This is a genomic window from Oribacterium sinus, assembly GCF_963553175.1.
Classification (GTDB): domain Bacteria; phylum Bacillota; class Clostridia; order Lachnospirales; family Lachnospiraceae; genus Oribacterium; species Oribacterium sinus_B.
Map to the genome: position 1 here is coordinate 1 of NZ_CAUVME010000003.1, position 57,671 is coordinate 57,671.

At 45.0% G+C, this 57,671-nt stretch carries 52 protein-coding genes (1 of these 52 running past the window's edge); 1 reads left to right on the top strand and 51 read right to left on the bottom strand.

The features are described from left to right. Positions 1-218 precede the first annotated feature (218 nt). The 7 genes from RYO92_RS01045 to rplM form a co-directional block, all read right to left on the bottom strand. The gene (locus RYO92_RS01045; protein WP_315369192.1) at positions 219-1,163 is read right to left on the bottom strand and encodes an AEC family transporter; all 945 of its coding nucleotides are present in this window, start codon (positions 1,161-1,163) and stop codon (positions 219-221) included. 15 nt (positions 1,164-1,178) lie between these two features. Further along, positions 1,179-2,801: a malolactic enzyme gene (locus RYO92_RS01050; RefSeq protein WP_315369193.1), complete on the bottom strand. Its 1,623-nt coding sequence runs from the start codon at positions 2,799-2,801 to the stop codon at positions 1,179-1,181. A 215-nt stretch (positions 2,802-3,016) separates the two neighbouring features. Further along, positions 3,017-4,627: an oleate hydratase gene (locus tag RYO92_RS01055; protein WP_315369194.1), complete on the bottom strand. Its 1,611-nt coding sequence runs from the start codon at positions 4,625-4,627 to the stop codon at positions 3,017-3,019. Between the two features lie 25 nt (positions 4,628-4,652). Beyond that, on the bottom strand, positions 4,653-4,946 hold the full coding sequence (locus RYO92_RS01060; protein ID WP_315365850.1) for a hypothetical protein: 294 nt from the start codon (positions 4,944-4,946) through the stop codon (positions 4,653-4,655). 125 nt (positions 4,947-5,071) lie between these two features. Continuing rightward, positions 5,072-5,686: a TetR/AcrR family transcriptional regulator gene (locus RYO92_RS01065; RefSeq protein ID WP_315365851.1), complete on the bottom strand. Its 615-nt coding sequence runs from the start codon at positions 5,684-5,686 to the stop codon at positions 5,072-5,074. A gap of 555 nt (positions 5,687-6,241) precedes the next feature. Next, complete coding sequence (rpsI, locus tag RYO92_RS01070) at positions 6,242-6,634, bottom strand: 30S ribosomal protein S9 (RefSeq protein ID WP_314965796.1); 393 nt, start codon at positions 6,632-6,634, stop codon at positions 6,242-6,244. Positions 6,635-6,647: 13 nt separating this feature from the next. After that, positions 6,648-7,076, bottom strand: a complete 429-nt coding sequence (gene rplM, locus RYO92_RS01075; protein ID WP_007156835.1) for a 50S ribosomal protein L13 — start codon at positions 7,074-7,076, stop codon at positions 6,648-6,650. 507 nt (positions 7,077-7,583) lie between these two features. Here rplM and glmS point away from each other — a divergent pair. Further along, entirely contained in the window at positions 7,584-9,452 is a 1,869-nt protein-coding gene (glmS, locus tag RYO92_RS01080; RefSeq protein WP_315369195.1) for a glutamine--fructose-6-phosphate transaminase (isomerizing), read from the top strand. Positions 9,453-9,861: 409 nt separating this feature from the next. On the opposite strand, the gene RYO92_RS01085 is transcribed toward glmS, so the two are convergent. From RYO92_RS01085 to RYO92_RS01300, 44 genes are all read right to left on the bottom strand, one after another. Beyond that, positions 9,862-10,956 carry a sugar kinase gene (locus RYO92_RS01085; protein ID WP_315369196.1) on the bottom strand — a complete coding sequence of 365 codons (1,095 nt, stop codon included), beginning with the start codon at positions 10,954-10,956 and terminating at the stop codon, positions 9,862-9,864. 282 nt (positions 10,957-11,238) lie between these two features. Then, a complete protein-coding gene (locus tag RYO92_RS01090; RefSeq protein WP_315369197.1) occupies positions 11,239-12,048 on the bottom strand; it encodes a flagellin N-terminal helical domain-containing protein in 810 nt (269 codons plus the stop codon). Positions 12,049-12,473: 425 nt separating this feature from the next. After that, on the bottom strand, positions 12,474-13,283 hold the full coding sequence (locus RYO92_RS01095) for a flagellin N-terminal helical domain-containing protein (RefSeq protein WP_315369068.1): 810 nt from the start codon (positions 13,281-13,283) through the stop codon (positions 12,474-12,476). Positions 13,284-13,651: 368 nt separating this feature from the next. Beyond that, positions 13,652-14,461 (bottom strand): flagellin N-terminal helical domain-containing protein, encoded by an 810-nt coding sequence (locus tag RYO92_RS01100; protein ID WP_315369197.1) that lies wholly within the window; start codon positions 14,459-14,461, stop codon positions 13,652-13,654. A gap of 342 nt (positions 14,462-14,803) precedes the next feature. After that, positions 14,804-16,843, bottom strand: coding sequence for a nucleotidyltransferase family protein (locus RYO92_RS01105; protein ID WP_315369198.1), 2,040 nt, complete (start codon positions 16,841-16,843; stop codon positions 14,804-14,806). A gap of 90 nt (positions 16,844-16,933) precedes the next feature. Continuing rightward, complete coding sequence (locus tag RYO92_RS01110; protein ID WP_314669266.1) at positions 16,934-17,374, bottom strand: hypothetical protein; 441 nt, start codon at positions 17,372-17,374, stop codon at positions 16,934-16,936. A 53-nt stretch (positions 17,375-17,427) separates the two neighbouring features. Further along, a complete protein-coding gene (locus RYO92_RS01115; RefSeq protein ID WP_304070959.1) occupies positions 17,428-17,835 on the bottom strand; it encodes a flagellar export chaperone FliS in 408 nt (135 codons plus the stop codon). Positions 17,836-17,980: 145 nt separating this feature from the next. Continuing rightward, complete coding sequence (locus RYO92_RS01120; RefSeq protein ID WP_315369200.1) at positions 17,981-19,210, bottom strand: dicarboxylate/amino acid:cation symporter; 1,230 nt, start codon at positions 19,208-19,210, stop codon at positions 17,981-17,983. Between the two features lie 315 nt (positions 19,211-19,525). Further along, positions 19,526-22,075, bottom strand: coding sequence for a flagellar filament capping protein FliD (gene fliD / locus RYO92_RS01125; protein WP_183682926.1), 2,550 nt, complete (start codon positions 22,073-22,075; stop codon positions 19,526-19,528). A gap of 570 nt (positions 22,076-22,645) precedes the next feature. Then, positions 22,646-24,130 carry an aldehyde dehydrogenase family protein gene (locus tag RYO92_RS01130; RefSeq protein WP_315369201.1) on the bottom strand — a complete coding sequence of 495 codons (1,485 nt, stop codon included), beginning with the start codon at positions 24,128-24,130 and terminating at the stop codon, positions 22,646-22,648. 274 nt (positions 24,131-24,404) lie between these two features. Then, positions 24,405-25,289, bottom strand: a complete 885-nt coding sequence (locus tag RYO92_RS01135; protein WP_308579534.1) for a late competence development ComFB family protein — start codon at positions 25,287-25,289, stop codon at positions 24,405-24,407. Further along, positions 25,289-26,071, bottom strand: a complete 783-nt coding sequence (locus RYO92_RS01140; protein WP_007156848.1) for a ParA family protein — start codon at positions 26,069-26,071, stop codon at positions 25,289-25,291. Before RYO92_RS01140 ends, RYO92_RS01135 begins: the two co-directional genes overlap by 1 nt. Before the next feature lie 70 nt (positions 26,072-26,141). After that, positions 26,142-27,248: a hypothetical protein gene (locus RYO92_RS01145; protein ID WP_315369202.1), complete on the bottom strand. Its 1,107-nt coding sequence runs from the start codon at positions 27,246-27,248 to the stop codon at positions 26,142-26,144. Between the two features lie 191 nt (positions 27,249-27,439). Continuing rightward, entirely contained in the window at positions 27,440-28,396 is a 957-nt protein-coding gene (locus tag RYO92_RS01150) for a chemotaxis protein (RefSeq protein ID WP_183682913.1), read from the bottom strand. A 79-nt stretch (positions 28,397-28,475) separates the two neighbouring features. After that, the gene (locus RYO92_RS01155) at positions 28,476-28,964 is read right to left on the bottom strand and encodes a chemotaxis protein CheD (RefSeq protein ID WP_007156851.1); all 489 of its coding nucleotides are present in this window, start codon (positions 28,962-28,964) and stop codon (positions 28,476-28,478) included. A gap of 3 nt (positions 28,965-28,967) precedes the next feature. After that, positions 28,968-29,585 (bottom strand): chemotaxis protein CheC, encoded by a 618-nt coding sequence (locus tag RYO92_RS01160; protein ID WP_007156852.1) that lies wholly within the window; start codon positions 29,583-29,585, stop codon positions 28,968-28,970. An 81-nt stretch (positions 29,586-29,666) separates the two neighbouring features. Further along, positions 29,667-30,458 (bottom strand): flagellar hook-basal body protein, encoded by a 792-nt coding sequence (locus RYO92_RS01165; RefSeq protein WP_315369203.1) that lies wholly within the window; start codon positions 30,456-30,458, stop codon positions 29,667-29,669. A gap of 18 nt (positions 30,459-30,476) precedes the next feature. Further along, positions 30,477-31,247: a flagellar hook-basal body protein gene (locus RYO92_RS01170; protein ID WP_315369204.1), complete on the bottom strand. Its 771-nt coding sequence runs from the start codon at positions 31,245-31,247 to the stop codon at positions 30,477-30,479. 101 nt (positions 31,248-31,348) lie between these two features. Further along, a complete protein-coding gene (locus RYO92_RS01175) occupies positions 31,349-32,128 on the bottom strand; it encodes a sigma-70 family RNA polymerase sigma factor (protein ID WP_007156860.1) in 780 nt (259 codons plus the stop codon). A gap of 104 nt (positions 32,129-32,232) precedes the next feature. Further along, a complete protein-coding gene (flhA, locus tag RYO92_RS01180) occupies positions 32,233-34,386 on the bottom strand; it encodes a flagellar biosynthesis protein FlhA (RefSeq protein ID WP_315369205.1) in 2,154 nt (717 codons plus the stop codon). After that, positions 34,379-35,464, bottom strand: coding sequence for a flagellar biosynthesis protein FlhB (gene flhB / locus RYO92_RS01185; protein ID WP_308579540.1), 1,086 nt, complete (start codon positions 35,462-35,464; stop codon positions 34,379-34,381). Before flhB ends, flhA begins: the two co-directional genes overlap by 8 nt. Positions 35,465-35,735: 271 nt before the next feature. Further along, entirely contained in the window at positions 35,736-36,488 is a 753-nt protein-coding gene (locus tag RYO92_RS01190) for a flagellar biosynthetic protein FliR (protein ID WP_183682899.1), read from the bottom strand. A gap of 1 nt (position 36,489) precedes the next feature. Further along, a complete protein-coding gene (locus RYO92_RS01195) occupies positions 36,490-36,756 on the bottom strand; it encodes a flagellar biosynthetic protein FliQ (protein WP_183682896.1) in 267 nt (88 codons plus the stop codon). 15 nt (positions 36,757-36,771) lie between these two features. After that, positions 36,772-37,428: a flagellar type III secretion system pore protein FliP gene (gene fliP, locus RYO92_RS01200; RefSeq protein WP_308579542.1), complete on the bottom strand. Its 657-nt coding sequence runs from the start codon at positions 37,426-37,428 to the stop codon at positions 36,772-36,774. Between the two features lie 2 nt (positions 37,429-37,430). Further along, the gene (locus tag RYO92_RS01205) at positions 37,431-37,865 is read right to left on the bottom strand and encodes a flagellar biosynthetic protein FliO (protein ID WP_315369206.1); all 435 of its coding nucleotides are present in this window, start codon (positions 37,863-37,865) and stop codon (positions 37,431-37,433) included. Further along, positions 37,865-39,286: a flagellar motor switch protein FliN gene (gene fliN, locus RYO92_RS01210; RefSeq protein WP_315369207.1), complete on the bottom strand. Its 1,422-nt coding sequence runs from the start codon at positions 39,284-39,286 to the stop codon at positions 37,865-37,867. Before fliN ends, RYO92_RS01205 begins: the two co-directional genes overlap by 1 nt. Before the next feature lie 47 nt (positions 39,287-39,333). After that, complete coding sequence (gene flgC / locus RYO92_RS01215; RefSeq protein ID WP_183682884.1) at positions 39,334-39,783, bottom strand: flagellar basal body rod protein FlgC; 450 nt, start codon at positions 39,781-39,783, stop codon at positions 39,334-39,336. Positions 39,784-39,809: 26 nt separating this feature from the next. Continuing rightward, positions 39,810-40,175: a response regulator gene (locus RYO92_RS01220; protein WP_007156869.1), complete on the bottom strand. Its 366-nt coding sequence runs from the start codon at positions 40,173-40,175 to the stop codon at positions 39,810-39,812. A 70-nt stretch (positions 40,176-40,245) separates the two neighbouring features. Beyond that, complete coding sequence (locus RYO92_RS01225) at positions 40,246-41,433, bottom strand: flagellar motor switch protein FliM (RefSeq protein WP_007156870.1); 1,188 nt, start codon at positions 41,431-41,433, stop codon at positions 40,246-40,248. Positions 41,434-41,521: 88 nt separating this feature from the next. Then, positions 41,522-42,670 carry an OmpA/MotB family protein gene (locus RYO92_RS01230; protein ID WP_308579546.1) on the bottom strand — a complete coding sequence of 383 codons (1,149 nt, stop codon included), beginning with the start codon at positions 42,668-42,670 and terminating at the stop codon, positions 41,522-41,524. Further along, the gene (locus tag RYO92_RS01235) at positions 42,670-43,494 is read right to left on the bottom strand and encodes a motility protein A (RefSeq protein ID WP_304069794.1); all 825 of its coding nucleotides are present in this window, start codon (positions 43,492-43,494) and stop codon (positions 42,670-42,672) included. The genes RYO92_RS01230 and RYO92_RS01235 overlap by 1 nt, the downstream gene beginning before the upstream one ends. Positions 43,495-43,532: 38 nt before the next feature. Continuing rightward, the gene (locus tag RYO92_RS01240; protein ID WP_007156873.1) at positions 43,533-43,778 is read right to left on the bottom strand and encodes a flagellar FlbD family protein; all 246 of its coding nucleotides are present in this window, start codon (positions 43,776-43,778) and stop codon (positions 43,533-43,535) included. 118 nt (positions 43,779-43,896) lie between these two features. Next, on the bottom strand, positions 43,897-44,916 hold the full coding sequence (locus tag RYO92_RS01245; RefSeq protein WP_183682869.1) for a flagellar hook-basal body complex protein: 1,020 nt from the start codon (positions 44,914-44,916) through the stop codon (positions 43,897-43,899). A gap of 123 nt (positions 44,917-45,039) precedes the next feature. Beyond that, on the bottom strand, positions 45,040-45,912 hold the full coding sequence (locus RYO92_RS01250; protein WP_315369208.1) for a flagellar hook capping FlgD N-terminal domain-containing protein: 873 nt from the start codon (positions 45,910-45,912) through the stop codon (positions 45,040-45,042). A gap of 9 nt (positions 45,913-45,921) precedes the next feature. Beyond that, on the bottom strand, positions 45,922-47,172 hold the full coding sequence (locus RYO92_RS01255; protein WP_315369209.1) for a flagellar hook-length control protein FliK: 1,251 nt from the start codon (positions 47,170-47,172) through the stop codon (positions 45,922-45,924). A gap of 14 nt (positions 47,173-47,186) precedes the next feature. Then, positions 47,187-47,624 carry a flagellar export protein FliJ gene (gene fliJ / locus RYO92_RS01260; protein ID WP_304069783.1) on the bottom strand — a complete coding sequence of 146 codons (438 nt, stop codon included), beginning with the start codon at positions 47,622-47,624 and terminating at the stop codon, positions 47,187-47,189. Between the two features lie 39 nt (positions 47,625-47,663). Continuing rightward, a complete protein-coding gene (locus RYO92_RS01265; RefSeq protein WP_007156878.1) occupies positions 47,664-48,974 on the bottom strand; it encodes a FliI/YscN family ATPase in 1,311 nt (436 codons plus the stop codon). Between the two features lie 3 nt (positions 48,975-48,977). Further along, positions 48,978-49,802 carry a FliH/SctL family protein gene (locus tag RYO92_RS01270; protein WP_007156879.1) on the bottom strand — a complete coding sequence of 275 codons (825 nt, stop codon included), beginning with the start codon at positions 49,800-49,802 and terminating at the stop codon, positions 48,978-48,980. Continuing rightward, positions 49,780-50,853: a flagellar motor switch protein FliG gene (gene fliG, locus RYO92_RS01275; protein WP_183682854.1), complete on the bottom strand. Its 1,074-nt coding sequence runs from the start codon at positions 50,851-50,853 to the stop codon at positions 49,780-49,782. Before fliG ends, RYO92_RS01270 begins: the two co-directional genes overlap by 23 nt. After that, entirely contained in the window at positions 50,813-52,486 is a 1,674-nt protein-coding gene (fliF, locus tag RYO92_RS01280) for a flagellar basal-body MS-ring/collar protein FliF (RefSeq protein WP_183682851.1), read from the bottom strand. The genes fliG and fliF overlap by 41 nt, the downstream gene beginning before the upstream one ends. 25 nt (positions 52,487-52,511) lie before the next feature. Further along, positions 52,512-52,829 (bottom strand): flagellar hook-basal body complex protein FliE, encoded by a 318-nt coding sequence (fliE, locus tag RYO92_RS01285; RefSeq protein ID WP_007156882.1) that lies wholly within the window; start codon positions 52,827-52,829, stop codon positions 52,512-52,514. Positions 52,830-53,421: 592 nt separating this feature from the next. Beyond that, a complete protein-coding gene (locus RYO92_RS01290; RefSeq protein WP_315369210.1) occupies positions 53,422-55,107 on the bottom strand; it encodes a methyl-accepting chemotaxis protein in 1,686 nt (561 codons plus the stop codon). A gap of 12 nt (positions 55,108-55,119) precedes the next feature. Continuing rightward, complete coding sequence (locus RYO92_RS01295) at positions 55,120-57,273, bottom strand: GGDEF domain-containing phosphodiesterase (protein WP_315369211.1); 2,154 nt, start codon at positions 57,271-57,273, stop codon at positions 55,120-55,122. Positions 57,274-57,500: 227 nt separating this feature from the next. Further along, on the bottom strand, positions 57,501-57,671 hold the 3' portion of the coding sequence (locus RYO92_RS01300) for a cysteine ABC transporter substrate-binding protein (RefSeq protein WP_315369212.1). It continues 768 nt past the right edge of the window; the window shows 171 of its 939 coding nt (coding positions 769-939); its start codon lies beyond the right edge, outside the window; its stop codon occupies positions 57,501-57,503.

Sequence of the window (57,671 nt, forward strand, 5' to 3'; positions counted from 1 at the left end):
CTATAACACAAGATATGCGCTTTAGACTATCACTCATTCATTATTAATAGAGTAAAGATTTTGTCAGTTGATAAAGAAATAAAATCTTTACTCTATTTTTTTATAAAAAAGGTACAGATGCGAAATCCATCGAATCTGCACCTTTTTACTATAATCTGCTTTCACAATCTTTTTACACTAAACTTATTGATATGATCAATTTTTTTATCTATGAAATACTAACCCAATAAAGTAACAACAATCGGAACGACAATTATAAAGAGTATAGTGCTCAATGTCACAACATTTGTGGAAAATTCCACATCTCCATCTCCCTGGTTCGCTAAAATTGGGAGTACGGCTAAGGCCGGAGCTGCCGATTGTACTACAAATGTATTAAATTCTTTTGTCGCCATGCCGGAGGCTGCAAATTTTAAGATAAAGTACATTGTAGCAGGTGCCAAAATAAAGCGTCCTACCAATGTGACAATGGTATCGGTGTCAAAACGAATGGTCTTCAATCCCGCCTTGGCTAAGACAATTCCAATATATAGCAGAGACAAAGGCGTCACTATATTTCCGATGTAAGTCAAGGTGTTTGTTGCAAAACTTGGTACCGGAATTCGCAAAATTAAGAAGATCAAGGCAACAAGGAAACCAACAAGGGGAGCAGGGAAGAGTTTCTTCCAATTAAATTTAGCTACTTGCTTACTTTTCCCTGACTTACTATCTGTTGTCATCAGATAAACACCTAAAGTCCATGTAGAAACCGTATTGGTGATATAGTAGATGAGGAAATAAGGCAGTGCCTCATCACCGAAAAGAGCAATATTTAAAGGCAGACCAATAAAAATGGTATTCGCATTGACAAAGGTATTAATCATCGTACCACGGCGCCCGGGGCGAATATTAAATATTTTTACAGCCGCAAATGCAAAGATATAGCCTAAAATACAAGCACCAAAGGTATAAATCATACCACCGGACAGACTAATCAACTTATCCAAAGTCAGGTATTTCAGAACAGATACAAAGATGGAAACAGGCATTGCGACATTCATAATCAGCTTAGATAAATTACCGCCAAAACTATCGTCAAACCATCCTCGTACCTGCAAGAAATAGCCCAAAATGATAAGGACTATAATGGGAATAATACTTTCAATTGAAGTTAAAAAAACCATATCCCATACCACTTTCTAGTACTTTGGATACCACTTAAGTTCACTAATAGCTTTCTTCATATCGCTTTCTTGACTTTGTGCCAATCCCTGCTCTTGCGCTTTTTTAGCAACCGCTTCCGCTACTTTACTTGAAACTTCTGCCACATAAGCAAATGGCGGCAAGACAGGTGCACCCGGTTTACCTGAATCAACTATACCGCTCAATGAATGTGCTGCTGCACCAATCATTTCATCTGTCAAGATCTTAGCTTCTGAAGCAAGCATTCCAAGTCCCAGACCGGGATAGATAAGAGCATTATTAGCCTGACCAATCTGATAAGATACCCCTTTATAATCCACATTGTCGGAAGGTATTCCTGTCGCTACAAAAGCCTTTCCATCAGACCACTCAATCAAGTCTTTAGCACTTGCTTCAGCCAGCTCAGTTGGATTACTCAGCGGGAAAATAATTGGACGCTCGGTGTTTTGACACATAGCCTCAACAACCTCTTTTGTAAAGGTATTAGCTTGTGTTGATGTTCCTACCAAGATTGTCGGTTTAACCGTCTTTACAACTTCAAGCAAGTCTGTTAGCTTGTCAGCATTAGCAAAGTCAGAACGCTTCTTTGCAAATGGACGTTGCTCAGGTGTCAAATCATCCATGTCATCAAAAAGAAGACCTTGTTTATCTACCATAAAGAAACGTTTGTAAGCCTCTTCTTCTGAGAGTCCTTCTGTAATCATTTCACGGAGAACACGTGATGCAATTCCTGCTCCTGCCGTTCCACCGCCAAAGCAAAGATATATTTGGTCTGTTAATTTTTCACCACTAATATCTAATGATCCGTAAATACCACCAAGTGTGACAATACCTGTTCCTTGGATATCATCATTGAAAGTAGGAATTTTATCCTTGTACTTGTTGAGAATATTGGCAGCATTTAGACGACCGAAATCCTCCCAGTGTAAGTAGAGCTTAGGGAAAAGTCGTTCAGCTGTTTGTACAAACTGATCAATAAAATCATAATAACGGTCTCCACGTACACGCTCATGGCGGTTCCCAAGATAGTTAGGATTTTCCAGCAATTCTTTACGGTTAGTTCCGGCATCAATGACCAAAGGTAAAACAGTTGCAGGGTCAATACCGGCTGCTCCTGTGTAAACCATAAGCTTTCCAACTGAAATATCCACACCATTGGTTCCCCAGTCACCAATACCTAAAATTGCTTCTGCATCTGTCACAACAATAAGTCTAATATTACGGTCTCCGGCCGCATTCTTAAGGGTAGCTTCTATATTTTCAGGGTGGTTAATGTCTAAATAACCTGCATATTGCGTATCAACAAACAAATCACTGTAATTTTCAATCGTAGTTGCAACCGTTGGATCATAAACAATCGGATTGAATTCGGCAATGTGTTGGCTAAAAAGATAGTAAAACAAGGTGCGATTAGTATTGAAGATTTCCATCAAGAACAAACGTTTTTCCAGGTTTGTTGCTTTTTTAGAAAAATGAGCGTAGGTTTGTGCCGCTTGCTCCTCCAAAGTTTGCACATAAGGTGGCAAAACTCCAACTAGGCCAAGTTCTTTACGCTCTTCAAGAGTAAAGGCAGTTCCCTTATTTAAAAAGGGATTATTCAAAATATCATATGCATTCATAATATAAGCTCCTTTGATTTTGTGTACTCATTATAATAAAATTATATATCGTACATAATATTTTGTATCAGATATGATGGAGTAAGATGGAATAAACTTACTGTCAATTAGCGAGCTCGAGAGGAGGGTACGGACAGACAGGTTATTTACCATTTAACAACGAAAAGTGCCTGCCATAGCCGATTAATACTTACTGGCAAACACTTTTTCCTGCCTCATACTATTTCAAATATGACACCAATGCCGCAAGGATAATTCTTACGTCGTATTGGATTGGCTTGACAGGGCAGACATCTCGTTTCATGCCTAAAAGCTTGTAAACCGCCATTCGTGCAGCTCTTACGGAGTATTCCTCGGTAAACACGCAGTCTTCCGGAATCTCGCAATATTGTCCGGTAAATCCAAGATTCGTGCTCCCTTCCGGCACGACATCGGGCCGGTCGCCTGCGGAACGCGCAAGAAAATGTGCATTCGTATACGGCAGCATAACCGGGTATTGCGGCAACAACCTCGTCCCGGCACTTCTGGCGGGTATCGTCATCCATTGGCAGGCTCATCAATATCTCATCCAGTATTTCCAGTCCCGTGCATTCGTATTCAGGCTTTCCTGTGAAACGTCCCGGCTCATCGGTATAGAAGGCGCACATCCACAGGAACGAATAATCCTCCGGCTGATTTTCAAAATAAGGCGGGAGCGGAATGCGTAGCTCCATATGCCAGGGAGAGCCCGTAAAGGAAGTCAGGAGCCCCTCCCCCGTCTTGTTGTGGGTGTATTTTTCCATCCAGTCCATGAAAGTGTTCCCGTGGAAGGTGCAGTTGAATGTCATCCACTTTGACTTGTCAGGGTGTGCGAAGAACTTGTCAGGGTTGCCAAGCACCGGTTTCTTTGCAGCAATGTTTTTCCACAAGTTAGCGCTCATTGGGTAAGAGTCATCAATGCCCGCAGCCTTTTCAGCATTCCCGAAGGTGGCATTGTCGGTCATACATCCTAATGTAACGATTACCTTGTCATTTTCATTCAGTTTTATATAATCCTTTTTATCGCCATGTACAACATGTAGCCCGGTAACCGTAATCCCGTCACCATCGGCAAAATCCATGTCGGTCACCACTGTGTTATAAACAAAGTCAACCCCCGCATCCATAAGCACCTTAAGCAGCGGCGTGATTATGCTTTCAAACTGGCTGTTCCTCGTCAGGGTTACTCCGCTAGCAGTATTTATCCTCGTGATGAGATGGAAAAAGCGTGTCAGGTAGCGCTTAAATTCTATAACGCTTGACCATGGCTGGAATGCGAAAGTGCCTTCGTATATGTACCAGAACGGGGTTTTAAAAAAGTGCGGGCTTACGCCGAACCAATCCTCAATTGTAAGGTCGTCAAGCTCGTTTTCGTCTGCCTTGAAAAGACTAAGCACAAGCTTCAGCTCCTGTTTGTTCAGCCCGTAACTGGAAGAATCCATTATTTCCCCGTCAGCATCAAGCAAACGAGCCTTTGCCTTGCAAGGCTTTGTGGACGAGAATTCAAACATATCGTCTGTCACACTGTTGCCCGGATTCGTAAGGGAAGGGATGCTAGACATGATATCCCAGAAGTTTTCATACGTCTGCTTATTGAACATCCTCTCTCCGCGGCATATCCAGCCATGCTCCGGATCTCCACAGGCATCATTTGACCCGCCTGCCACGGGCAGCGCCTCTATAATATGGATGTCCTTTCCTTCAAAGCCGCAGTCCCTTAAAAGGTAAGCGGCACCCGTCAGGCATCCAAGCCCTCCGCCAACAAAATAAAACTGGCAGTCATCCTGTCTTTTATAATTTCCTAACATAACAAATCTCCTTCTTTCTTTTTTCTTATTTCCTTATTCCGTTAAGTGCTAAGTCGCCCTTCTTGGTTTTCGCAATGCCTGACAGCTCATCCCCGTTTACGCTGCCGCTGCATACATAATCCGTCTTTCCGACGGAAGTTTGTATTTTTCCTTTAAAATTAAAATTTTTGCCATCCGTTGTTCCCGGCTCAAATATATTTTTCTTCCCCATTACAACCAACGAACCGTTAAGCGTGCCATCATTACTATGAAGAATTAATTCCCCGTTTTTAACGCCCAATGGAGTACGCATCCTGACCTGGTAAGTCCCGTCAACCATATGACTACCTCCTTTCCCTTTGCTGGTTCTAAAATAAAACATCGGGAGTTTAATAACAACGAACAAAACAGCCCATATGTCAGATATCTGACATATGGGCTGTTTTGTAAGGTTTTTGCATATTTTTATGAAGTGGAGCGTCTGGCGGAAATACTATTTGTTCCCAGGTTCTTTTCCGCACTTCTTTGCAGCGCCGCCATGATATTGCCATGCATAGCTATCTCCAGCAGCTTAATCATTTCCTCCGGGGCATACGGCTCCCCTTCAAGCATCCATGTCACGAGGCAATTGACCAGCGCCTCGGTATAGAACTTGCCAATAAAATCCGCATGTTCCTTATCGGCGGGAACATCCTGCAAAATATTGTTTATAAACGCCATCATTATTGCGCTCGTGCCATCATAAAGCATTTTCTTAAGAAGGTCCTTTCCAATGCTGTTATATGCGCACAAGCAGATTTTCCTATTGTCATGTACATACCTGAAAATCGACAATATGCCATCGTCCCAATCTATGCTGTTTTCACTGGCTTTAAGGAGTTCCAGTGCTTCTGACTCGAACGTCCATTTCATAAGGTCGTACATGTCCTCGAAATGATAATAAAAGGCGGACCTGCTGATATCACAGTCATCGCTTATGTCCTTGACGGTAATCTTGTCAAACGCCTTTTTCTTCATGAGCCCCTTCAATGAGCTTGCAATCCTTTCCTTTGTCAGATAGGATATTTTTTCGTTTTTCATCCGTATCTCCTTATATTAATTATTCCGTGGCAAAAATTTTTTATATCCCCCTGAATAAACTTTTATTACAAAACCGGCATAAGATATATTACATTGGAAAATTTATATTTTAATATAATATATTTCCCTCCCAATGAACATCCGAAATTGCATTGATAAATTCAAGCATTCTATGGATGTCATGTTTCATAGTCAGCGAATTGACAGGCGGACGCAATCAGCAACCGGAGGATGGCGGCGACAAAACATGCCGTGAACTTGCTATGCAAATTCACCCAACTATCCATGCTTAACTATACCCTAAGAGGCAAGATCTTGCCACAGGAAAACCCTTGCAGATTCCCGCGCAAAAGACTCCCCAAAAACTTTGAGAGTCCCATATACAACATATGTCCTTTCTTATCTCTTGCTGAACTGTACGAGCGATGAGTAAGATGCCCTTTGGCATCTTACCGCGAGTAGTTGCGAGCCTTGGGCGAGCAACTCGCAAGTTTACGGGATAAGAAAAGACTCCCCAAAAACTTGGGGAGTCCCACATACTGAATATGTCTTTTCTTATCTCTTGGAGAACTGTGGAGCACGACGAGCTGCCTTCAATCCGTACTTCTTTCTCTCCTTCATACGAGAGTCTCTGGTTAAGAAACCGGACTTCTTTAAGACAGGACGGAAATCGCTATCCATCTCGCAAAGTGCTCTTGCGATACCGTGACGAATTGCACCGGCCTGACCTGTGGTTCCGCCACCCTTAACGTTTACAAGAACATCCAACTTTCCTTCGTTCTGTGTTGCCACAAGTGGCTGACGAACGATGGTCTTCAATGTCTCTAATCCGAAATACTCGTCGATAGAACGCTTATTTACGGTTACCTTTCCTGTTCCTGGCATGATATATACTCTTGCTACAGAGCTTTTTCTTCTGCCTGTGCCGTAATTTCTGTTTGTAGCCATTTTTTATCCTCCCTTAGATTGATAGTGCAACTGGCTGCTGAGCCTGGTGCTTGTGATCCGGACCAGCATACACGAAAAGCTTCTTGTACATCTGTCTACCTAAAGGACCCTTGGGAAGCATTCCCTTAACGGCAAGTTCAATAACCTGCTCCGGCTTGTTTGCTCTCATATCTCTCAAAGAAGTTTCCTTCATGGAACCAACATAACGAGAGTGAGTACGATACAGCTTCTGCTCCAGCTTCTTACCGGTAACGGTAATCTTCTCTGCGTTTACTACGATAACATAGTCACCACAGTCTAAGAACGGAGTAAATGTGGGCTTTCTCTTTCCACGAAGTACTGCTGCGATCTCTGATGCAAGACGTCCGAGTGTCTTCCCCTCTGCATCTACTACGAACCACTTTCTCTCAATAGTAGAAGCCTTTGCTACGTATGAATTCATAACAACCTCCTATGTGTAGGCTACTTACTCTGGTCCAGTCAAGGGACTGATTTCAGTATTTAATGTAGCCCGGGCATTTGCCCTGCTTCTGTTCCGCTGTAATAACAGCCTTATCACTTTATAGAATTTCCCTTGTATTGTCAAGGCTTTTCTGCATTTTTCCGAGGATTTTCCAAGGATTTCCTAACGGTGCACATCCCTGCTTTTCTTTACGACAATTTTAGAAATATCCTCCGGAAAAAGAATTTTTCTTTAAATTTTGCAAAAAAGCATTCCCAAGTTCTTTTTCACCGTGCTATCATAGCACAAATTTTTCTTTCTGAGGAAAAAAGAAAAATTAGCGCCAGGGCTCGGAGAAATTCCAAGCTGACGAGGTAAACAGTAATCGAAAGATTCGGCGGATGCTGTTTCGGAGTAGTGCATCGTAAGGGAAAGAAAAAAAGCGAAATCAAAATCGTAACAAAAGCTTTCTCCGCACCGAAAACAATCAAATAGGAGGAATTTACAATGTGCGGTATTGTTGGTTTTGTTGGGCAGGGGAATACAAAGGATATTCTTCTGGCCGGTCTTTCCCGTCTGGAATACAGAGGCTATGATTCTGCGGGAATCGCTTTGTACTCTCAGCCTTTCACTATGGTCAAGGCTGTAGGAAAATTAGAAGAATTAAAAAAGAAGGTTTCAGCCTCTAAGGACTGCCAACTTCCCTATTCTATGGGAATAGGACATACCCGTTGGGCCACACACGGTAAAGCCAGTGAAAAAAATGCCCACCCCCACCTGTCCATGCATAAGGACGTGGTGCTGGTGCATAACGGTATTATCGAAAACTTCGCAGAGCTTAAGACTTTTTTGCAGGAACAGGGCTATAGCTTCTACTCCGACACGGATACGGAGGTGGCGGTAAACCTGATTGAATACTATTACCGGAAGGATAAGGATATTTTAAAGGCTCTCTTCTCCGTACAGAAGGAATTAAAGGGCTCTTATGCCTTTGCCATCATGTTTCAGGAGGATGATAAGACCCTTTATACTATGCGTAAGGACAGCCCTTTGATTGTGGGAAAGGGGGAAAATGCCTTCTATCTTGCTTCCGATGTTTCCGCCTTTTTGGATTATACCAATGAAATCTATCCTGTGGAAAATCGAGAGATTCTAAGCCTTTCCGAAAAGGAAATCCATATTTACAATAAAAATGCAGAAGAAGTACAGCGTTCCTCCACTATTGCAGAGCTTAGTCAGAGCCAGATTCATAAGGGAGAGTATCTGCATTTTATGGAAAAGGAAATCTTTGAACAGCCTAAGGTTGTAAAGGATACCCTGCTCTATGCCTGCAATCAGAAAAATGAAGAGCCTGCGGAAAATGAGGAAAATCCGAAATTCTCCTATGAAGCCTTCTCTATGACGGAAAAGGATTTTCAGGAGATTTCCAGAGTCCGGGTAATTGCCTGCGGTTCCGCCTACCACGCAGGCTGGGTTTTAAAATCCGTCTGCGAAAGTCTTGCCAGAGTTCCGGTGCAGGTGGAGCTGGCCAGTGAATTCCGCTATAACCACCCTATTTTGGAAAAGGGCGAACTGGTTATCAGTATCAGCCAGTCCGGAGAAACTGCGGATACCTTGGCTGCCCTAAAGGAAGCCAAGAAATTAGGGGCGAAAACCCTTTCCATCGTAAATGTGAAAGGCTCTGCCATTGCCAGAGAATCCGACTTCGTCTTTTACACCCAGGCAGGCCCGGAAATTGCGGTAGCCACCACCAAGGCTTACAGCTGTCAGCTTGCGGCAGGCTACATTTTCTCCCTGCTTTTGGCTAAGGCAAAGGGAAAAATCAGCAAGGAAGAGACTCGAAGCTTAACAGAAGAGCTTTTCCTTCTTCCCGGAAAAATTCAGCAATGTCTTTCCTTTGATCAGGAAATCCTGCCTATGGCAAAGGAGCTAAAGGATGCGGACAATATTTTCTTCCTGGGAAGAGGGCTGGACTGGGCCATCTCCATGGAGGGCGCTTTGAAGCTGAAGGAAATCAGCTATATTCACTGCGAAAGCTATAGTAGTGGAGAATTAAAGCACGGTACCATCAGCTTAATCGAAAAGGGCAGCCCGGTTATCGGTCTTCTTTCTCAGGAAGAGCTTGCGGGAAAGAGCATTTCCAATATCCATGAGGTACGAAGTCGCGGAGCCAAATGCTTTGCTATTAGGATGGAAGATATTGCTATCGAAGAAGAGGACTTTGTGCATAATCTTATCTTGCCAAAGACTCATCCGCTCTTTGCCGGAAGCCTTTTGGTGCTTCCGTTACAATTCCTCTCCTATCAGGTCAGCCTGTTGAAGGGCTTCGATCCGGATAAGCCCAGAAACTTGGCAAAGTCCGTGACAGTGGAATAAAAATGGAGCTGTAACAGAAAAGAATATATTAATTTTTGCAGTATAGGTCTAAAATCGGGGCACGCTCTCGCTAACCTCGCCCAGCAGGGGATACTAAGCGAAAAACTTCATGCTATTCGTTTTTCGCAAGTACCCGCGGGCTCAGATTGCCCCTATTTTAGACCTATACTGCAAAAATTTACACCAAACTCTGATTGTATTGCAGTTCCTTTTTATTTCCCTGATATTCTCACTTAGCCCACCTAATGGGCAGAGTTCTAAGCGAGGAACTTCATGCTATTTGTTTTTCGCAAGTACCCGCGGGCGAACTTAGCGAGAGCGTGCCCCGATTCAAAATTTCTATGGCGGCTAAACTTTATTTTTTTATCTTTTATTTCTCTGAAAGGACTACACCAAGCCCCGGCTTATCCTATCGAAGCACTCTGGCGCCGGAGCCCTTCATCAGTGCCTCCACTTCTTCTTTTCTGGCCATGGTGGTATCTCCCGGTGTGGTCATGGCTAGGGCACCGTGACAAACCGCATATTGGATGGCAAGGGCAGGATCTCCCTTTTCCATTAAACCGTACAAAAGACCTGAGGCAAAGGAATCTCCTCCTCCCACACGGTCAAAGATTTCCAGCCTGGGGAAGGACATTCCCTCATACACCTGACCCTCTGCATAGCAAATGCCGGACCAGTCATTTACCGTAGCACTGTGCACGGTTCGAAGACTGGTAGCCACCACCTTGAAATTGGGATAAAGCTTAGCCAGCTCTTCCTGCATTTTCCCATAGGCCTTAGGATCCAAATGCTTTAAGTCCTTCTGCCCCTCCACGCTAAGTCCAAGGCAGGCGGTAAAGTCCTCTTCATTTCCCATCATAATATCCACGAACTTAGCCGCTTCCCGGTTCACTTCCCGGGCCTTCTCTACGCCGCCGATAGCATCCCACATGGAAGGACGGTAATTTAAGTCGTAGGAAATTACCGTGCCGTGCTTTTTCGCCGCTTCCATCACCGCCAGCATGGTTTCTCCTGATTGCTCGGAAAGAGCCGCATAAATTCCACCGGTGTGGAGCAGACGAACCCCCAGCTCCCCGAAAATCTTATCCAAATCAATATCTTCCTTCTTCAGCTTGGAAATAGCAGTATTTGCCCGGTCGGAACAGCCCTTGGCACCTCTTACTCCGAAGCCACGCTCCGTAAAGTTAAGACCGTTTCGGCAGCTCCGTCCGATTCCATCCGTCTTTGCCCAATGAATAAAGGACGTGTCCACACCGCCCTGCAGAATAAAGTCTTCCACAAGGTATCCGATTTCATTTGCCGCAAATGCCGTAATTACCGCAGTTTTCAAAGAGAAACAGCGTCGAAGTCCCCGCACCACATTGTACTCTCCGCCGCCTTCCCAAACCTTGAATTGTCTTGCGGTACGAATCCGTCCTTCTCCCGGATCTAAACGAAGCATAATTTCTCCTAAGGAAATGGCGTCGTAAGCGCAGTCTTTTTTCTCTCGAAATGATAAAGCCATAAGGGTTCCTCCTCTATCTTCTGTCCAAATGCTCCTTCCTACTCTAACATAAAAACGCAATGGCTCACAGAAGGCTTTTTCACCATACTTTTCCTTACGGTTTTAGACATTTTTCCTATGGTCTTAGACACTTTTCCTATTATCTTATACATTCTTTCTGTTGTGGCAGACTCTATTTTATCTTATCCGAGCGCTTCATTTACAGCACAAAAAAACCGGAGCCCCTACCGGCCCCGGTTTTCCTTGTTTTTTGAAAGTATTTCCTTGCTTTCTTAGAAAGTCTTATCTCAGAAGAGAAAGAACTCCCTGTGGCTGCTGGTTAGCCTGAGAAAGCATAGACTGTGCAGCCTGGTTAAGAATGTTATTCTTAGTGAAAGCTGCCATTTCCTTAGCCATATCCGTATCACGGATTCTGGACTCAGCTGCAGTCATGTTCTCGTTAGTGGTCTTAAGGTTGTTGATGGTGTGCTCAAGACGGTTCTGAGATGCTCCAAGCTTTGCTCTGTGAGTAGATACCTTGTTGATAGCCTCGTTGATCTTTGTAATAGCAGCATTAGAGTCAGATACTGTAGATACTGAGATTGCGCTGATTCCTAAAGATGCGGAATCCATCTTTGCAGCAGTAATTTCCAAAGTCTCTCCGGAAGTTGGTCCAATCTGAACAGTGATGTTAGAGGTAGAAGCGATTGGCTTCACACCGTTGTAGTCAGTGGTGGAAGAAATTCTGTCGATTTCTGCCTTTAAAGCAGTAACCTCTTCTCCGATAGCTGCACGAGCGGTACTGTTGTAGGTTCCGTTAGCAGACTGGGTAGCCAGAGTTACCATACGCTGTAACATAGAGTGAGTCTCTGTTAAAGCACCTTCAGCAGTCTGGATTAAGCCGATTGCATCACTTGCGTTTGCAGAAGCCTGATCAAGACCGTTGATCTTGGAACGCATCTGCTCGGAAATAGCAAGACCTGCTGCATCATCTGCAGAACGGTTGATTCTATAACCGGAAGACAGCTTCTCCAAGTTCTTCTGTCCGTTAGAAGCGTTAGAAGAAAGGTTTCTGTAAGCGTTGTTTGCTGCAATGTTGTGTTGAATAACCATAGTAATATCCTCCTGATTTCGGCATGCCAGAACCTCCCTGTCCTATGCTGGGACTTCTTCTCCGGCGCCAGAGAAAAAATCTTTTTTTCGCCTTTTTCTTGTCTTTCGACTGATTTTTTGCCTTTTGGCTCTTACGATCCGAAGACCAATGTTCCCTTCCTAAGGAAGAGACTTATGTAGCAAGTTTTTTTGTTTTATTTTTGCTACAGTATATATATCGGAGGTAAATATTAAAATATAAGTATGTATTTGAAAAACTTGTGTTTTAATTACATTTTTTCTTTTCTCTTCCCATACTAATGTTCCGGCAAGATTCATGCCTTCCGAACAGTAAAAATCCGTTTTATTCTATAAGTAAAAAAAGACCGAAGCCTTCGCTCCGGTCTTTTTCTTTTTGACTTTTTCAGTAGCTTTCTTAGAAAGTCTTATCTCAGAAGAGAAAGAACTCCCTGTGGCTGCTGGTTAGCCTGAGAAAGCATAGACTGTGCAGCCTGGTTAAGAATGTTATTCTTAGTGAAAGCTGCCATTTCCTTAGCCATATCCGTATCACGGATTCTGGACTCAGCTGCAGTCATGTTCTCGTTAGTGGTCTTAAGGTTGTTGATGGTGTGCTCAAGACGGTTCTGAGATGCTCCAAGCTTTGCTCTGTGTGTAGATACAGTGTTGATAGCCTCGTTGATCTTGGTGATAGCAGAGTTAGCATCAGATACTGTAGACACTGAGATTGCACTAACACCTAAGCTGGTTGCATCCATCTTTGCAGCGGCAATCTCCAAAGTCTCTCCGGAAGTTGGTCCAATCTGAACAGTGATAGCGGAAGAAGCACCGATTGGCTTAACACCGTTGTAGTCAGTGGTGGAAGCAATTCTGTCGATTTCTGCCTTCAAAGCAGTAACCTCTTCTCCGATAGCTGCACGAGCGGTACTGTTGTAGGTTCCGTTAGCAGACTGGGTAGCCAGAGTTACCATACGCTGTAACATAGAGTGAGTCTCTGTTAAAGCACCTTCAGCAGTCTGGATTAAGCCGATTGCATCACTTGCGTTTGCAGAAGCCTGATCAAGACCGTTGATCTTGGAACGCATCTGCTCGGAAATAGCAAGACCTGCTGCATCATCTGCAGAACGGTTGATTCTATAACCGGAAGACAGCTTCTCCAAGTTCTTCTGTCCGTTAGAAGCGTTAGAAGAAAGGTTTCTGTAAGCGTTGTTTGCTGCAATGTTGTGTTGAATAACCATAGTAATATCCTCCTGATTTCGGCATGCCAGAACCTCCCTGTCCTATGCAAATCTCCTTTTCCGGCGCCAGAGAAGAAGAATTTTCTTTGCCTTTTCTTGTCTTTCGACTGATTTTTTGCCTTTTGGCTGTTACGGTCCGAAGACCAATGTCCTCTTCCTAAGGAAGAGATGTTTTGTAACAAGTTTTTTTGTTTTATTCTTGCTACAGTATATATATCGGAGGTAAAAATTAAATAATAAGTATTTTCCCGAAAATTTTTTTCAAAAAATTTTTATACAATGCGCTTATTTTTTTTATACCAAAAAAGACCGGAGCTTTCGCTCCGATCTTTTTCTTTTTGCATTTTCAGTAGCTTTCTTAGAAAGTCTTATCTCAGAAGAGAAAGAACTCCCTGTGGCTGCTGGTTAGCCTGAGAAAGCATAGACTGTGCAGCCTGGTTAAGAATGTTATTCTTAGTGAAAGCTGCCATTTCCTTAGCCATATCCGTATCACGGATTCTGGACTCAGCTGCAGTCATGTTCTCGTTAGTGGTCTTAAGGTTGTTGATGGTGTGCTCAAGACGGTTCTGAGATGCTCCAAGCTTTGCTCTGTGAGTAGATACCTTGTTGATAGCCTCGTTGATCTTTGTAATAGCAGCATTAGAGTCAGATACTGTAGATACTGAGATTGCGCTGATTCCTAAAGATGCGGAATCCATCTTTGCAGCAGTAATTTCCAAAGTCTCTCCGGAAGTTGGTCCAATCTGAACAGTGATGTTAGAGGTAGAAGCGATTGGCTTCACACCGTTGTAGTCAGTGGTGGAAGAAATTCTGTCGATTTCTGCCTTTAAAGCAGTAACCTCTTCTCCGATAGCTGCACGAGCGGTACTGTTGTAGGTTCCGTTAGCAGACTGGGTAGCCAGAGTTACCATACGCTGTAACATAGAGTGAGTCTCTGTTAAAGCACCTTCAGCAGTCTGGATTAAGCCGATTGCATCACTTGCGTTTGCAGAAGCCTGATCAAGACCGTTGATCTTGGAACGCATCTGCTCGGAAATAGCAAGACCTGCTGCATCATCTGCAGAACGGTTGATTCTATAACCGGAAGACAGCTTCTCCAAGTTCTTCTGTCCGTTAGAAGCGTTAGAAGAAAGGTTTCTGTAAGCGTTGTTTGCTGCAATGTTGTGTTGAATAACCATAGTAATATCCTCCTGATTTCGGCATGCCAGAACCTCCCTGTCCTATGCAAATCTCCTTTTCCGGCGCCAGAGAAGAAGAATTTTCTTTGCCTTTTCTTGTCTTTCGACTGATTTTTTGCCTTTTGGCTGTTACGGTCCGAAGACCAATGTCCTCTTCCTAAGGAAGAGATGTTTTGTAACAAGTTTTTTTGTTTTATTCTTGCTACAGTATATATATCGGAGGAAAAAATTAAATAATAAGTATTTTCCAAAAATTTTTTCACGTTTTTTTCAAAGCCATTTCAAGGCTCTTTAAACAATGAAAGATTGTATGCTTTGCGAAGATAGCCTGTACTGTCTCGTTTATTTCTCATCCTTAGGGAAGGACCAGGATTTCACACTGACTTCCTTACCATTCACTTCGGCTGTTTCTATTTTTTCTCCGCTTTGGGGCTTCTCTGCTTCCACCGGCTCGGTATCCAAGCTTTGCTCTCCCCTGCCCGGACTGTCCGTCTTATGAACTGCATTTAAAACCATGCCAAAATCCGGAAGAGTCTCTCCCTTTTTAGAAGGTGTTTCCGCATTTTGCCTTTTTTCTTCCCCATAGGACTTCTCTTCCGTCTCAGAGAGATTCTCCTCTAAAGGAGAGGCTTCTTCCTCGGGAAGCATGGCGGAAAGCATAGCCAGTGCCAGTCTTTCCTGTTCTTCCGATAAACCGGCAGCAGTTTTATTACTCTCTGCATCCTCTGAATTAGCCTTTTCTTCTTTTTGGATAGCCTCCATTTTTGCAAAGGCCTCCTGCAGTAAAGCCTCCGTTGCAGGACTTAATATAGGCTCTGCCTTATTCCCTGTTCCGACTTCGGGGCGCTTTTCTTCCTTTGCAAGGCGAGGAGGAACTTTAAAGTCCCATAGACTTCCTTCTGTTTCCTGATTCTCATCCTGCTCTAAAGGAAGATCTTCTTCCTCCACCTCTTCCTGTAAAAAGGCAGTATCTTTATATAATGGAAGTTCTTCCTCTTCAGCCTCGCTCTCCCCAACACTGTTAGTTGTAGATAAGGCATCGGATTCGTTATTTCTTCTTCCTTTATAGAAGACTTTCTTTCTGCCGTTCTTACGGAAAGGATCATCCTGATAGCTCATGGCCTCAATGGAGCCTACTCCGCCGGTGCTTTGTCCCTTGGTCTCCGAAGACTTCTCGCCACCGTTCTCTCCCTTTTGTTCCTCAAGCTTATCCGGCAACATCATAATACGGATCAGCTTGAAATCTCTCCTGATCCAGTAAAGAGGCAGTAAGAATGGCGCATTCTCCAATCCGGGATAGAGGCTCTTCATATAGGAGCTTTCCGGGAAAATCCAACGAAGCTGCTTCTTTATGCCGTCAAAGCGGTTCTTCCATTTTTCCTTCCACTTTCTCCACTTGGCTGCCCGTTCTTCTTTATTTTCCGCATCCTTAATGGCTTTACGAAGCTTGGCCGCCTCCGGAATACTGTCCGCTCCCACCATACCGTTGGAAAGAATACGGCTTTCCATGTCATCAAAGAGGCTGATGCTGTCCTTCGGATAAGGGAACAAAGAGTCCTTACGACTGCTGAACCACATATCCGCCATATGCAACAAGGACTGAGACAATAAAGAAATATCCAGCTCCTTGATTCTGGCATCCAGAAACTTCTTATTCATGTCCTTATGGAAAAGCTTATAGAACAGATAAAGATCCAAAAGCTCACGAATCTTTAAGTTATCCGTGCAAAAATGGTAGCAAGCCTCCGCCATGCGGAACATATAGCTGCTTTCCAATGACAGAACCTTCAGTACCGGGTACTTCTTGTCCGGATAAGCTCTGTCCAGGAGAGACTTCATGTGTTTTTTGTAATTCTTGGTCAGGAAGGGCAAATGATGGTAGATTTCCACCTGAAATCCTCCCGCCCTCTTCATGTGCTCTCCAAAGCCGGTATAGAACTGATCCGTCTCATAGCCCAAGTCAAAAAGATAGCCTCTGGCCATATAATACCGTTCTTCCGGAATATAAAGGCGAAGGGGGGAATTGGCCGCTGTCTCCGGCAAATGATAGAGCCGCCGCACAGCTGCACTTTCCAAAACCACCGCCGGAACCTTTACCGCCTGAAAAGCCCCTAGAATTTCCAACTCGGAAGACTCGTAAATCTCACCGTAGCGAACCGCCTCCTGATAACGATGGAAAAATTTTTCACCGAATAAAGAGGGCACTCTGGCACCTGCGGAAAGCATCCCCAAGTAAATTCCCGAAGCAAGCTCATGGTAATCAGCGATACGGTAAAGTCTGCCCCAGTTCATTCTTCGCATCACAGGGAAGGAATCATCCTGTCGTAAAGTACTCCCCAATAAATTAATTAAAAACTTACCCTCATATACACTACGATTCATCGCCGTCCTTGCAATCCTTTCTCATCCTTGAACAACCTGCTGATATTTCAATTTTTACTTATCTTTTATTTCCTTCGTTAGAAAATAAAGCTACACCACTTCTTCCTTCAGCTCTTCGGGAATCTGCTCCCATAAAAACTTCTGGGTTTGTAACGCCTGGGCTGTGATCCTGGCATCTCTTTCTTTAATGAAACCTATGGATTCCTCAATCTTCCCTCTTAATTCCAGAATTCTTCTTTCCAGGAAGGGATAGCCGGCACTGTGTTTTGGATTTTCCTGTAGGAGTCGTTGAAAAGTTCTTCTTAACTCTTCTTCCTCTTCCACTAAAAGATTCATCTCCACCCAGTTATTTTCCAACTTATTTAAAGCTTCCTGCCGCAAATCCAATAATAAGTCCAGACTCACATTGTCCTGTCTTTGCATGGCTTCGGAAAGCTCATCAGTCTCTTTTTTTAATTCGCTGACGATATTATATCTTCTCTGAAATAGGCTAGCAAGCTTTTCCAGCTGCGGATTCTCTTTTCTCTCCATGATTCTTCCTTTCCGTGACACAGAAGAAAGGAGCTGCATAGGCAGCCCCTTTCTTATCCCACAACCTTCGCTTCTTTTGGGATATGAGTATCTCTGGCAATTTTACTTGCCCCCAGGAAGCCGTCACGCAAATCGGATAAAATATCAACCAGCTTGGGAAGCTCCTCCTGTCTTCTCTCTCTTCCGGCCTGTACCAAGCCTAAGTCAAAGGTAATAAAATCATATAGTCTTGCCAAATCACGGCTAATAGGCTGCTCCATATCCAAGGTCTGATGCAAATAGCGAATCACTTTGTTGGTCTTCTGCAATGCCTCTTCAAACTTTACGTAGTTTTTGTCTTCCAAAGCAAGGTTGGCCTTCTTAAGACTCTTAATCGCTTCATCAAAGGTTAAAACCAACAGCTCGCCCTGACTCATCTGCATAATACTCTGCTCTAAATACTTCTTTTGATAATCGTTCATACAATCTCCATTTCCAAAGGTTTTTGTCCTACGGAACACATATTTTCAACTCCGAAGATTTCTTCTTATTGTCTTATAATATGTCGTCCGGTCTATGGAAATGTATAAAGGATTTTTAGAAAAAATAAAGGAAAGATACTTAGGCTTAAGACTTTGCTGCAAGCCTTGCCTGTTTTTTGGCTTCCAGATTGGAAACCACGATGGTACAAGCCGCATCTCCTGTAATATTTACGGTGGTTCTTCCCATATCAAAAATACGGTCTACACCGGCTACCAAGGCGATACCATCCACCGGAAGACCTACAGAGGTAAGCACCATAGCCAACATAATCATACCGGCTCCGGGAACACCTGCGGTTCCAATGGAAGCCAGGGTTGCCGTCAAAATAATGGTCAGCATCTGTCCAAGAGTCAGATGAATACCGTAGCAGGAAGCAATAAAGATTGCGCAAATTCCCTGATAAATCGCTGTTCCGTCCATGTTAATGGTGGCTCCCAAGGGAAGTACAAAGGATGCAATCTCCTTTTTAGCCCCCAATTTCTCCGTACACTCCATATTAATAGGAAGAGTTCCCACAGAGGAAGCGGAAGAAAAGGCAAACATAATAGCCGGAAGCATTCCTTTAAAGAACTTTATCGGAGAAAGACCTCCCATAAGCTTCACGGTAAGAGAGTACACTACTACGGCATGGGCAACATAGGCAATATAGGCTGCCAAAAGTACCATGGCCAAAGAGCCGAGAATCTTCGGTCCATTTACCGCAATAACCGGGCAAAGCAAACAGAACACACCAATCGGGGAGAGGCTTAATACCATTTCCATACACTTCATAAAAATAGCATCAAAATCATTGAAGGCACTAACTACTCTATGAGTTTTCTCTCCTACCAAAATGATAGCGAAGCCCAAAATCAACGCCATTACAATAACCTGCAACATATTGGCTTCCACCATAGGCTGGACGAAGTTGGAGGGGAAGATATTTACAATGGTGTCCATTAAAGACAAACTTCCCTTGACCTCATAGCTTAAATCCGCAGTGGCTACCACCGGAAACAGATTATGGAAAATGCTTCCGAAGAATAATCCGATACTTACCGCAAAAGCAGTGGTACATAAGTAAAACACCACCGTTTTCAAGCCTACGGAGCCCACCTGCTTAATATCACTCATGGAAATAATACCGCACATAATGGAAAACAGCACCACCGGCACCACAATGAACTTTACCAAGTTCAAGAAAATCGTTCCAAAGGGCTTAATATAATTTTCCGCAATATTACTATGTCCCTGTAATAACAAGCCAACGATGATCGCCAAAACCAAAGCAATAAAAATCTGCATCGCTAAAGATAACTTTTTCTTTTCTTTCATTTTTTCTCCTTTCTACAACTCTATTTTTCACAAAGCTAAGATTGTACTGGATTACCCCGCATTTTGTAAATGGAAACATTGCACAAAAACAGAGTTGCAAAAATCAAAAAAAAATTCTCTATGCAATATAGGTCTGAAACGGGGCACGCTCTCGCTAGCTTCGCCACGTATCGGATACTAAGCGAAAAACTGCGTTTCTCTTGTTTTTCGCAAGTACCGACGGGCTCAGACTACCCCGAATTCAGACCTATATTGCTGAAATTTTTTATTTATTTTGATTTTTTACAACTCTGTTTTTTGTCTTCAGTTTACGATTTACAAACTACTTAGGTAAGAGGACTGAGTATTCATCTTACTGATTAACTTCTCCAGCTGGGAGAACTGCTTGATATAACGATCCTGCTGATTGCTGAGCATGGTCTTCAGCTTTTCAACCACTTCGGAGTTTTCCTTTAGCTTTCCGTAAATTACGGAAGAGGTGTTGGAAAGGGTAACCTTGTTGGAGCCGGCTTCTTTAATCAACTCTCCGTAAGATCCGCCGTTTCTGGATGCATAACGGGTAGCGTAACGAGAAACCGTAGTCTCTACAATCTTTGCCATTCCCTTGGAACCGTTGTGTCCCATCATAACCTTGGCAACCTTCTCCGGTTCTGTTTCCATAGCCTGTTTGAACTTTGTCTCATCAAAGCTAAGCTTTCCGCCGTCAAAAGCATCTGTAGAAAGGGATAAGCCCATCTTTTCCATATCCTGATAATCCAGCCCTGCAACCTTTAAGTCGGACATCATCTGTGTCATAACACTCTGTAAAGAATCGCTGAAGTTTCTGATGGAGCTTTCTCCGTAAAGAATTCCTTCCTTCGCCTTCTTTTCCCAGTTCTCAACGGATTTTTCACTCATTTGGTTCTTCTGTGCTTCCGTCAAAGGATCATATCCGCTGGTACGTCTGGTTTTCACGTGAGTATTTACAGAGCTTACCAATTCATTGAACTTCTCTACAAACTTCTTCATGGTTTTAGTAGCCTTGTCCACGTCCGCCTTGGCAGTAAAGCTGACTTCCTTGGAGCTGTCAAACTTATAGGAACCATCCGGCTTGGTTACCGCATTTCCGGAAGCATCCAGCTCTACACCGAACTTACCGCTGGCAGTAATCTTTACACCGTCAATGTTAAAGGTGTTGCTGGAAGAAGTAACGGTTTCATTGATGCCGTTTCCGTAGTCAAAAACCATTTCCGCATCGGTACCGTGGTTAACCTGTCCTCCACCGCTTGCCGTTGCGCCAAAGAGCTTATCCTCAATGTCGTTGGCATTGTTTGCATCTCCCAAAGTAATGCTTCTTCCGGAACCGGTTTCGCTGTGAATCAACACGAAACGTCCGGAACCTTCCATATAGCTGGCTTTTACACCTGCATCGGAATCGTTGATTTTCTTCAACATATCCTGTACGGTGCTGTCTGAGGTAATTCCCTTAATTTCTTTACCGTTAATCTTGAACTTGGAAAGAGCCTCATCCAAGCCTGCTTTGTTTCCTACATAGTCGGAAAGTCCCAACTTGTCCAGATTATCCATGATAGAACTACTGGTGGTAACCTTGTTGGATGCATTCTTGCTGATTTGCAGATTTGCTCTTACCTGCGCATCGGAGGAGCTTACGGAAACGGTATCCTTTCCGTTGGCACTGTTAAAGGTGATGCTTCCTGTAGAAGAATCCACTACAATCTTACCTGCACCGAAGGCATTGTTAAGATTTTGCTGAATAGCATCCTTTACCGCATCCAAACGATTCTGGTTATCACTGGCACTTGTACCGGTGTGAGCCGCCTCAATGCTTTGCTTTTGGGCATCTGTTAAAAGAGAAATCTCCTGACTTGTGCCACCGTAGCTGACAGTGAGCTTTTGATCCTTTAAGTAATCCAGCATACCGCCCTGCTTAACGGAAGAAGAAGTAAACTTTCCTTCTGTCTGGGCACTGCTGTTAAAGGCTGCAATCTTTACACCGTAGGCATCGGAACCTGTTCCGGTAGGAGCAGTTCCTGCTGCCGGAGCCTTATAACCCAAAGACTCTAACGCGGAAGATTCCGTCTTAATAACATACTGGGAGCTTCCACCGTTAATCTGGATATAGTCTTCGCCGGGATTGGAGCCCTGGTGATAGCTGAAGCTTAAAAACTCATTTTCCCCAAGCTTCACATTTCCCTGCTTAGCCGCCTTGTTCAAATCATCTACAAGCTTCTGCTTATCTCCGGTATAGTTGATTTCTACGGTCTTTCCGTCGTCATCCTTATAGCTTTCCGGAAATTTAAAGCTGGCCTTCTCCTGGAATACACCTGTAGTGGTGTAGTTACCAAGCTGTAAGGACTTTCCTACCAAGTTGCTGGTTTTTACATTGCCCACATTTGCCAAAGCATCAGCGGTAATTCCTGTCTTAATGGCGGAAGCACTGCCCTTCACATCGGAAACAATGGACTCGGAGGTCGCCAGCTTGGTAACTGCCTTCACCTTTAAGTTCTTTGTCAAATCCGAATGTCCTGAAGCGGTAATAAACTTGGTTGCCGCAGCATCACCCTGTGGATTTACCACACTGGATTCATACAAATCCTGATTCTTGATGGAATCTGCAGAGGCGAAAGACAAAAAATCATCCTGTAATGCTATAGTCTTATCGGATAACTCACGAAAAGCATCTCTTTTCCATTCCATTCTGGTGGTCTCCTGTCTTGCTTTGGTAAGCTTAGACTGGGTACCCTTTGTTGCCTGTTCAATTAATGCGTCACGGTCAATTCCGGAGGACATTCCACCAAATCCACGGAGGGAGGTGTTCCCCAAACTGGATGTACCGGACGTTGAATTTGTTGATAAACCTGACATGATTCATCCTCTCTCTCTTTAGTTTATCGAGCTAGCAGGTCTTTTTGGAGAAAGTCCACGCCTTTAGAGAAAATGAAACTTTCCCTAAGAATCTTTCTCTCTCTGAAAAGCCATGGGAACGTCGGACTCCCTTCCACACCGTTCTTTCTGCTAACTTATCAATACCAATATCGGCGGTTTTTTGAGAGTTTATAAGGATAGAAAAGCCAAGGAAAATGTAGGGAAAGATTTCTATCCTTTCCTATCGTATAGCTCTGAAAGAGGGGCACGCTCCCGCTAACCTCGCCTTCGTAACAGTACTAAGCTTCAAGCTGCGCTTCGCTTGCTTTCAGCAAGTACTGACGGGCTCAGATTACCCCTCTTTCAGAGTTATACGCTTGGAAAGGAGTCTGGCTCATGCTTTCCTTGCATTTCTCTTGGCTTCTTTCTAAAAATAGGGATGTAAATTAGCAGAAAACAAGCTTAAGCTCGCTAATTTACATCCCTCTTCTTTATTCTTAACGAATATCGCACGCGTAGTGTGCGATATCTCGTTTACTTATTTGGAAATTTGTTTAGACATTTCGTATTTTACTTCTTCGGGTAGAAGCCGGAGGGCTCTTCCTTCAGGTTAATCAAAATATTCTTCATCTGGGTGTAGTGCTCCAGGATAACCTTATGGGTTTCTCTTCCCACGCCGGAGGTCTTGTAACCGCCGAAGGGGGCTCCTGCCGGAATGGCATTGTAGGTATTTACCCACATTCTTCCGGTTTCAATGGCTCTGGATACCCGGATAGCCCGGTTAATGTCTCTGGTCCATACTGCACCGCCCAAGCCGAAGTCGGAGTCATTGGCCATGGCAATCACTTCTTCCTCTGTCTTGAACTTGATGATAACCGCCACCGGTCCGAAGATTTCTTCTCTTGCCGCCTTCATGCTGTTATCAACATTTACCAAAAGGGTAGGTCTGTAGAAGGCGCCCTTGGAAAGCTCTCCCTCATCAAAAACTCTTCCGCCACAGGCAATCTTAGCGCCATCCTGTACCGCTATATCCACGCAGGACTGAATCTTTTCTACCTGCTTGTCGTTCACCTGAGATCCCATCTGGGTATCCGGATCCAATGGATTTCCTACCTTTACCTTATTGAACTGCTCTACCGCTGCCTCTACGAAGCGGTCGTAAATGTCCTCATGGACAAAGACACGGGATCCTGCACAGCAAACCTGTCCCTGGTTAAAGAGAATTCCCAGCTGTAAGCCGTCGATAGCCATATCAAAATCACAGTCCGGGAAGAAAATATTGGCAGACTTTCCTCCCAGCTCCAGAGTTGCCGGAATCAGCTTCTCAGCTGCAGCCTTTGCCACGCTGTAGCCCACCTCTGTGGAACCGGTAAAGGCCAGCTTTCTAAAGCCCTTATGCTCCAGCATATACTGTCCGGACTTGGAGCCTGCACCGGAGATAATGTTGATTACTCCCTTCGGTACAATATCCTTAATCAGCTTCATCAACTCCAATACACTAAGAGGTGTAGCGGAGCTGGTTTTTAAAACGGTACAGCATCCGGAAGCAAGTACCGGTGCCAGCTTCCAAGCCGCCATCAGGAAGGGGAAGTTCCAGGGTACAATCTGTCCCACTACGCCGATGGGCTCCCGGATAATCAGGGAAAGGGTATTCTCATCAAAGAAGCTGGCGGAATCCTCCTCCGTTCGAATCGCTCCCGCAAAATAACGGAAGTGATCCGCCGCAAAGGGCACATCAATATTCATGGTTTCCCGGATGGGCTTTCCGTTATCCAAGCTCTCCACCTTTGCCAGATGCTCCTTGTTTTTGTCAATCACATCCGCAATATCCAAAAGAATCTTGGAACGCTGAATCTTATCCAGCTTCTTCCAGCCTTCAAAGGCCTTCCATGCCGCATTCACTGCTCTATCCACATCTTCTCTTGTAGCCTCAGCCACCTTAGCCAAAGCCTCTCCTGTAGCAGGAGAATAAGTGGTAAAGGTCGCCTTATCCGAACTCTCGCAAAACTCTCCGTCAATAAACAATCCATATTGTTCCTGTAATCCGTATGCCATAAAAAATTCCTTTCTTTACTAATTGTATCAGGGGAAAAATGACATTTCCGCCCTTATGTCCCATCTATTTACTAGGATTAATTGTATCATTATAAATACAAACAAAACAAGGACTTTCCTTTCGGAAAGCCCTTAAAAAAATATAAATTGTTTATATATTTTTTTGAATCAATTTCGGGATTTTGTAGTAATCAAGAAACATCGGAAAATGTGATAATTCCGCTTATTTCGCTTATTTCGCTTATCTCTAAACTGCTACCGGGAAAAGAAATCCTTACGCAATCCCCTGACTGTTCTTTAAGTTCTTTCTCTCCTCTGCATCAAACTTGGTAGTGTCTCTACCTCTGTTCGGATCATGGTGAGGATGCATCTTAACCTCCAGTACCGCCTTCAACATTGCTACAAAAATGTCGGACTGGTACTTGCTCTGATAGAAACCGATCATAGGAGAGGTCTTATCCTTATCCAGCACCACATACTTTGCAGGAAGCTGGGTGAGAGAAAGGGCGGTCACATCGGCGATACACTTATCACAGGTACAGCCTCCGTGCTTTTGAATCAGTCCTCTTACATCCTTGGTTTTAAGGATGTCCAGCATCACATTGACAATGTGGAACTCAGGTTCCGGCTCATCATATTCCGCCAAAAGCTTCTTCTCCAGATTCAACTGAATTTCGTTGGTGATTTTATCATTTTCGGAAGATTCATCAATAACGGTAATCTTACTCTTCTTGTAGGAAGGAAGGGATGCCGGCTCCTCTTTTTCATGATTCTCCGCCCTACTTTCCTCTTCTAAAGCTCTTTGGAGCTCTTCTTTCTGCTTTTCCTCTTTCTGCTTTTCTGCCTTCTCGGCTTCTTTCTTATGCTCTTCCTTCATCTGCTCTTCCTTCACATCGAAGTTATCCACAGCAGATTGGAAATTGCTTACCGCACCGTCAAAGTGCTCTGCAGCCTCTTTGGTTTTCTTTGCCGCCTCGTGGAAGTCGGAAAGCATAGCAGGATCTATCGTAACGCCTGGGGTTCCGGAAGCATTCCCTCCGGCATTTGCCTGTGCACTTCCTCCGGCCTGCTCAAGGGCTTCCTCCGCTACAGGAGCGGAGGTTAATAAATTCAATACATGGGATGTTTTGTTGGATTTCGTTGTCTTCTTTGTAGCCATTATCCGATCACCTCTCTTAAATGGATATCCTCTGCGATTTCCTCAATGAATCTTGCGTAATCGGTTACCGCAGGAGAACGTTTGTTGTAGGAAAAAATATCTTCTCCGTGGGCCGGTGCTTCCGCAATGGCCACGCCGGGACGAATCTTCGTTTCGAAAACCTTGGTGGAAATCTGTTCCGCTAGGCCTCCTGCCATTTCCTCCACGTCTCTTGCCAAAGTGGTTCTCTTGTCAAACTTGTTCAAAAGAATCCCTAAGACCTTTAAATCCTTATTAAGCCCCTGTTTTACCGTATCAATGGTTTCCCGTAGCTGTGACAATCCTACCAAAGACAGGATATCCGAGGACATGGGAATAATTAAGAAATTCGATACGGCATAGGCATTGATGGTTAATAAATTCAATGCCGGGGGAGTATCAATCACCACATAGTCATAATAATCCATCAAAGGTTGCAGCATTTCCTTCAAAGCCACTTCTCGCTTTCCGGGCGCCAGCTTTTCAAGTCCTGTGGTGGAAAGGGAAATGTCGGAGGGTAAAATATCGCATTTTTTCAGTCGGCGAATCGCCTGCTGCACCCGAACCTTGCCCTGTAAGGCATCCAATATGGTGGTGGGGTTGCTTCCCTCTAAGCCCATACAAAAGCCTAAGTTTCCCTGTGGGTCTAAATCAATGCCCAAAACCTTAGCTCCACGGTCTGCCAGTCCTGCGCAGATGGCTGCCGAAGTGGTGGTTTTTCCTACGCCTCCCTTTTGATTGGATACTGTGATAATGATTGACAATATGAACCTCCCTGCATCAAAAAATCCTGACTAAGCAAACGAAACAGCATGCTTAGGGAAAAGATTTTTCTTATGCATCTTCCTGTGATGAATAGAAAGAAAGTTCTTCCTTTGTAAAGTTCTTTAAGCCCTCTGTGATACCTGCCTCATCCAGATTAAAACGCTTTCCCGGATAGCTTTCCCCGTATTGATTCTTCACGGTCAGCAGCTCACTTTGGTACAAGGATTGGGAGATACTGTCGGAAAAAGAACGATATTCCGGGTCTCCGTTGGCATTTGCCCCGGTGGACAGGGAGAAAATCTGCTCCAAGCCCGCATTCTTTGTGACACGGAAAATGGAATCACTGTTCCCGTTATGCCGATAAACTACCGGCTCTCCCGTTAAATTGTTCTTTCTCAGTTCTACCTGATAAGCGCCGTTGGCTTCCTCTTCTAAAAGGACCGCAAGGCTTCTCTCCTTGTTCTGTGCTACAGAACTTCCCTTCTGCTCTGGTAACTTCTCTTGATAGAGGATAACGGATAATACGGATTTCGGTTCTTCTTTTCCCTCTTCCACGGCTTCTTTATAAAGAACAAGATCCTTATAGCCGTCCTGATCCATATCGATTAAGGCAAAGGATTTTGGAAAAACTTCCTCTCCGGTGAGAGTCTTTTCGGAGCTTTCCGGATCCGCCACATCCACCGCCTGCTTCTTTCCGAAGTCCTTGGTCTTGTCCTTTTCCAGCTCTTCTCTAAGCATCTGACGATACTTGTTGAAGTTTACAAGCTCTTTTCCTTCCTTCCCGATATAGGTCTTACCATCCTTGGAAAACTCTTCTTCCAAAAGTCTTCCGTCCTGATCGAAGAAGTACTCTGTCTTGTCTTCCGGATCCACATACTTTCCTGTGGTCATCAGGCCGCCGCTTCCGATATGGTAGGACTGCCCGTTATAGTTAATCCACTCATTTTCCAATGGAGTATTCGGCCCCAACATAAAATACCAAGATTCTCCCTGTTGCACCCATTCTCCGTCCGAAGCACTGACCTCTGCAAAGGCAGGCACTGCGGATAAGCACAATGCGGAAAGACCGAACAGGAAAGCCGCACCCTTCTTGGAAAAGCGACAACGGGACAAAGCGTCCTTTCCTTTTCGGGAAAGAGTCTTTGTCTCCTTCTGCATAAATCCTTTAATCTTCATCCCTTATCTCCTCCATTATACCCAATTCAAAATCCAATGTATAGTATATTGAACAAAAAGGACGAAAGAACTTCTTTCTTCCTGAAAGTGCTCCTCCGTCCTTGGTCCATCTCAATTCTTATTATATCTTTTCACTTCTGTCCAGTGAAATTTTTCTAACATTCTCTACTATTCAGTGAAATTGTTCCTGATTACTCTTCATTTCTGAAGCCTGCATGCTCAGACTCCAAGAAGCGCTTGATTAAAACGTCTAAAACCTCTACCAGATGGCCGATTTCCGGCTTGGTCAGCTGCTCGTCCGCTCCCAACTCTTTTCCTTTAATACGCATCTGATCGTTAATTAAGGAAGAGAAGATTACAACAGGAATTCTCTTTAGACGCATATCTTCTTTTACCAGCTTGGTAAGGCGATGTCCGTCCATAATCGGCATCTCAATATCGGTAATTAATATATTTGCCTTTTTGTAAAGGTCAGGGTCATTCCGGAGAGAAGAAAGGTAATCCCAGCACTCCTGTCCATTGTTAAAGATTTTAACATCCTTAAAGCCTGCCTTCTGCAAGGAAGTGCCAATCATTTTCTGAAGAAGCACAGAGTCCTCCGCAATGACTACCGGCGCTGTGGTAATATCTCTTTCACCCATCTGCTCAATTTCTTCAATCTGAATACTGGTTTCCGGAGAAATCTCCGCAACAATCTTCTCAAAATCCAAGATGGTTACCAGCTGGTTATCGCACTGAGCAATACCGGTAGCTACGGATTCTGCACCATTTGCCAAGGTACGATCCGGCTTCTGGATGCTCTGCCAGGAAATACGGCTGATCCCCTCGATAGAATCCACACGGAAAGCCACCATCATTTTATTAAAATGTGTAATGATGAACAGATCTCTTGCTCCCTGCTCCGGTGTAGCGCCGGTCAGGTAGTTCGCCAGGTTGATTACGGTAATCAGCTGCTCTCTCGGCTTGAAAAATCCCTCTACGGAAGGATGAGAATGGGGCATAGGCTTAATCTTTTCAGTCATCATGATTTCTTTTACCTTAGCCACATTGATTCCGTAAAACTCTCCCAGAACACGAAACTTCATAATCTCAATTTCGTTGGTTCCGGACTCTAATAAAATGCCTTCCTTTTCGTTTTTCTTCTTCATTTCTATAATCCTCTCCCTTTTCGTTCTTCCCTGAACCCGGGACTAGCCTCTTGCCCGCATTACAGTTTGTTATCTATCCTTAAATCCGAACATCATCCCGTCCGTAGGTCCGTATTAACACTTCCCCCGTTCCGGTGTCCAGACTCATGGTCCTTGCATAATTTGCGCCGGTGTCTTCCGCCACCAGCTGTATTCCCTCTTCCCGAAGAATTTTTTTAACACTTTCAATATTTCGCTGTCCAATGTTTCCGAAGCCCGCATTTCCGCTGATTTCGAACATCTTGGCTCCTCCTGCAATTTTCACCGTGGTACGACTTTTCACCATACCGAAGGCTGCCATTTTCCGGAGGGTTTCCCTAATCCCCGTATCCGCATATTTGAATACGTTGGGATCCGATAAATTGACCTGTTCCGGCAACATGATATGAAGTAATGCCCCCAGCTTGATATAAGAATCATAAAAGGCCAGTCCTATACAGGAGCCTAAAGCGTAGGTAATAATCACTCCCTCTCCTCGGGTTAACTTCATGTCGCCAATCCCTACCTTAAGCTGTTTCTCCAAAAGCATGGTTTACACTCCCAGCTTTTCCAGAATCGTATTCAAGGAGCTTATATCAGGTAACATCAAAAGCCACGAGGGAAGACTTTTGCCATCCATGACAAATTCCGCATTACAATACATCAGCTTATCCGTTTCATAGCCAAACTCCACCATAGGAACGGTAAGGATTCCTCCCAGCATATTCACTGTGCTGCTGGGAACCGACAGATTTAAGTCCACATGCACCAAATCCGAGAAGGCATTGATGTAGGAGCAAATGACGATATTTCCTACCTCCGCCAGTGCGGAAAAGGCCATGGAATCCATCTCGGCAAATTTGTCGTAGTTCTTATCCAACAGTTTTTCCAAAACCGTATTGGCAAAGTTTCGGTCATAGAGGAAAAGCATCAAACCGTTTAAATCTCCGGACATTTGCACCAGAGTGGCTCCTACGATTTCTTCCTCATCGCCGATTCGTTTTACCGCCCCGTTATAGCCCAAAATCTGCACCTGGGGAATGGTAATCCGTACTTCTTTTTGGAGTAATTGGGAAAGGGCCGTTGCTGCATGTCCCGTTCCTATACTTCCAATCTCCTTCATCACATCCAGTTCCTGAAGGTTCATGTCTTCATAACGATTAATCTTCATTCTTTACTCCACTCCTTTGGATTCATTTTCCTTCCATTCCTTGGTTCCTTTGCTTTGAAAGAATGAGTAAGTCTTTAGCTATTATCCTCTAAGCTGGTTGATGGTACCTTCCACTTCATCGGAGGTCTGAACCATCTTTAAGGCATAGGTAAAGGCTCTCTGGCTTTCAATCAGTCTGGTCATCTCCTTTGCCATATCGGTTCCGGAGCTTTCCAGTGTTCCGGACTCCAAAACAGGATTCTGTATTACAGAATCTTTGTTGTTTTGGTCTCCCGGACGAATCGCCAACTCATTATCGCCCTTATTTACTAATCGGCTCGGATAGTTGATTGTATAAACACCAATTTTCTGCTTTACTTCTTCAGTGACATTGTTGGCATTCGCCGTATTTCCACCGGTCTGTCCTGCCGCCTCAATCGCTTTTAAAGCAGTGTCATCCGCCAGCATCTTCTTTCCGTTTTCATCCAAAACATGCTTTCCGGACTCTGTAAAAAGATAGAACTTTCCATCCGGCATTTCTCCTGCGTGGAAGTGTCCGTTTCTGGTATAAGTAAACTCCCCGGAGGAAGGATCCTGCAATTTAAAGAAAGCATTGGCATTTCCGATAGCATAGTCATTAGGCTGTCCTGTAGTATGAAAAGCCGCAGGACTATACTCCGTATTGGTACGAACCACTGTGGTTCCCGCTCCTGCCTGCAAATCGGTCTTTGCTTCCGGAGAATCGTTTAAGTTATAGTTAATCAGCTCGGAAAAAATAGCATTTTTCGGCTTAAAAGCGGTATTGTTGATATTGGCAAGGTTATTGGAAATAACTCCCATCTTCTTTTGGCTGGCATCTGCTCCCAGAGCCCCCACATAGAAGGACATATTCATCTTAGTTTCTCCTTATATTTAAATTCGTCCCACATCCGTGCTGGCTTTGGACATTACCGTGTCATACATTCTCAGCATCTGTGCCGCACTTTGCAATGCTCTTTGGGAACTCATCATGGTAGTCATTTCATCCACCATGTTTACATTGGATTTTTCCAGCATTTTCCAGTTAATACTGCTGTCTGCCGGCTTTTTCAGCCCTGTCTGGTTTGTGGAAAAGAGGTTATTGTCCTCCTTATGTAAAGCGTTATAATCCGCAAAATCTACCACCTTCAGAGTACCGTAAACGGTTCTGGTATTACCCGTACTGTTGGGATCAAAGATGGAACCGTCCGGATCGATAGCAAAGTTGTCATTGGGGAGCACGATATCGTGGCCTTCCTCACTCTGCACCTTTCCAATCCCTGCCAGCTCTAACACACCGTTTTCATCCACGGAGAAGGCTCCTCCTCTGGTATAACGGGTTCCCTGGGGGGTGCTGACCGCAAAAAATCCCTTTCCGGAAATGGCGGTATCGTATATTCCGTCCGTAAGCTCATAGGAACCCTGCTCATAATCCGTATAGGTCTTCGAAGCGGACTTGATTCTGGAAGCCACCGCCAAATCCTCAGGTCCCTTCTTATTATATTTTCCGGTCCGAATCATCATTTCTTCTTTAAAGGTGCTGCTCACCATGGTGTCTTTCTTATATCCGGCGGTCTGGATATTCACCATGTTGTTACTGATATTGTTTAGATTTCTCCTTTGGGTAATCATCCCGGAGGCTAAGTCATAGAATCCTTGATACATTCCTTTTCCTTTCTGAAGACAAGAATCTTTAATCTTCTCTCTTATATCGACAGGCTTTGGGAAAATATTAAGGGGGAAATCAAAAAAGGACTAAGCATCGCTTAGTCCTCTCCATGTTCTCCCATATACTTCCGCAGCTTTCGGATAGCAATGCTATGCAGCTGGGATACACGGGGCTGAGATACTTCCATTACCTCCGCAATCTGGTTCATATTCAATTCTTCCACATAATATAAGGAAATAACCAGCTTTTCCTTTTCCTGTAAGGATTCAATGGCCTCTGTCAGCGCACGGACATTTTCCTTCTGCATAAAGCTGAATTCCGGTTGGGTGCTGTGATCCTCGGAAGGAATCTGCAGGAGGGTTTCATTTCCCTCATCATAGGTCATATCCAGAGAAAGCACATTTACCATGTTGCTCATTCTCTGAATCTTCTGCAGCTTCTTCACGTTCATATTCAGATAGTCTGCCAGCTCCTCATCGGTGGGGGCTCTTCCCAGACGATTGTTCAGCTCTACCGTGGCGGTTTCAATGGAACGGCTGTCCTTATGGAAATTTCGGGGAAGCCAGTCATTTTTCCGCATCATATCAATAACCATTCCCCGGATACGTCGGGAAATAAAGGTCTCGAACTTATTGTCCTTACTCTCATCATAGCGTTCGATAGCCCGCATGATTTCGATTACCCCTTCGTTTACGATATCATCGGTCTGCATGAAATCATGGTACATTTCCCGCATTTGATAAGCAATAGAGCGCACGATGTAAACGTAGCGCATGGTAAGCTCCTGCTTGACCTCTTGGGAGCCGGTCTCCTTATAGAGGGCAAAAAGCTCCTCATTTGATTTTTCTTCCAGTTGGGAATAATTCAACACGTTCAATCTCAACCCCTCTTTCCCTTCGTACTCTACTCTTTTTCTTACTCCTGCATGTAGGTCTTTTAAAGTAGAGTCTCAAGTAAGATTTTAAAAATTTTTTTATTAAATTAAGCGGTTCCCTTTTCCTCCAGGTCATCCTCCAAACGAAGGCTTCCGATGGCCTGAATCTGCACGTTGCTGGCTACCTCATTAAAGGAAAGCACCCGCACATTGGGATAGAACTGCTCTATCAAATGATAGAAATGAATGCGCATCACCTGGGAGGTGAGGATCAAAGGAGGACTGGATAAATTATTAAACTTCCTGCTTTCCTCCGCCACCTGCCGAATCAGACTCTGTAAGAGTTCCGGGCTTAAGGCCAGATAAAGGCCGTTTTCTCCTCTGGCCAGAGAGTTTACCATGGTTCTCTCCAGGCCTGCATCCAGGGTAATTACCTTCATGTTACCGTCTTCACAATACATTCTGGTAATGGTTCTCTTTAAAGAAGCACGAACCTTTTCCACAATCTGATCCGTATCCTTCACCGGCAATCCGGTTTCGCTGATACATTCAAACATGGTCTCTACGATGGTTTCCAAGTCCTTGATGGAAACTCCTTCTCGTAAAAGAGTCGTCAGTACCTTTTGCAAAAGGTTGTAGCTGATGACTCCCGGAAAGGCTTCTTCACAAAGCTCCGGTGCGGTTTTCTTTAAGTTTTCCACCAGACGAACCACTTCCTGTCTGGTCATCAACTCATAGGCATGCCGTTTAATGGTCTCCGATAAGTGAGAAAGCATTACGGACAAAGGATCGATTACCGTGTAACCGTAAAGCTCCGCCCTCTCCCGGTTTTCCGGTCGAATCCACTTGGAAGGGATACCGTAGGCCGGCTCAATGGTTTCAATACCGTCGATGGCATCCTCCACGTCGTCCGGCTCCAGAGCCAGCACATAATCTGTCAGGATTTCACCCTTTGCGATTTCCTCACCCTTAATCTTAATGCTGTATTCATTGGTTCCCAGGCTGGAGGAATCTCTTAGACGGATGGAGGGTACTACAAAGCCGATATCCTGGGCATACTGTCTTCGGAAAATGACGATTCTTTGAATCAATCTTCCTCCTACGGACTCATCCGCCAAGGGAATCAAGCTGTAGCCAAAATCCATTTCAATGGGCTCCACCTGTAGAAGGTTGTAGACATTATTAACATCCTTGAAGTAATCCTCCTCGGATTCCGCAGGAGCCGAAGTTGCTTCTCCCTGAGCTTCCTGGGGTTGGGGAGGTGCTTCCATACTGGGTAACAAACCTTCCCCTTCCGTCCTTGCCCGCTCCGGCTCTTCCTTGATTCTCTTTTCCAGGAAGTAGCCTGCCGCAATAAAGCCTCCGGCAACGGGAAGAATCTGTAAAATCGGCATTCCCGGAATCAGCATCAGTACGCCCATGGCAATTCCCGTAATCATCATGGAACGGGGCTGCTGGGTGAACTGCTTGGAAACGTCCTCGTTTAAGGAGCCTTCGGATACTGCACGGGTTACAATCATACCGGTGGAAACGGAAATCAAAAGAGAAGGAATCTGTCCTACCAGACCGTCTCCCACGGTGGCAATAGAATAGGTAGAAAGCACGGTAGCCACCGGCTGTCCGGACTGGACAATACCGATAATACTTCCTCCCACCAGGTTGATAGCGGTGGTGATGAGAGACATGACACCGTCTCCCTTTACAATCTTGGTAGCACCGTCCATGGAACCGTAGAAGTCGGATTCTCTCTGAATCTTCTCTCTTCGCTCTCTGGCCTGCTGCTCCGTAATCATACCGGAGGAAAGATCCGCATCAATGGCCATCTGCTTACCGGGCATCGCATCCAACTTGAATCGGGCTGCTACTTCGGATACACGCTCCGCACCCTTGGTAATAACGATAAACTGCATCAATACGATAATCAGGTAAATAATCAAACCTACTACCACGTTTCCTCGTACCACGAAGTCTCCGAAGGCCTTGATAATCGCTCCGGAAGAACCGCCGTTGGTTAAGATATTTCTGGTTGTGGAAACGTTGATTCCCAAACGGAAAAGGGTGGTAATTAAAAGTAAGGACGGGAAAATAGACAATTCCAGCGGTTCCCGAATCGTCATGGTAATCACTAGAATCATCATGGAAATGGCCATATTCACCACAATCGCCACGTCAACCATGATGGCGGGGAGGGGAATAATGAGGAGCAATATGAGAACCAGTACGAAAAGTACCACTCCATTTTGCAAAATGTTTTTAACCATCCCTGTTATCTTCCTTCGCTCTTTCTAAAATATCCTGTCTGTTTTCTTTCTGGTAGATATACACTAAGATTTCCGCTACAGCCCCGTAAAAATCTCCGGGGATTTCTTTGCCCACATGACAAAGGGGGTACATTGCCCGGGCCAGAGGCTTGTTCTCAATGGCAGTTACGCCATTGGCTTCACCTACAGCCACAATTCTCAGGGCCAATTCATCCTGTCCCTTTGCCAAAACCACCGGGGCGGTATTTTTGTCCGGATCATACTTAATGGCAATAGCCAAGTGCTCCGGGTTTCGAATAATCACATCCGCGTCCGGAACCTGCTGCATCATTCGCTGATTGGCTCTGGCACGCATTTGTTGCTTCATTCTTCCCTTGATTTCCGGATTTCCTTCCAGCATCTTATACTCGTCTTTTACTTCCTGCTTGGTCATCTTTAAGTTATTTTCGTATTCCCACTTCTGATACATAAAGTCAAAAAGGGCAATAATCAAAAAGACTCCGCAAACCCTGGTAATCAGGTCGAACATCATGGACACCAGAGCCAGGCTGGAATTTTGAATGTCCATGTGCACCATCTTGGCAATGGGAATGATATCCGCCTTAATGATGGAATAGAGGAAATTAATGAGAATAATAATCTTCAAAATATTCTTCAATAATTCCACTACATTTTTCTTGGAAAAAATCCTTCCTAAGCCCTGCATGGGGTTTAGCTTGGAAAACTTAGGCGTTAATAATTTAAAACTGATGTTGAATCTGGTCTGTACCAAACTGGCTATTACACCAAGGAACATCGTCACCAGCAGCAAAGGCATGGCGGACTTCACAAAAAGCCAGGTGAAGCGCAGGTACAGCTTATTGGAAATAGGGCTGGGCTCATCCAAAAGCTCTAAAATATAGGAAAGAAAATTCCTCAAATCCTTATAGATGAAGGGCATCATAAAGCGAACGGCATAAAACACGCCGAATAAAACCGCTACAGTGACAATGTCTCTACTTTGAAAAACATTACCTTCCTTTCTGGCGTCACTTCGCTTTTTTTCGGAAGGCGCTTCGGTCTTGTCGCCGTCTGCCACTGTTAAACCTCTCTTTCCCCGGTATTCCTATACTTTTACATCTTGATGAGTTTAGCTAATGCTTTTCAATTCGTCTATAGGCAATTTCACTAGTTTTTAAGTTTTTTTTAATTCAGCTTATGCTTTTCCCCTGGAAAATCAAAAGAATAATTAAAAATATTCATTATTTCAATTCTTCTGATTTTAGGCTATTTTTTCCTCATCTTAAACTCGGCGGTTTCTCTTGCTATTTTACGGATTCTTAAATTTTTGAGCTCTTTTTCACTTTTTTCTAAAGCAGTCCCATAACCTTGTTCAGACTCTCAAAGGCAAATGCTATAAAGTCCTTCATCTTATCCGTAATGGGAATCAAAAGGAAGTAAAGCATGGAAAAGCCCAGAATAATTTTCAGCTGGAAGTTCACCGCGAAAATGTTAATCTGGGGAATTATACGCATAAGAATACCCAAAGCAATCTCGGACATCAGCTCCAAGCCCATAATCGGGAAGGCCAGCTCCAAGCCCATCTTCATAGAAGCCACAAAAAGGGAGAGCATCAGTTTCGGCATTAGCAAAAGTTTTATGGAAATGCCTCCAAAAGGATGGGTATCTATAGTTTGAAATAAAAGTTCTAAAAAGCGTAGATGCCCGTCCATAGAAAAAAACAGAAGCATCATAAAGCCATAGAACAATCCCGTACTCACCGTAGCCTGAGAACCGCTTTGAGGGTCGAAAACCTGAGCCATGTTTAAGCCCATGGAAAAGTCCATAATGGATGTGGCAAAACGCAGGCAGGTAAAGGCCAGCTCCATGGCAAATCCCAGACAGAAGCCTACGAAAAGCTCCTTTAAGAGCATAAAGCCATACTCCAGAATACTTCCCGGCATATGCTGAAGCTCTCCGCCGATATGCACATAGCAAATGGCGGAAAGCATAAAAATCAGAGCCGCCCTGGCACGACGGGGATAATCCGTTCTTCCAAAGACAGGGTTAAAGGCAATGGCTCCTGTCATTCGCATGACAATAAAGGAAAATAAGACCAGCATATTATCCTCCTGCCACCATTTTCATAATCATGGTAAAGAAATCCTGCATGGTCTTTAAGAGGGTACCTCCCAAAACCGTCATCATGATAATAATGGCAATAAGCTTCGGGACAAAGGTCAGGGTCTGCTCATTGATGGAGGTTGCCGCCTGAAAGATGGCAATCACGATACCCAAAATCATGCTCACCAAAAGGAAGGGCATGGCAATCCTTAGGGACAGCATAAAGGTTTGGTTCATAATATCTAAAATTTCCGCACTATCCAGCATTTTCTTCCCCTTTCCCTATCGGAAACTGTTGACCACACTGGAAAAAAGCAGGTTCCATCCATCTACGGTGATAAAAAGCAAAAGCTTAAAGGGCATAGACACCATGGCGGGAGGCAGCATTACCATACCCATAGCCATCAAGGTGGTGGATACCACCACGTCAATTAAGAGGAAGGGCAGGTAAATCAAAAAGCCGGCAGTAAAGCCTCTTTTCAGCTCCGAAGTCATAAAAGCGGGGGTTACCACGGTTAAGGGATAATCCTTCGGATCCTTTTGCAGCTCAACCTTACTCATAGATACAAAACGATCCAGGGTGGCCTTTTCCGTATTCCGGAGCATAAACTCCTTCATATCCTTCCCCATTATATTTAAAGCTTCTTCCTGAGTGACCGTCCCCTTCTTATAAGGTTCATAAGCCTCCGCATTAATTTTGTTCAAGGTGGGGCTCATGATGTAGAGGGTCAAAAAGAAAGCAATCCCCGCCAAAACCATGTTGGGAGGGGTTTGCTGAACACCCATGGCGTTTCTGGTAAAGGATAAAATGATGATGATTCTAGTGAAGGAAGTCATCATAATCACAATGGAAGGCAGTAAAGCCACAAGGGTTAATAAGTAGATCAGTTCCAGGGTAGGAACGGAACCGCCATTTAATCCCGACAATAATTCATTCATCCTTATACCTCACTATCCAAATCGGAAGCGGAAGCTTTCTCCTCTTCCCCATTCCATGCGCCGGCATTCTTTACTTCATTCTTTCCTTGCAGCTTCTTCTGTAACAGCTTTGCCCCTTCTTTTTGAAATACGGAAAGAAAGCTTTCTCCGTTCCCTAAGGGATTCTCTCCCTCATAGTCCTCCTGCAATTCAGTAATCAGTCTCATTCCTTCAGGTCCTGACGCCACAAGGAGACAGCGGTTCTCCTTCTCTAAACGAAGGATAAACAGCTGTCTGTCCTGAGATACCTGTATATGGTCAACCACTTGCATGTATCGACTTTTTTGGAACATTCTTCCGTACTTTCCGATAAAACGATGTAGAGCCCAAGCTCCTAAAAGGAAGAGACAGAAGAGTAAAAAACCGGACACAAGGGAGATGATATCCTGTTGAAACATTATAGGCTCTCCTGATTAATGTCTTTCTTCAAAATCTCGGTGATACGAATACCGAAGTTTTCTTCTACTACTACGATGTCTCCTTTGGCAATACACTCTCCGTTTACGTAGAGGTCTGCCTGCTCTCCTGCCATCTTGTCCAATACCACCAGAGAACCCTGGGTAAAGTCTAAGATATCCTTTACCAGCTTTCTGGTCCTTCCGATTTCTACGGAAATCTCTAAAGGTACCTTCATCAGCATTTCTCTGTTGTCGGGATTTTCTCCCCCACTTCCACCTTCATTCTCAAATTCCTTGGAATTCAAAGGCTTAATTAAGGATGGCTCGGAAGGTCTTGTGTCTTTATTCTTTGCTGTCTGAATATCCCGAATCAATTCCAGCATCTGCGTCTGAGACTGTTGCATCTGGTTTAAGAGCTGCAAGGTAAGAGGATCCTGATAAGCCACGCCCTGAGGCATAGCCATCATCTGGGGAGCCATCTGAGCCGGTGCAGGCTGTGGAGCCGCTACAGGCTGTGGTGCAGGGGCGGCTGCTGCCGGTTCTGTCGGTGCAGGAGCTGCCGCTACCGGTTCCGGAGCAGCTGCCGGCTCTGCTGCAGGAGCAGGTGCCGCTTCAGAGGAACCCTCTCCGTTTTGCTCTGCCAGTAAGCTGGCCAGTAAAGCATCCGCCGTTGCCTGGTCGATAGGACCGGACTTTGCAGGCATCGGAGCTTCCTCTGCCGCAGGCGCTTCTGCAGCATGTGCTTCCGCAGCAGGCTCTTCTACTTGAGGCGATACAGCTTCCGCACTACTGGCAGTCACCTCATCGTCTTCCTCGTCTCCCATACCAAACTGTGCGGTAAAGGGCTTTAAAAGCTTCTTTACCAGGTCCACAGACATGATATTTAAGAATTCACTCTTTAAGTTATCTTCGATTTCCAGGGTGAAGCGAATAACTACATTTTCCTCAGCCCCTTCGAAATACTTGTCTTTAAATGCAGCGCCGTCTGTGATTTCGTAAGAAATGGGAGTAGAAATATCTACAGTTGTTCCCAAGAACTCAGAGAGAGCGGTAGCCGAAGCTCCCATCATCTGGTTCATCGCCTCGCGAATCGCACTGGCGTTGATTTCGTCCATGACGAATTCATCTTCCGGAATCTCCGCACCCATCATCATGGAAACGATGATGCGAACGTCGTTCCGGGAAAACATCATGATGTTTTTGCCATCAATTCCTTGAACGTATGCAATCTCAACTCCTATTGCCGGCTCCAGTTCCCGAAACTCAAAGTTTTCTTTGTTTTTCACCTGCACAACGGGAGTAGTAATATTAACTTTAGTACCAAGAAGAGTGGATATTGCCGTTGCTGACGCCCCAAGGCTGATATTCATAATCTCGCCTATGGCATCGATTTCCATTTCATTGAAGCTGGTCGCACCCATCTATCTTACTCCTTTAACTATCAGTTTCCTGTTCCTATCGCCCCTTCTTACTTACCGATGTCCAACGCTCTTTGCGCCATGGTTTTCATGGCGTTTAAGGCGGTAACATTGGCTTCATAAGAACGAGTGGCAGACATGGAGTCCACCGTCTCCTTCAAAATATCTACATTGGGGTAGTTTACATAGCCCTGCGCATCCGCATCAGGATGATTGGGGTTATAAACCCTCTTCATCTCCCGATCGTCGGTAATGACACCCTGAACACGAACTCCCGCATGCTGTCCCCGGAAGCCCTTGCCATTTTGCGCATTTCGAAGGGCCTGCTGGAAGGAGCGTTCTCCGAAGCTTTCCAGTACTACATCTTTTCTCTTGTATGCACCGCCTGCTTCGGTTCTGGTGGTATCCACATTGGCAATATTTTCTGCCGCAATGTCCATTCTGACTCTCTGAGCGCTCATCCCTGATGCACTAATATCGAATGAATTTAAAAATGACATGTTCTTCCTCTACTCTCTTTACTTGCCTAACCTAAAATGTTCTTTACGGTGGAAGTAATTCTCTCTGCATTAAAGGGCTTTACAACGAAATCCTTTGCTCCGGACTTAATTGCATCCACTACCATGCTCTCCTGTCCCATCGCGGTGCACATTACAACCTTCGCATCAGGATGTGCTTCTCTGATCTTCTTCAGAGCCTGCAATCCATCCATGTTGGGCATGGTAATGTCCATGATCACAAGATCAGGATTCTCTTCTTCAAACTTCTTTACTGCTTCCATGCCATCCTGTGCTTCCACGAAGGTGCAATCAGCAAAGCCGCCCTTTGTAAGGGAGTTCTTCACCATCATTCGCATGAACGCTGCATCATCTACTAACAAAATCTTTGCCATCTTCGTTTCTCCTATCCTTATTCTAAGCTTTTTTTATATCTCTATGACAGTTTCCTGCCTTAAGACCAGTTTATTCCTCATCATCCAGAGAAGGCTCCGGATCCAGTAAATCCTGAATGTCTTGTGCCATCACATTCATCGGTGAAATTTCTTCTTCCGGAATCTCTTCCGTTTCCGCTTCCTTTGCTACCGCATCGGAAAGCGCTTCCATCGCCTTATCATCCTTTTGAATAATTCGGTCTTCAATCCGAATGGCAATGTTTTTCTTATATACTCCCATCTTTCCGGTAAACCAGGGCTGTCTTCCTACATAGAGCTTTACAGCGGAATTCTTCGCCTTGTTTAAGTCGATGACATCCCCCACCTTTAAATGATAGAGATCTTCAATGTCCAACTTGACAACGCCAAGCTGTCCTGTCATCGGGAAACTGGAAGCCTTCAAATGTTCCATAATGGTATCTTGGTTGTTCTCGTAAGCAAAGCCTCTGGCCAGATGTTTCCGGTTATCAATAATCTTAAACATATGTTCCAGAAGGGTTCCTGGAAGACAAATACGGATTCTTTCCATGGCTAAACCGGAAATATCCACATTCATCACTGCCAGCACTACGGTTTCATCCAATCCGACTTCCTGTACCATGGAGGGGTTGGTTTCTATCTTTGCAATCTTAAACTCTGCAGAAATATAGTTACTGAAACCATCTCCCAGAGCATGGACGATGTATTCCATGATTCTCTTATAGAGAGCCATCTCCACATCGGTGTAGCGGTAATCCTCTTCCGTCTTTATGACAGAATCGCTTCCTCCCAACATGTGGCTTACCAATGTCAACGTAAGTCCCGGTGAGATGTAACTCATCATAGGTACATTGCTCTTTCCCTTGTCCTGCACATAGGTGTCTACTATCGTCATACAGTCATTTTCATGGAAGGCATTGACATATTCGTAGTATCTTGTCTCTCTTAACTCTAAAACCGTAATATCCGTCATGGTACGGAAAATACCATTCACCTGAGAGGTTAAAATTCTTGCATAGTTATCGAAGATACTCCTCAATAATCGAATTTTATCTTTGGTGAACTTTCTCGGACTGTAGAAGTCGTATTTGCTATACGTTTCTTCTTCCTTCTGCACTTCTTCTTTCTTTGTCTCCAAAACCTCTGCAGGTTTTTCTTCCACCTTTTCTTCTTTGGGTGGTCCGTCCTGCATGGATTTCAGAAGCGCATCAATTTGGCTTTGGGATAAGACGTCTGCCATTCAATAACCTCTTCTTCTTCCTACTGTAAGAAAATCGCGCTTTTCTTACATAACCCCTTTCTCATACTCCCTTAGCCCTGCTAAAGGATTAAGACTTAGCTTTTCCTCCAAGTCCTTTCAAGAAGTCTCCCAGTATTTTTTTGATGTTTCCTGCAATACTGTTCTCTTCTTTCTCCCCGGGAATTTCTCGGGAAACACCGGCAACCTGCGGTGTCTTTTCTTTGGCCATGGCCTGTTGGCCGCCTGCCTCAGCGCCTGTGCTTGTAGCAGCACCTGCCGTATTAGTCCCCTCAGCAGCGCCTGCGGTGTCCGCCCCGGCTGCGGGGCTTCCTTCTCCGGCGGGCGCAGCTCCCTCTGCGGGTGCAGCGCCTTCCTGGGGAGTGGCATTGCCTCCTGCTTCTTCTGCCTTAATATTCTCCGGCACACCATCGGTAACGATGGTTTTGTCTGCATTGGCTCCGCTGTAGTACTCCTCGAAGTACTCATTAATATTACGGATTTCTGCGCCTTCGTCAATAAGCAAAATTTCCACTCTTCGATTCTTGGCTCTTCCCTCCGATGTAGCGTTGTCCGCTATAGGATGGAACTGTCCGTAACCGATGCTGACCAGCTTATCCGGGGAGATGATTCCTCTTCCCTGAATGAAGAGACAAACCTCCGCTGCACGCATAACCGACAAGATTCTATCGTTTCTCGGGTTATTGGCTCTTTCCGGATCTGCCTGGGCGGTATGACCCATAACATTAACCTGAGACAGCTTGTTTGCATCTGGTGCTATAGTATCACAAAATATGGATAAAGTCTCCTGTCCTTGTGGAGTAATTACCGAGCTGTCTCCGGCGAAAAATGCCTTATCTTTAAATACCACAAAGGTGTAATCTTGTCCACGGGAAACTTCAACGCCGTCAATACCTGCCCCATTCAAAGCCTGGGCAATCTGTAGATACAATTCATTAATATTGTTTGGATCTACCGTATTTTCCGGGGCTCCGCTGTCTCCTATTTCTCCGGCAGGCTCATCCTTATTGGTGGCCTGACCGTTAATAATAATCTGCTCCGCCGACTTATCTCCCGGGCGTCCGTTCGGGAAAATGGAACGTACAAACACATCCCACTTTGCCGAGTCGATACTGGACATGGAGTAAAGAAGCACGAAGAAGGTCATTAAGAGAGTAACCAGGTCCCCGTAGGTGTCCATCCAGGATCCACCTTCGTCTCCTCCACCTCGTTTCTTCATTACTTGTCTCCTCCTCCGGCATCTCCGCCTGCCGCTCCGGCCTTAGCCAAAAGCTTCTTCTGCTGCTTCTGGGCAAGGGAAGCCAAAAGTCTTTCCCGGATAACCTTGGGGTTATCTCCGGACTGAATGGCGATAACACCTTCGATAATAATGGAGCAGTATAAAACCTCTTCATTGTCCTTGATGGTTAGCTTCTGGGCAATGGGGTGGAAAAGCACGTTACTCATGGCAGAACCGTAGAAGGTGGTGATTAAGGCAACACCCATGTCCTGTCCCAGGGTACTGGCTCCGCCGCCGGAACCGGAAAGGTCCATACCCTTTAACATGTTTACCAGACCTACCAGGGTTCCGATCATACCGAAGGCCGGCGCCAGCGCGGATCCCTTTACATAAAGACCTTTCGCCTCTTCATGTCTGGTCATCATATCTTCTACCTGATGTTCCAGAGAGGCACGTACCTTATCCGGATCATTGGCATCTACAATCATGACTACGGCTTGTTTAAAGAAGGGCTCCTTGATTTCTTCCGCCTTTTCTTCCAAAGCCAGCAAACCGCTCTGTCTGGCAATCAAAGCCAAATCCACCAGGGCATCCACGGTTTGCGGTACATTATATTTTTTTCCTCCTCGAAAGCAGATTCCGATATGCTTCGGAATTTCCTTAATGATTCGGAATGGGTAGCAGGCGATTAACGCCGCTATTGTTCCTCCAACTACGATCAGGGCACTGGGTGCGTCCCAGAAGTTCCCCAACTTCGGCATGGTAATACCACTAATGATTAAGGCAATAGCGATAATCCAGCCTAACAGCATTGAAATGTCCATACTTATTGACTAGCCTCCTTGCTTCCTATGCGCTCTTCCTAAGCTTCTCTTTCTTTCCCCTTAATTTCATGTACGTCTTCTCCCTCATGAAATTTATCCTCAAAAGTAAGACACTTTCTTAGGAAACCCTGAACCTGTTCAATAATCGACTCCACGCTATCTCTTACCAGATAGAAATCTCCGTTTGCCAGCTTTACCTTGGTTTCCGGAATGCGGCGAATGTAAAGGATTTGAAAATAATTCAAAAACACTTCTTCTCCGTTTAATTTTGTTAGGCGTATCATGATTTCCTCCTTTCGTCTACTTACACAGCAGAAGCCTTCCTTTGTTGGAAACGGATTTTTCTTCTTTTCAGAAGCAATCTATTCTGTTTTCCAACTCAGGAAAGCCTTAGCTTATGTTTTATCTCTTCATATTTACCAGTTCCTGAAGAACTTCATCAGATACGGTAATGATCTTGGAGTTGGCCTGGAAACCTCTCTGAGTGGTAATCATGTCAGAGAATTCCTTTGCCAAGTCAACGTTGGATGCTTCCAAATATCCTGCCATCAGGGTTGGGGTAGATCCCTCACCGGGCATGGTTGCGGAAATGTATCCTGTGTTATCTCCTACTCCTGCATTAAAGGTGTTGTTTCCTGCCTTGGTCAAACCTTCCTGGTTCTGGAAGGAAGCAACTGCCACCTTTCCTAAAACGATGGATGTGGATGTAACCTGTGCAGGTGCTCCACCGGTTCCGGGAGTCTTGTTATCGATAATTCCCTTAACAATTCCGTCTGCACCGATTTCTACGGACTTCAGCTGTGCGGCAAATCCTGTGAACACAGGGCTACCGGTTAAGGCTACCGCTCCGGTATTGTCCGCTGCCGGTGCACGAAGGGCAACCAGCTTCTTTCCGCCGTCTCCGTACTTGGTAGGCTCTGTCAAAGAGTCAGGCTGGAAACCGTATACGAAGTTGTGGTTTGCATCTACGATATATCCGTTTGCATCTACAGAGAACTGACCAACACGGGTATAGGCGAAGTTGTTCTTCTTCATCTCTGCGGTTGTTGTCTTTGTATTTGCAGGATCCAGGGTAACTTCCTTATTGGATGCGCTGGTTACAAAGAATCCGGATCCGTTGATGGAAGCATTGAAGCCTCCTACATAGGATGGTGTACTGGATGTAAAGTCAGTGGCAATTGATCCGGTTAAGGAACCGTATCCGTACTGAGCGGGGTTTGCACCACCGATGGTAGCATTACCGCTGGCTTCCTGCTTTCCTCCTGAAGAAGTACTGGATGTCTGATACATTGTATCCTTAAAGCTATATCCCTGAGACTTAAATCCGAAAGTGTTAACATTGGCGATGTTGTTACCGATAACGTCTAACTTGTTCTGATGTGCTCTCAAACCTGCTACTGCAGAATCCATTGCTCTTAACATATATTCTTGTCCTTTCCTCAACTGGTGAGTTTGAAAAATGAATGGCGCTTTTTGCGCATTTGAAACTTACTCCTTATTATCGGCTAAGTTTCTCAAATCTATAAAAGAAATAAAAATTAAATTTTAATTGCTTGCAGAATGAGCTGCCGCTTCTCTTTCCAGGATAGCCACATGGGGGCCAACTTCGGAGGAGCTTGCACTGCTAGATGCTACTGCAGGGGGAACGGAGGCTCCTGCCGGATTGGCGGTAGCTGTTGTTCCTGTTGTTCCTGTTGTAGCTGCTGTTCCTGTTGTTGCGGGTGCAGAAGTACTGCCTGATGCTGCAGCTGTTGTAGATGCAGCGCCTGTTGTTCCTGTTGCAGCGGATGCGGGGCTCGCTGTTGCCCCATGGCTTCCTGCTGTTGTTACGGAAGCGCCGGCTGTGCCGCTTGTGGAGCTTGTTGCGCCGGGTGCTGTTGTACTTGTACCGACTGCTGTTGTACCTGTACTTGCAACCGGTGCTGTTACAGCCGAACCGGTAGTGGTAGTAGCCGCTGCGGTTCCTGCCTGACGCACCATCAAAAGACTTTCCAAAGGATAGTCTGTAACATCTCCCTCTAAACGGAAACTGGGTTCATCTCCTGTAAGGTTTACGGAAGCAATTACGCCGGATTTTTCCTTAGGCGCATTGGGGTTTGCTTTTTGCTCCGCCTCCGGAACCTTTGCGGAAACCTCTTTACCGATTAAACCTGCCAAATAGCTGGTTTTGGTCAAAGCCATTTCCTGCTTCATATTGGTGGTCATGGTTCCTAAGCTTTGTACCATGGCCATCTGTGTCATCTGCGCCATCATCTCGCTGTTGTCCATAGGACTGGTCATGTCCTGGTTTGCAAGCTGGGCGGATAAGAGCTTAAAGTAGCTCTCGATGGATAATGTATTTTTATCATTTGACTTCGCGCTGTAAGTCGCCTTTTCATAGGGACTGGTTGCGGAAGAAACACCTTGAATTTCTGCCATATCTTCTCCTTATTGGGCTAGTCCTAGACGCATTCTTTGCAGGAAGCCTTCTGCATTATCCTGCTGCGCCCGTTCCTGTTGTTCCCTCTGACGACGCTCCGCTTCCTCTTTGTTTTCGGAATTGGATTGTCCCTGCTGATGGAAACTCGGAGCATGCTGCTCCTCCTGTACCACAATCTTGGTGAGTTCTCCTGTTTTTTGCTCCAGGATTCTTCCCATATCCTCGGCACCGGTCTGTAAAAGATGCAAGGTCTTGGGATTTTCCGCGGTAATGACAATGTTTGCCTTGCCGCCGCTATAGTTGACTTTTACGGTAATTTGTCCAAGATTTCTGGGTTCTAACTCAATCTTGATTTCGCCATGCTGAAGTTCCGTCTTATTGGATAAGAACTCCGCCACATCCTCAGGAAGCTTCGCTTCAGAGCTATGTAACACGGCTTCTTCCCGAACCGGTGCATTAACCGGCTCTGAAAGCTTTTCCTGACTTCCCTGTAGGGAAAGCTGTTGTCCGGTATGCTCCAAAACAGAGCCAAGCTTTTCTTCTTTTCCGGACTTCTTTTCTTCCACTCTTTGAGAAAGCTTCTCTTCCAAACGCTGAGAAGGAATAACATTTTCCTCCTCAGGCGCTTCCACAAGGGACTTGTCCTCTACTACGGAAGCTCCCTCTTTGAGCTCTACAGTCTTAGTTTTTGTTGCGTCCTCGGAATCTTCCTTTATAAACTCGGAAAAATCCTTTTTTGTCGCATTTTCCGCTAAGACCGGAGTTTCTTCCTTTCCTTCAGGAAGAACGGTAACAAGCGCGCTTTCTTCTGTAAGCGGAATGGATACCGGTTCAGCTGCTGCCGTAAGGTCGGAAACCGCTTCAACAGCACCTTCCTCGACCGCAATCTTGATGTCTGCCATCAACTGATCTTTTTGGAAAAGAAGCTGCTTTTCGGAAACCAGGCTTGCCGCCTTTTCTCCCTGTAAGCTGTCCTTCTCCTCGGTCTTTGTCTCTTTCTTTTCTGTCTTCTTCTCTTCCTTTTGAAGCTTTGCTTCCTTAGGGTCTTTTTCTATACTGTTCTGTTCTGTTTTTTTCTCACTGTTTTCTTGGGATTTGCTTTTTCTGTCTCCCTCATTCTTCACCGTATCCTCTTTGGAGGAGCGAAGAAACGCATTAAAGTCAAGGGAAGCTTTATTGCTGTCCTCTGAAGACTTCCCCTTGTTTAAGTCTTTTCCAACGGGAAAGGCTTGACTTTTTTGAATTGTCATCTCTGCCATATACTCTCCTGTACCTATGCCTTCATTGCGTGAGAGACGAATTCCTCGATAAACTGTTCCTCTGCCTTTTGTCCTTGAATACGATACTCCTCAAGCTTTTTCTCCTTAAGTTTCTCGAAGGCATTGGTGTCTACGTTGGCCTTGATCACCTCTCTCTTCTTTTCTTCGGCAATAACGGTACGTCGGATAAGCTCATCTTTCTCTTTCCCTATACGTTTTTCCATTCGCTCGATGCCATTGACATACATCATAATGGTTTCAATGGAAGCGCCTTCCTGCTTCACTCGCTCAAATTCCTCTTCGTAGTGAAACAACTCTTCCTGAAGGCGATTAATCAGACTTTGCTGATTCAAAACTTCCTGCTGTTTGATGGCATACTCTTCCTTCACCTTGTCTAAGACTTGAAGCTTAAATTGATAGACTGTTTCCAAACTGTACTTGAATTTTTTCAATTTGGTTCCCGCCTTTCTGCATCTTAAAATTTAATTGCCTTATCCAATATCGGTAATTTCCTTCATTTGCATAACCGTATCTTCGTAAGAAAATGCTTCTCCCGTTCCCTGCATCAAGAAATCATTGATGGCGGGATACTTGTCTACCGCCTCATCCAGCTTGGGATCCGTGCCCTTTTTATAAGCACCGATGGCGATAAGATCCGCATTTTTTTGGTAAAGTCCCAGAGTATTTCTCATTCTGCTGGCATATTTTTTGTGCTCCTGAGATACCAGCTCCGCCATCAATCGGGAGATACTCATACCGATATCGATAGCGGGATAATGGTTTTCCGCAGCCAGAGCACGGGACAGCACAATATGTCCGTCCAAAATACCGCGAACCGTATCCGCAATCGGCTCGTTGGTGTCGTCTCCTTCCACCAGCACGGTATATACGCCGGTGATGGAACCCTTCTTAAAGGCGCCCGCCCGCTCCAGTAAACGGGGGAACTCTGCATAAATCGAGGGAGTATAGCCTCTGGCAATAGGAGGTTCTCCGGTAGCCAGACCAATCTCTCTTTGAGCCATGGCAAAACGGGTTAAGGAGTCCATCATTAAAAGCACATCCATGCCCCTGTCCCGGAAATATTCCGCAATGGTTGTGGCCACAAGAGGGGCTTTTAAACGAAGCATGGCAGGCTGGTCAGAGGTAGCTACCACCAGTACGGTACGCTTCATTCCCTCTTCTCCCATATCCTTTTCCACGAATTCCAAAATTTCTCGTCCACGCTCTCCCACAAGGGCGATGACGTTAATGTCGGTTTTTACATTTCTGGCAATCATGCCCATCAGGGTAGACTTACCTACTCCGGATCCGGCGAAGATGCCGATACGCTGCCCCTTACCTACGGTGTTTAAGCCGTCAATGGCCTTAATCCCGAAGTGGAGTCTCTCTCGAATAGGCGGTCTGTCCAAGGGGTTCATATAGGAATTGTTTACGGTATAGAAATCACTCTCCGGAAAGGGTTCTCCCCCATCCATGGGATTTCCCTGGGCATCAATGATTCTGCCCTTCAAAAAATCTCCCACAGGAACACGAAGGCGCCTTCTTGTATTCCGTACAAAGGCGCCTGATGTAATGCCCACAGAGGTCTTATAGGTCATAAGCTGTACCCGGTCTCCCTTGAAGCCCACGACTTCCGCGGCCACCTGGCTTTCCGTCTCATCACTATAAATCATGCAAATATCTCCGATACTGGACTTTCCGGTGCCGGAGGCTTCCATAGACATTCCTACGATATTCTCGATTTTTCCGATATTCTCCACGGTATCCATCTTCTTAATCGTGGAAAGAATATTTTCATACATCCCTTACTCACTCTCTTGGGCATCCAATCGTCCCAATCTCTCTCGCAAATTTTCCATCTGGGTGTCGATGCTGGCATCTACAATCTCATCCGGAGTTTCCAGAATCAATTTTCCCGGTTCCTCCTTCTCCACAATCACAAACTTGATGTTGTCGGAAATCTGACTTAATTCATTAGCCACATCCCCGTCTGTCTCCACCAGCATTTCATAATCCAGTCGGTCAATATGTATTTTCAGCCATGCGGTCTTTTTGATACGCTCCGCCTCTTTTAAAATCATTCTTCGAATAACTTCTCCCGAGGAACGGAGGCTGACCAGAATAACCTTTTCTGCCACCGCAATAGCCACATCCTTTAATTCATCCATATAGCGGTAAAGACGCTCCGTTTTCGCATCCTCTACCATTCGAAGGCTTCGGTTCATGTCCATCCGGAAATTCTCCATTTCCTCCGCATGCTCCGCCATTACCTTCTCCTCGGCTTCCGCCTTTCCTGCCTCTAAGCCCTTTTGAAAGCCGGCCTGATAGCCCTCTTCCTCCGCCTTTTCCTTTAAAAGCTTAGCTTCCTTTTCCGCTGCATCCATAATTCTCTGGGCTTTTTCCAAAGCCAAATGCAGCAAGGTCTCATGGTAGGGGTCCTCTGCCTTTGTTTCGGGAAGAGGAAGAGCATCTTCCGGCTCTTCCTCCTCTTCTTCTCCTTCGGAGGACGCAAATTCTTCCATTTCCTCCTCTTGAATCTCTTCCGGCTCTTCCAAGCTCTCTAAAAAGGAGGAAAGCTGGCTATTACTAGCCGAGCGAATCACTTTTTTAGACGAGAACATTGTCTTCATCGCCTCCCTTATTTATGATTACCTCTCCCTTATCCTCTAAGAGACGAATCAGGTTAACAATACGCTGCTGCGCCTCTTCCACATCCTTCAAGCGGACATTTCTGGAGTTCTCCATATCACTCTTAACGGTTTCCGCCATACGCTTGGACATGTTGTTGAAGAAGATCTGCTTCATCTCTTCATTTGCGGTCTTCAAGGCGAATACCACATCCTTGGAGTCACAATCCCGGATAAATCTCTGTACGGAACGGTCGTCCATGGTAAGGATATCCTCGAAGACAAACATCTTGTCCTTGATATCCGCAGAAAGATCCGGGTCGGTAACATCCAACTCATCGAAAATCTTCTTTTCGTTACTTCTGTCAATGTGGTTCATCACATCCGCTACGAAGTCAATACCACCCAAGTTCATATTGTCCTCACTGGTGATAATGGTATCGAACTTCCGCTTCATCTCTTCTTCCACGATGGAAATGGCTTCCGGGGAAACTCTGTCCATCTTTGCCATAGCCATAACCGTAGGAATGCGCTTTGCCTCCTGCAGGTTCTCCAAAATCTGGGCTGCCTGCTCAGACTCCATATAGGAAAGAATCAGAGCGATAACCTGAGGACGCTCGTTTTGAAGCAGGGATAACAATGCCTTGGGATCTCCCTTTGCAAAGAAGTTAAAGGGCTTGGAAGCCAAGGTCTGGGAAACTCTGTCCAAAAGGGATTTGGCCGCGGATTCTCCGAAGGCCTTTTCCAAAACCGCCTTGGCATAGTCCATTCCGCCGTCTGTCATCATCTTATGGGTAAGACAAAGACGGTAGAACTGATCCAAGGTTGTCTCCACCATAGAGTTGGTGGTTTTTCCCATTTTCGCCACTTCAAAGGTTAACTCCTCGATATCATGCTCTCCCAAATACTTGTAGATCTGGGAGGCACGATCGGAGCCCAGGGACACCACCACAAGGGCAGCTTTTTGTTTTCCTGTAAGCTTTGGGACAAAGTCCTGATTTTCATCGATGGGGTTAGCTTGTTTTTCTTGTTGATCTGTGCTGTTTTCTGCCAAGGTTTTGCTCCTCTTCTCTCATCCAGCTTTGAATAAGCTTTGCCACTACCTGCGGGTTCTGATCCGTAAATTCGCCGATACTCTTCTTCAGCTTCATGCCGTGAGCCATCTTGCCCTCAGCAGTCAGCTCATCTTCATCAACTTCCTCTACCGGTGTAATTTCATCCGTAGGCTGCTCTATACTGAGTGCTGCTGCATTTTCCATTTCTTCCTGTGCCAACTTCTTCAGCTTCTTCTTCTTTCTTCCACGAAGAATCAAAATCAACAGAATCAAAATCAGTAAGAATGCGGATACCGCCGCTCCGATCAGTGCCCACAACGGGAACTGGTTCAGGAGAGTCTTAGGCTCTTCTGCCGGCTTCTTCTCCTCTGTAGTCTGTTGTACCGCGGTCTTATTCAGAGAACGAAGAATAGTAATCTTATCCGCCGCCTCATCCCGCTTGATTCCCGCAGCATCCGCCACCAGGTTAATCAAATCGCTTTCCGGAATACTGTTGTCATCCGTATTGATGACAATCGCCACGGAAGCATCCTCCAAAACACCGGGAGCAATTTCTTTTTGCTCCTTTAGCACATTGTAAAGCCACTCTCTGGTCGCACTGGAGTTGGAATAATTATCCGTAGTCGTAGCCGTTCCGTTTTGGGTGGTGTATCTTGGGGTGTCCGCATTGGCATCCGCCCCGGCAACACCGGCAGCGTTTTCTCCGCTGTTTCCGGCATTTTCCCCGGCCACCTCCTCATTGCTCAGTAAGCCTCTTTTATCCGTGGCTTCCGTTTTTTCCGGTACGGTGTACTGGGTGTTCTCCTGAATCAGCTTCGCCATATTCAGGGTTCCCTTTACGGAAACCGCCAGGTTTTCTCCTCCGTAAATCTTTCCCAATACCCGTTTAATATTGTTGGCAATATTGTTTTCCACCGTGGTGGTCAGGTTTGCCATACTGGTTCCGGAGCCGCTGGCACTGTCTCCCGCGTCTGCTGCCACCTCTTCCATGGTCCCTGCATCAAATACGGAAACATTGGTAAAGTTCATTCCCTTTACCGACCTTGCAATAAGGTTTTTAATGGCTTCCGCATTCTTTTCGGAAAGACTCTGTCCCTCCTCCATGGTCACCACCACACTGGCACTGGCCTGTACGGGATTGTCCTCTTCAATAGCGTAAGTCTGGTCCGTACCCTCGGCGATCGTCACCTTGGCGTCCCGCACCCCGTCAAAGAGGCGAATGGTCGCCCCCAAACGATCCTGTAAATCATACAGGGTATATTGTTTTTTATCGGACTCGGTGGTCATAAGACCGGAGTTTCCGATATACATGTCGTAAGCAAATCCCGACTTCGGGTAGCCCTTGGACAAAAGCTGTGCTCTTAAGGTATCCACAGACTCGGAGGGCACCTTTAAGGCTCCAGACTTTCCGTCATAGAGATAGGGGACATTCTGTTCCTGCAAAAGAGAAACAATCTGCTGGGCCTCTCCCTGACTTAAGGAAGAGAACAAGGTCTGATATTCAGTTTTCTGCCCTCTTGCCAAGAGGAAGACGGCAACGGCAATAACCACTACGGTAATTCCCGCAATGATGCCTAATAATTTTTTTGATTTAGCAGACAGATTCTGCCACATTTCTTTGAGCTTTTGCACCTGCAAACTCTCCTATTCCTGATCCTTATAAATTGATTTTCATCAATTCATTATAGCCTTCCAACGCCTTGTTTCTGAGTGATACCAATAAATCTAAGCTGATTTGCGCCTTCGCCTCCGCAATGGGTAAGCTGTGGGCATCGGATAATTGTCCTGTAGCCAGGAGATACTGTTTGTTTTCCACATCCAGCTGGCTGGTCTTTACATTGTCAATGGCGGAACGAAACACATCCTTAAAAAGTCTTGCGCCTTCTGTTCCTCCTACCTGAGTTCCCTGGTCAATACTCCCTACACTTCCAATCTTCCAAGATGATAAGGGACTGATGAAATCTGAAACGTTCATCCTTTTTCCTCCTAAATACAGTAAACGCGGATTCACTTCTTAGCTCTTCCCGAACACTTACGGGAAATCTTATTTTCTCCCAAAAGGAAAAATAAGCACAAGAACTGAATTTACGATTTTTTTAATATTAAATCCATGGTACTATAACAAACTGTTTCCGTAATGACAAGTCTCTGTTTTCCCCTTTTTTTCCTGAAAATCTTCGCATTTTCTTATGAAAAGGAAGGAAAAACTTAATTTATAAAAAAGCTGCTTGCCCTTTACATTTTTACTCATGAAAATAGACAAATTCTCCCCCAAAAAAGCAGGGAAAATTTGTCTATTCTTTTTTTGCCATTCTTTTTTTCATATCTACTCCTTTCTTGTTAGAGCAAGGGAAAATAAGGCCTTTCCTCCTTTTCCCCTGTTCTTTCCGGTCGTTTAGCCAAAGGCTTTCCTTTTCCTTATTTTTCCAAAGCCTTAAAAACGCTCCTCTTCTTTTCCAAGAGGAAACTCCCCTTCTTTTCCAAGAGGAGTTTACCTGTATATTCTTATAACAATACCGCTATTATATAGAAGATATCTTTTTATTTCTATATAATTAATTATTTTTTTAAACCTGAATACGGGAAATCATCTCCTTCAGAGAAGCCGCATTCTCATTCAAGTCCTGGCTGGAAGCGGAGCTTTCCTCGGAAGTGGCACTGTTTTGCTGTACCACCTTGGAAACCTCTTCCAGGCCCTTACTTACTTCAGAAATGGATTTCGCATCCGTTACCATGGAACCGGCAATTTCGCTTACCATTTCCTTACTCTTCTCAGAGCCGTCCATAACGTCTCCCAGTGTCTTTGCGGCGTGATCCACGATATTTACACCCTTTTTCACCGCATTGATGGTGCTCTCAATCAGAACAGAGGTCTCTGCAGCCGCATCCGCGGACTTTCCTGCCAAGTTTCTAACCTCATCCGCTACCACGGCAAAGCCCTTACCGTAAACTCCGGCTCTTGCCGCCTCGATGGCTGCATTTAGTGCCAGAATATTGGTCTGGAAAGCAATGTCATCAATGGCCTTGATGATACGCTCTACCTGATTGGACTTATCCTCGATTTCCTCCATAGCCAGGAGCATCTCGCCCATCTGCTGGTTTTCATCGGAAATCTTCTCGGAAACCTCTCCGAAATAGCTTTCTATATTGCCCGCCTTCTGTGCCTGGGCACTGATTCTTGTGGAAAGCGCATAAATGCTGGCACTTAACTCCTCCAAGGTGGAGGCCTGCTCCGTAGCCCCCTGAGAAAGGGCTACGGAGCCGTTGGCAATCTGCTCGGAACCGGACTCAACATCCGCCGCCACCTGATTGATGGAGCCGAAAACATTCTTCAAGTTCTGGTTGATTTCTCTATAGGACTGTAAAATGCTGGCATAATCCGCCACATACATATTTTCATCCATTGACTGTACCGCAAAGTTTCCTTTGCTCATCTCGGATAATACCGCACAAATGTCGGTAATAATCTTCTTCAATTCCCCGGACAGGGCGGAGAAGTCGTCCACCATCTCTCCAAGCTCGTCACTTCCGATATACTTCTTATTAAAAGCAATATTTAAATGACCGCTGCGCATCCTTTTGATTGCCTTGGAAACCGTACCGATTCTTCCGGTGATATCTCTTTGCAGCTTCAGGAAGGCAAAGACATAAAGAAGAATTACGATGACAAAGACCACGCCCAAAAGCATACTTTCCTTTGACCGCATATCCTTGGCCTCCTGAATCTTCGCTTCAGAGTGCTCATCGGAAAGCTTTCCTACAGCGGAAAGAGCGGATACAAAGTTCTCGGAGGTTACCGCATTAAAGCCCTGTTGATAAAAAGCAATCGCTCCTGCCGTGTCCCCCTTATCCAGCAGATCCAGAAGAGCATAGCTGTCCTTCTCCAAAGCATCCATTGCAGTGGAAAGGTTTGCTAATAAGGTCTTATCCTCCAGTGTATTTTCCAGTTTGGAAAGCCTATCTCGCATATCCTTGAAACGACTGTCAAAATCCTCTCTCTGCTCCTTTACCGGATTGTTGCTAGGATCATACATGGCCAGAAGTAAACGCTTATTGATACTCTGGATATCCTTTCGCATACTCATCTGAGACTTCATGTTGTCATACTCAATCTGCACAAAGTCGTTTACCATCATGTCACTCATCTTCAAAAATGAGAATTGCGCCAAGCCGATTAAGAGTGTGACCATAATCGTCATGAGAACCAGTGTAAAAATAAACTTACTACGCAACTTCATATCCTTATAAGACATACTTCTTCTCCCTTACTTCTCTTCCTTGTCTTTTTCTCTTTCTTCCAAAAGAGTTTTTTGAATCAATGCGGCGATACTATCCTTATAAATCTTTCGGATGCTCACCAAAATATTTCCCTTTTGCTCAAGCTCCGAGGGTTTCAGGCTGACCATCAAAACCATGGTGCCCCCTCCGGGATTCTTTGCCAGGAAAAAGTCTTCCTTAGCAAATTCACTTTCCCTAATCCTTTTGTTCTTTTGCAAAAAGCGGAAAAACCTTTTGCTTTCTTCTTTGGAAAGTACCTGTCCTGCAAATTCTTCCAAAATTTTTCCTTCCATAGAGAAGGAATAAGCCCCTTCTTTCTCATAGAGGATTTCCGCAGCGCCTCTGCCCGGGTCGGTCAAAAGCACAAGCTCATAGCCCCGGTATAAGTCCTTGACTCTTTCCATCATTTTCTTCTGCTTCAGCTTTAAGAAATTTCCCTGGAAAACCTGCAAATTCACAAGGTAGGCATTTCTCCCCGGAATATGACTGATTTCTTTTCCACGGATAGCAAAAAAGGTATCGCCTCCCATGGTATCCAAGCCGGTGTCCAAGCCCTTGGACAGGTCATCCAGAAAATGACGAATACTCCGATAAATCTCTTCTTCCCTGTTATTAAGAATCTCCTGGGCTACGCCGGAATTTAAACCTTCCATTACGGACAATTCCCTTTCAAAGGGGGGATTCACATAGAGAAACTCCACTCGATCTCCCATTCGCTCCACAATGGCTAAAGGAAAGCCTTCTTCCTCCCCGGCATCCTGTTCCTTTCCGCTATGAAAGGAGCTCGTTCCCATAAGATTTACATTGCCAAGATCATCGTTGTACTTTCTCTTCCAGGCCGCCTCAAAGGGAAATCCCTTTTCCCTACATTGCATAATACTTTCCAGATAGGGGGCGGGCTTTCCGATATAGTAGCCCTGCAGCTTCTCACAGCCGATTTCCCTAAGGAACTCCAGCTGTTCCTCCGTTTCCACACCTTCCGCCAGGGTGCGAATGCCGATCTTCTTTGCCATATCCACGATGGAGCTGACAATCTTTTTGGACTTCTCATTGAATTCCCGAAGAAGCAGCATATCGATTTTCAACAGGTCAAAATCAAAGTCCTTTAAAATATTCAAGGAGCTGTAGCCGGAGCCGAAATCATCCATCCAAACCTTATAGCCCGCCTCATGGAAGCGCTTAATCTGGCTGCTGATGAGCAGCTGACTTTTGTTTAAAACCGACTCGGTAATTTCCAGTGTCAGCATCTCCCTCGGAACCTGATACTTCGTCATCCGTTCTTCCAGTTCCCGGAAAACGTCGCAAAGCTCGAAGTCCATGCGAGAAAGATTCAAGGAAACGGGCACCAAACTGCCCCCCTCTTCCTTGGTTTTCTGATAATCCTGACAGATTTTCTCCAGCACATACAGGTCCAGCCTATGAATCAAATGATACTCTTCCAAAACCGGAATAAACTCCGCAGGAGAGAGGAAGCCGTAATGGGGATCCGCCCAGCGCACCAGGGCCTCGAAACCGCAGATTTCCTTGGTCAAAGCTCTTACCAGCGGTTGGTAATAGACCTTGATATAGCCCTCTGCCATAGCCTCCTCAATATGATCCACAATATATCTTTGTTTGGTCAGAAGCTGTCCCAGCTCCTCATCATAATAGCGAGAAAAAATTTCCCGTTCTTTTTTTATACTGTCACAGGCGATTTTTGCCTTATCACAAAGCGTACTGATGCTCTTTTGTTCCCGAACAAAGCAGATTCCGGCTTTAAAATCCAAAGCCATGGGAAGATCCAGCTTTTGAATAGCGGCTCTCACCTTGGATATCGCCTCATAATGTCCGGAACTTGGGGTTAATAAAACATACTGATCCGCATACATTCTGGTAATCAGGGCATAAGGAAAATATTTTTTCAAAATCTTCGCCATGGCCAGAATCAAAGCGTCTCCCGCCTCGAAGCCGAAGCGCTCATTGTATAATTTAAAATCTATAATATTGAAGTAAATCGCACATTGTCCTACTTCCATATACCGCTTAGCCAAGTCCCGAAAGGCCTGGTTTTTTACGGTCTTACTTAAAGGATCCTTGAAAATACTGCCTAAGCTTTCCTTTTCCTTCATCCATCCCGGAAGAAGTTCTTGTTCTGTATTCAATTTGACTCCTTCCCACGCAACAGAGCATCCTTGCTCATCCATCGAAACTGTTTCCTGCTGTCCTTCCAAGCTGTTTCCCTGAAGGAAGCAGTTTAAACCTTTGCTTTACCTCTATCGTCAAAAAAAAGAGGAGATATAATCCCCTCTTTTCTCTCTTTTTGTATTTTGCTTAAATGTTAATTATTTTCTACAAAAATATTTTTTATACCGTAAAGCGAAAGAACAATTTAACTAAGCTTTCCGCCCTCTACTACAATGCTGTCCGGATCGGTATCGGAACCGAAAACAGGCTCGAGAGTTTCCTGATAATCCTTATGGAAGAACTGCTCCTTTCCAAGGGTTTCAATTTCCTCATTCAGGAAGTTCAGAAGGCTCTCATTACCCTTAGCCACTGCAGC

What these genes read in the sequence shown, in the direction of transcription:
- RYO92_RS01045 (WP_315369192.1), bottom strand. Translation starts at nt 1,163, where the DNA reads ATGGTTTTTTTAACTTCAATTGAAAGTATTATTCCCATTATAGTCCTT.
- RYO92_RS01050 (WP_315369193.1), bottom strand. Translation starts at nt 2,801, where the DNA reads ATGAATGCATATGATATTTTGAATAATCCCTTTTTAAATAAGGGAACT.
- RYO92_RS01055 (WP_315369194.1), bottom strand. Translation starts at nt 4,627, where the DNA reads ATGTTAGGAAATTATAAAAGACAGGATGACTGCCAGTTTTATTTTGTT.
- RYO92_RS01060 (WP_315365850.1), bottom strand. Translation starts at nt 4,946, where the DNA reads ATGGTTGACGGGACTTACCAGGTCAGGATGCGTACTCCATTGGGCGTT.
- RYO92_RS01065 (WP_315365851.1), bottom strand. Translation starts at nt 5,686, where the DNA reads ATGAAAAACGAAAAAATATCCTATCTGACAAAGGAAAGGATTGCAAGC.
- rpsI (WP_314965796.1), bottom strand. Translation starts at nt 6,634, where the DNA reads ATGGCTACAAACAGAAATTACGGCACAGGCAGAAGAAAAAGCTCTGTA.
- rplM (WP_007156835.1), bottom strand. Translation starts at nt 7,076, where the DNA reads ATGAATTCATACGTAGCAAAGGCTTCTACTATTGAGAGAAAGTGGTTC.
- glmS (WP_315369195.1), top strand. Translation starts at nt 7,584, where the DNA reads ATGTGCGGTATTGTTGGTTTTGTTGGGCAGGGGAATACAAAGGATATT.
- RYO92_RS01085 (WP_315369196.1), bottom strand. Translation starts at nt 10,956, where the DNA reads ATGGCTTTATCATTTCGAGAGAAAAAAGACTGCGCTTACGACGCCATT.
- RYO92_RS01090 (WP_315369197.1), bottom strand. Translation starts at nt 12,048, where the DNA reads ATGGTTATTCAACACAACATTGCAGCAAACAACGCTTACAGAAACCTT.
- RYO92_RS01095 (WP_315369068.1), bottom strand. Translation starts at nt 13,283, where the DNA reads ATGGTTATTCAACACAACATTGCAGCAAACAACGCTTACAGAAACCTT.
- RYO92_RS01100 (WP_315369197.1), bottom strand. Translation starts at nt 14,461, where the DNA reads ATGGTTATTCAACACAACATTGCAGCAAACAACGCTTACAGAAACCTT.
- RYO92_RS01105 (WP_315369198.1), bottom strand. Translation starts at nt 16,843, where the DNA reads ATGAATCGTAGTGTATATGAGGGTAAGTTTTTAATTAATTTATTGGGG.
- RYO92_RS01110 (WP_314669266.1), bottom strand. Translation starts at nt 17,374, where the DNA reads ATGGAGAGAAAAGAGAATCCGCAGCTGGAAAAGCTTGCTAGCCTATTT.
- RYO92_RS01115 (WP_304070959.1), bottom strand. Translation starts at nt 17,835, where the DNA reads ATGAACGATTATCAAAAGAAGTATTTAGAGCAGAGTATTATGCAGATG.
- RYO92_RS01120 (WP_315369200.1), bottom strand. Translation starts at nt 19,210, where the DNA reads ATGAAAGAAAAGAAAAAGTTATCTTTAGCGATGCAGATTTTTATTGCT.
- fliD (WP_183682926.1), bottom strand. Translation starts at nt 22,075, where the DNA reads ATGTCAGGTTTATCAACAAATTCAACGTCCGGTACATCCAGTTTGGGG.
- RYO92_RS01130 (WP_315369201.1), bottom strand. Translation starts at nt 24,130, where the DNA reads ATGGCATACGGATTACAGGAACAATATGGATTGTTTATTGACGGAGAG.
- RYO92_RS01135 (WP_308579534.1), bottom strand. Translation starts at nt 25,289, where the DNA reads ATGGCTACAAAGAAGACAACGAAATCCAACAAAACATCCCATGTATTG.
- RYO92_RS01145 (WP_315369202.1), bottom strand. Translation starts at nt 27,248, where the DNA reads ATGAAGATTAAAGGATTTATGCAGAAGGAGACAAAGACTCTTTCCCGA.
- RYO92_RS01150 (WP_183682913.1), bottom strand. Translation starts at nt 28,396, where the DNA reads ATGAAGAAGAAAAACGAAAAGGAAGGCATTTTATTAGAGTCCGGAACC.
- RYO92_RS01155 (WP_007156851.1), bottom strand. Translation starts at nt 28,964, where the DNA reads ATGCTTTTGGAGAAACAGCTTAAGGTAGGGATTGGCGACATGAAGTTA.
- RYO92_RS01160 (WP_007156852.1), bottom strand. Translation starts at nt 29,585, where the DNA reads ATGAAGATTAATCGTTATGAAGACATGAACCTTCAGGAACTGGATGTG.
- RYO92_RS01165 (WP_315369203.1), bottom strand. Translation starts at nt 30,458, where the DNA reads ATGAATATGTCCTTCTATGTGGGGGCTCTGGGAGCAGATGCCAGCCAA.
- RYO92_RS01170 (WP_315369204.1), bottom strand. Translation starts at nt 31,247, where the DNA reads ATGTATCAAGGATTCTATGACTTAGCCTCCGGGATGATTACCCAAAGG.
- flhA (WP_315369205.1), bottom strand. Translation starts at nt 34,386, where the DNA reads ATGGTTAAAAACATTTTGCAAAATGGAGTGGTACTTTTCGTACTGGTT.
- RYO92_RS01190 (WP_183682899.1), bottom strand. Translation starts at nt 36,488, where the DNA reads ATGCTGGTCTTATTTTCCTTTATTGTCATGCGAATGACAGGAGCCATT.
- RYO92_RS01195 (WP_183682896.1), bottom strand. Translation starts at nt 36,756, where the DNA reads ATGCTGGATAGTGCGGAAATTTTAGATATTATGAACCAAACCTTTATG.
- fliP (WP_308579542.1), bottom strand. Translation starts at nt 37,428, where the DNA reads ATGAATGAATTATTGTCGGGATTAAATGGCGGTTCCGTTCCTACCCTG.
- RYO92_RS01205 (WP_315369206.1), bottom strand. Translation starts at nt 37,865, where the DNA reads ATGTTTCAACAGGATATCATCTCCCTTGTGTCCGGTTTTTTACTCTTC.
- fliN (WP_315369207.1), bottom strand. Translation starts at nt 39,286, where the DNA reads ATGGGTGCGACCAGCTTCAATGAAATGGAAATCGATGCCATAGGCGAG.
- flgC (WP_183682884.1), bottom strand. Translation starts at nt 39,783, where the DNA reads ATGTCATTTTTAAATTCATTCGATATTAGTGCATCAGGGATGAGCGCT.
- RYO92_RS01220 (WP_007156869.1), bottom strand. Translation starts at nt 40,175, where the DNA reads ATGGCAAAGATTTTGTTAGTAGATGATGCAGCGTTCATGCGAATGATG.
- RYO92_RS01225 (WP_007156870.1), bottom strand. Translation starts at nt 41,433, where the DNA reads ATGGCAGACGTCTTATCCCAAAGCCAAATTGATGCGCTTCTGAAATCC.
- RYO92_RS01230 (WP_308579546.1), bottom strand. Translation starts at nt 42,670, where the DNA reads ATGAAGAAACGAGGTGGAGGAGACGAAGGTGGATCCTGGATGGACACC.
- RYO92_RS01235 (WP_304069794.1), bottom strand. Translation starts at nt 43,494, where the DNA reads ATGGACATTTCAATGCTGTTAGGCTGGATTATCGCTATTGCCTTAATC.
- RYO92_RS01240 (WP_007156873.1), bottom strand. Translation starts at nt 43,778, where the DNA reads ATGATACGCCTAACAAAATTAAACGGAGAAGAAGTGTTTTTGAATTAT.
- RYO92_RS01245 (WP_183682869.1), bottom strand. Translation starts at nt 44,916, where the DNA reads ATGTTAAGAGCAATGGATTCTGCAGTAGCAGGTTTGAGAGCACATCAG.
- RYO92_RS01250 (WP_315369208.1), bottom strand. Translation starts at nt 45,912, where the DNA reads ATGGCAGAAATTCAAGGTGTTTCTTCCGCAACCAGTCCCTATGAAAAG.
- RYO92_RS01255 (WP_315369209.1), bottom strand. Translation starts at nt 47,172, where the DNA reads ATGGCAGAGATGACAATTCAAAAAAGTCAAGCCTTTCCCGTTGGAAAA.
- RYO92_RS01265 (WP_007156878.1), bottom strand. Translation starts at nt 48,974, where the DNA reads ATGTATGAAAATATTCTTTCCACGATTAAGAAGATGGATACCGTGGAG.
- RYO92_RS01270 (WP_007156879.1), bottom strand. Translation starts at nt 49,802, where the DNA reads ATGAAGACAATGTTCTCGTCTAAAAAAGTGATTCGCTCGGCTAGTAAT.
- fliE (WP_007156882.1), bottom strand. Translation starts at nt 52,829, where the DNA reads ATGAACGTTTCAGATTTCATCAGTCCCTTATCATCTTGGAAGATTGGA.
- RYO92_RS01290 (WP_315369210.1), bottom strand. Translation starts at nt 55,107, where the DNA reads ATGTCTTATAAGGATATGAAGTTGCGTAGTAAGTTTATTTTTACACTG.